Source organism: Paenibacillus favisporus (genome assembly GCF_040545415.1).
Taxonomy (GTDB): domain Bacteria; phylum Bacillota; class Bacilli; order Paenibacillales; family Paenibacillaceae; genus Paenibacillus_AQ; species Paenibacillus_AQ favisporus.
Window position 1 is genome coordinate 401,647 of the sequence record NZ_JBEPLV010000001.1, and the last position, 57,671, is coordinate 459,317.

The 57,671-nt window shown below is 55.5% G+C and carries 47 protein-coding genes and 1 other annotated feature (1 of these 48 running past the window's edge); of the genes, 39 read left to right on the plus strand and 8 right to left on the minus strand.

Annotated elements, in window-relative coordinates:
- Window positions 1-12 precede the first annotated feature (12 nt).
- On the minus strand, window positions 13-645 hold the full coding sequence (locus ABID47_RS01915; protein ID WP_354494732.1) for a GNAT family N-acetyltransferase: 633 nt from the start codon (window positions 643-645) through the stop codon (window positions 13-15).
- A 283-nt stretch (window positions 646-928) separates the two neighbouring features.
- On the opposite strand from ABID47_RS01915, the gene acsA reads away from it, so the two are divergent.
- Window positions 929-2,653, plus strand: a complete 1,725-nt coding sequence (acsA, locus tag ABID47_RS01920) for an acetate--CoA ligase (protein ID WP_105444570.1) — start codon at window positions 929-931, stop codon at window positions 2,651-2,653.
- A gap of 204 nt (window positions 2,654-2,857) precedes the next feature.
- On the opposite strand, the gene ABID47_RS01925 is transcribed toward acsA, so the two are convergent.
- The gene (locus tag ABID47_RS01925; RefSeq protein WP_354494733.1) at window positions 2,858-5,974 is read right to left on the minus strand and encodes a transglycosylase domain-containing protein; all 3,117 of its coding nucleotides are present in this window, start codon (window positions 5,972-5,974) and stop codon (window positions 2,858-2,860) included.
- Between the two features lie 148 nt (window positions 5,975-6,122).
- Window positions 6,123-6,387: a binding site (T-box leader), on the plus strand.
- Between the two features lie 57 nt (window positions 6,388-6,444).
- Here ABID47_RS01925 and tyrS point away from each other — a divergent pair.
- Window positions 6,445-7,698 (plus strand): tyrosine--tRNA ligase, encoded by a 1,254-nt coding sequence (gene tyrS / locus ABID47_RS01930; protein ID WP_354494734.1) that lies wholly within the window; start codon window positions 6,445-6,447, stop codon window positions 7,696-7,698.
- Window positions 7,699-7,840: 142 nt separating this feature from the next.
- On the opposite strand, the gene rpsD is transcribed toward tyrS, so the two are convergent.
- The gene (rpsD, locus tag ABID47_RS01935; protein ID WP_076169912.1) at window positions 7,841-8,440 is read right to left on the minus strand and encodes a 30S ribosomal protein S4; all 600 of its coding nucleotides are present in this window, start codon (window positions 8,438-8,440) and stop codon (window positions 7,841-7,843) included.
- Window positions 8,441-8,916: 476 nt separating this feature from the next.
- Between rpsD and ABID47_RS01940 the strand changes: the two genes are divergently transcribed.
- The 5 genes from ABID47_RS01940 to ABID47_RS01960 all read left to right on the plus strand — a co-directional run bounded on the left by ABID47_RS01940 (window position 8,917) and on the right by ABID47_RS01960 (window position 14,173).
- Window positions 8,917-10,902, plus strand: coding sequence for a sensor domain-containing diguanylate cyclase (locus tag ABID47_RS01940; protein WP_354494735.1), 1,986 nt, complete (start codon window positions 8,917-8,919; stop codon window positions 10,900-10,902).
- Window positions 10,903-11,038: 136 nt separating this feature from the next.
- The gene (locus tag ABID47_RS01945) at window positions 11,039-11,860 is read left to right on the plus strand and encodes a hypothetical protein (RefSeq protein ID WP_354494737.1); all 822 of its coding nucleotides are present in this window, start codon (window positions 11,039-11,041) and stop codon (window positions 11,858-11,860) included.
- 207 nt (window positions 11,861-12,067) lie between these two features.
- Window positions 12,068-13,183, plus strand: a complete 1,116-nt coding sequence (locus ABID47_RS01950; protein WP_145023692.1) for an aminopeptidase — start codon at window positions 12,068-12,070, stop codon at window positions 13,181-13,183.
- A gap of 145 nt (window positions 13,184-13,328) precedes the next feature.
- A complete protein-coding gene (locus ABID47_RS01955) occupies window positions 13,329-13,574 on the plus strand; it encodes an HPr family phosphocarrier protein (RefSeq protein ID WP_076169916.1) in 246 nt (81 codons plus the stop codon).
- Between the two features lie 308 nt (window positions 13,575-13,882).
- The gene (locus tag ABID47_RS01960; RefSeq protein WP_076169917.1) at window positions 13,883-14,173 is read left to right on the plus strand and encodes a YlaN family protein; all 291 of its coding nucleotides are present in this window, start codon (window positions 13,883-13,885) and stop codon (window positions 14,171-14,173) included.
- A 215-nt stretch (window positions 14,174-14,388) separates the two neighbouring features.
- Here the strand turns inward: ABID47_RS01960 and cax are convergent, their stop codons facing one another.
- Window positions 14,389-15,462 (minus strand): calcium/proton exchanger, encoded by a 1,074-nt coding sequence (cax, locus tag ABID47_RS01965; RefSeq protein ID WP_076169918.1) that lies wholly within the window; start codon window positions 15,460-15,462, stop codon window positions 14,389-14,391.
- 152 nt (window positions 15,463-15,614) lie between these two features.
- Between cax and ABID47_RS01970 the strand changes: the two genes are divergently transcribed.
- Window positions 15,615-16,001: an Asp23/Gls24 family envelope stress response protein gene (locus tag ABID47_RS01970; protein WP_076169919.1), complete on the plus strand. Its 387-nt coding sequence runs from the start codon at window positions 15,615-15,617 to the stop codon at window positions 15,999-16,001.
- An 89-nt stretch (window positions 16,002-16,090) separates the two neighbouring features.
- Here the strand turns inward: ABID47_RS01970 and ftsW are convergent, their stop codons facing one another.
- Complete coding sequence (ftsW, locus tag ABID47_RS01975; protein WP_354494740.1) at window positions 16,091-17,350, minus strand: putative lipid II flippase FtsW; 1,260 nt, start codon at window positions 17,348-17,350, stop codon at window positions 16,091-16,093.
- Window positions 17,351-17,361: 11 nt separating this feature from the next.
- Window positions 17,362-17,709 (minus strand): YugN family protein, encoded by a 348-nt coding sequence (locus ABID47_RS01980; RefSeq protein WP_076169921.1) that lies wholly within the window; start codon window positions 17,707-17,709, stop codon window positions 17,362-17,364.
- 206 nt (window positions 17,710-17,915) lie between these two features.
- On the opposite strand from ABID47_RS01980, the gene ABID47_RS01985 reads away from it, so the two are divergent.
- From ABID47_RS01985 to thrS, 9 genes are all read left to right on the plus strand, one after another.
- The gene (locus ABID47_RS01985) at window positions 17,916-19,091 is read left to right on the plus strand and encodes a M20 family metallopeptidase (RefSeq protein ID WP_354494742.1); all 1,176 of its coding nucleotides are present in this window, start codon (window positions 17,916-17,918) and stop codon (window positions 19,089-19,091) included.
- A 184-nt stretch (window positions 19,092-19,275) separates the two neighbouring features.
- Window positions 19,276-21,039 (plus strand): DNA repair helicase XPB, encoded by a 1,764-nt coding sequence (locus ABID47_RS01990; protein WP_354494743.1) that lies wholly within the window; start codon window positions 19,276-19,278, stop codon window positions 21,037-21,039.
- Window positions 21,036-22,946 (plus strand): helicase-associated domain-containing protein, encoded by a 1,911-nt coding sequence (locus tag ABID47_RS01995; protein ID WP_354494745.1) that lies wholly within the window; start codon window positions 21,036-21,038, stop codon window positions 22,944-22,946. Before ABID47_RS01990 ends, ABID47_RS01995 begins: the two co-directional genes overlap by 4 nt.
- 114 nt (window positions 22,947-23,060) lie before the next feature.
- A complete protein-coding gene (locus tag ABID47_RS02000; RefSeq protein WP_116231588.1) occupies window positions 23,061-23,498 on the plus strand; it encodes a YlbF/YmcA family competence regulator in 438 nt (145 codons plus the stop codon).
- Between the two features lie 36 nt (window positions 23,499-23,534).
- Window positions 23,535-23,798: a YlbG family protein gene (locus tag ABID47_RS02005; RefSeq protein WP_094598855.1), complete on the plus strand. Its 264-nt coding sequence runs from the start codon at window positions 23,535-23,537 to the stop codon at window positions 23,796-23,798.
- A gap of 316 nt (window positions 23,799-24,114) precedes the next feature.
- Window positions 24,115-24,552, plus strand: coding sequence for a hypothetical protein (locus ABID47_RS02010; protein WP_076169925.1), 438 nt, complete (start codon window positions 24,115-24,117; stop codon window positions 24,550-24,552).
- A 172-nt stretch (window positions 24,553-24,724) separates the two neighbouring features.
- Complete coding sequence (locus ABID47_RS02015) at window positions 24,725-25,630, plus strand: selenium metabolism-associated LysR family transcriptional regulator (RefSeq protein ID WP_145023706.1); 906 nt, start codon at window positions 24,725-24,727, stop codon at window positions 25,628-25,630.
- A gap of 61 nt (window positions 25,631-25,691) precedes the next feature.
- Window positions 25,692-26,552, plus strand: coding sequence for a PHP domain-containing protein (locus tag ABID47_RS02020; RefSeq protein ID WP_354494746.1), 861 nt, complete (start codon window positions 25,692-25,694; stop codon window positions 26,550-26,552).
- Window positions 26,553-26,990: 438 nt separating this feature from the next.
- Window positions 26,991-28,907, plus strand: coding sequence for a threonine--tRNA ligase (gene thrS, locus ABID47_RS02025; protein ID WP_354494747.1), 1,917 nt, complete (start codon window positions 26,991-26,993; stop codon window positions 28,905-28,907).
- 165 nt (window positions 28,908-29,072) lie between these two features.
- Here thrS and ABID47_RS02030 read toward each other — a convergent pair whose 3' ends face one another.
- A complete protein-coding gene (locus tag ABID47_RS02030) occupies window positions 29,073-30,830 on the minus strand; it encodes an Rqc2 family fibronectin-binding protein (protein ID WP_354494748.1) in 1,758 nt (585 codons plus the stop codon).
- Between the two features lie 190 nt (window positions 30,831-31,020).
- Between ABID47_RS02030 and ABID47_RS02035 the strand changes: the two genes are divergently transcribed.
- The 19 genes from ABID47_RS02035 to spoVM all read left to right on the plus strand — a co-directional run bounded on the left by ABID47_RS02035 (window position 31,021) and on the right by spoVM (window position 52,122).
- On the plus strand, window positions 31,021-33,816 hold the full coding sequence (locus ABID47_RS02035) for a calcium-translocating P-type ATPase, SERCA-type (RefSeq protein ID WP_192715663.1): 2,796 nt from the start codon (window positions 31,021-31,023) through the stop codon (window positions 33,814-33,816).
- 79 nt (window positions 33,817-33,895) lie between these two features.
- Window positions 33,896-34,735 carry a diaminopimelate epimerase gene (gene dapF / locus ABID47_RS02040; protein WP_145023716.1) on the plus strand — a complete coding sequence of 280 codons (840 nt, stop codon included), beginning with the start codon at window positions 33,896-33,898 and terminating at the stop codon, window positions 34,733-34,735.
- A 211-nt stretch (window positions 34,736-34,946) separates the two neighbouring features.
- The gene (locus tag ABID47_RS02045) at window positions 34,947-36,830 is read left to right on the plus strand and encodes a bifunctional homocysteine S-methyltransferase/methylenetetrahydrofolate reductase (protein WP_354494750.1); all 1,884 of its coding nucleotides are present in this window, start codon (window positions 34,947-34,949) and stop codon (window positions 36,828-36,830) included.
- 35 nt (window positions 36,831-36,865) lie between these two features.
- Complete coding sequence (locus tag ABID47_RS02050; protein WP_116229594.1) at window positions 36,866-37,762, plus strand: YicC/YloC family endoribonuclease; 897 nt, start codon at window positions 36,866-36,868, stop codon at window positions 37,760-37,762.
- 58 nt (window positions 37,763-37,820) lie between these two features.
- Window positions 37,821-38,081 (plus strand): extracellular matrix/biofilm regulator RemA, encoded by a 261-nt coding sequence (gene remA / locus ABID47_RS02055; RefSeq protein ID WP_006209218.1) that lies wholly within the window; start codon window positions 37,821-37,823, stop codon window positions 38,079-38,081.
- A gap of 16 nt (window positions 38,082-38,097) precedes the next feature.
- On the plus strand, window positions 38,098-38,670 hold the full coding sequence (gene gmk, locus ABID47_RS02060) for a guanylate kinase (RefSeq protein WP_116229595.1): 573 nt from the start codon (window positions 38,098-38,100) through the stop codon (window positions 38,668-38,670).
- Between the two features lie 45 nt (window positions 38,671-38,715).
- Complete coding sequence (rpoZ, locus tag ABID47_RS02065; protein WP_076169934.1) at window positions 38,716-38,940, plus strand: DNA-directed RNA polymerase subunit omega; 225 nt, start codon at window positions 38,716-38,718, stop codon at window positions 38,938-38,940.
- A 163-nt stretch (window positions 38,941-39,103) separates the two neighbouring features.
- Window positions 39,104-40,330: a bifunctional phosphopantothenoylcysteine decarboxylase/phosphopantothenate--cysteine ligase CoaBC gene (gene coaBC, locus ABID47_RS02070; protein WP_354494751.1), complete on the plus strand. Its 1,227-nt coding sequence runs from the start codon at window positions 39,104-39,106 to the stop codon at window positions 40,328-40,330.
- Between the two features lie 5 nt (window positions 40,331-40,335).
- The gene (gene priA, locus ABID47_RS02075) at window positions 40,336-42,873 is read left to right on the plus strand and encodes a primosomal protein N' (RefSeq protein WP_354495674.1); all 2,538 of its coding nucleotides are present in this window, start codon (window positions 40,336-40,338) and stop codon (window positions 42,871-42,873) included.
- A gap of 87 nt (window positions 42,874-42,960) precedes the next feature.
- Complete coding sequence (def, locus tag ABID47_RS02080; protein WP_076169936.1) at window positions 42,961-43,443, plus strand: peptide deformylase; 483 nt, start codon at window positions 42,961-42,963, stop codon at window positions 43,441-43,443.
- A gap of 6 nt (window positions 43,444-43,449) precedes the next feature.
- Entirely contained in the window at window positions 43,450-44,382 is a 933-nt protein-coding gene (fmt, locus tag ABID47_RS02085; protein ID WP_354494752.1) for a methionyl-tRNA formyltransferase, read from the plus strand.
- Window positions 44,383-44,438: 56 nt separating this feature from the next.
- The gene (gene rsmB, locus ABID47_RS02090) at window positions 44,439-45,764 is read left to right on the plus strand and encodes a 16S rRNA (cytosine(967)-C(5))-methyltransferase RsmB (RefSeq protein ID WP_435530595.1); all 1,326 of its coding nucleotides are present in this window, start codon (window positions 44,439-44,441) and stop codon (window positions 45,762-45,764) included.
- 154 nt (window positions 45,765-45,918) lie between these two features.
- Window positions 45,919-46,959, plus strand: a complete 1,041-nt coding sequence (gene rlmN, locus ABID47_RS02095; protein WP_076170163.1) for a dual-specificity RNA methyltransferase RlmN — start codon at window positions 45,919-45,921, stop codon at window positions 46,957-46,959.
- 7 nt (window positions 46,960-46,966) lie between these two features.
- Window positions 46,967-47,743, plus strand: coding sequence for a Stp1/IreP family PP2C-type Ser/Thr phosphatase (locus ABID47_RS02100; protein WP_076169939.1), 777 nt, complete (start codon window positions 46,967-46,969; stop codon window positions 47,741-47,743).
- The gene (gene pknB / locus ABID47_RS02105; RefSeq protein ID WP_354494753.1) at window positions 47,740-49,923 is read left to right on the plus strand and encodes a Stk1 family PASTA domain-containing Ser/Thr kinase; all 2,184 of its coding nucleotides are present in this window, start codon (window positions 47,740-47,742) and stop codon (window positions 49,921-49,923) included. Before ABID47_RS02100 ends, pknB begins: the two co-directional genes overlap by 4 nt.
- Before the next feature lie 121 nt (window positions 49,924-50,044).
- Window positions 50,045-50,959, plus strand: coding sequence for a ribosome small subunit-dependent GTPase A (rsgA, locus tag ABID47_RS02110; protein WP_354494754.1), 915 nt, complete (start codon window positions 50,045-50,047; stop codon window positions 50,957-50,959).
- 4 nt (window positions 50,960-50,963) lie between these two features.
- On the plus strand, window positions 50,964-51,626 hold the full coding sequence (gene rpe, locus ABID47_RS02115; RefSeq protein WP_089548135.1) for a ribulose-phosphate 3-epimerase: 663 nt from the start codon (window positions 50,964-50,966) through the stop codon (window positions 51,624-51,626).
- A 4-nt stretch (window positions 51,627-51,630) separates the two neighbouring features.
- Window positions 51,631-51,891, plus strand: coding sequence for a hypothetical protein (locus tag ABID47_RS02120; protein ID WP_354494755.1), 261 nt, complete (start codon window positions 51,631-51,633; stop codon window positions 51,889-51,891).
- 150 nt (window positions 51,892-52,041) lie between these two features.
- Complete coding sequence (spoVM, locus tag ABID47_RS02125; RefSeq protein ID WP_036707696.1) at window positions 52,042-52,122, plus strand: stage V sporulation protein SpoVM; 81 nt, start codon at window positions 52,042-52,044, stop codon at window positions 52,120-52,122.
- Window positions 52,123-52,476: 354 nt separating this feature from the next.
- On the opposite strand, the gene rpmB is transcribed toward spoVM, so the two are convergent.
- The gene (gene rpmB, locus ABID47_RS02130) at window positions 52,477-52,665 is read right to left on the minus strand and encodes a 50S ribosomal protein L28 (protein WP_047910965.1); all 189 of its coding nucleotides are present in this window, start codon (window positions 52,663-52,665) and stop codon (window positions 52,477-52,479) included.
- A gap of 284 nt (window positions 52,666-52,949) precedes the next feature.
- Between rpmB and ABID47_RS02135 the strand changes: the two genes are divergently transcribed.
- The 3 genes in view from ABID47_RS02135 to recG are tightly spaced (at most 57 nt apart) and all read left to right on the plus strand, a layout consistent with a single transcriptional unit that may run on beyond the window.
- A complete protein-coding gene (locus ABID47_RS02135) occupies window positions 52,950-54,755 on the plus strand; it encodes a DAK2 domain-containing protein (RefSeq protein ID WP_354494757.1) in 1,806 nt (601 codons plus the stop codon).
- Window positions 54,756-54,812: 57 nt separating this feature from the next.
- Window positions 54,813-55,670: a DegV family protein gene (locus ABID47_RS02140; RefSeq protein ID WP_354494758.1), complete on the plus strand. Its 858-nt coding sequence runs from the start codon at window positions 54,813-54,815 to the stop codon at window positions 55,668-55,670.
- Window positions 55,671-55,683: 13 nt separating this feature from the next.
- Window positions 55,684-57,671 carry the 5' portion of an ATP-dependent DNA helicase RecG gene (gene recG, locus ABID47_RS02145; RefSeq protein WP_354494760.1) on the plus strand. It continues 64 nt past the right edge of the window, so the window shows 1,988 of its 2,052 coding nt (coding positions 1-1,988); it begins with the start codon at window positions 55,684-55,686; its stop codon lies beyond the right edge, outside the window.

The window sequence follows — 57,671 nt, forward strand, 5'->3', positions numbered from 1 at the left end:
TTGTGTATATGGTTAATACATAAATCGCTGCTGGAAACGGATCCGGTCAAACTGTTCCTTGGAGGACAGCGGAACGTCCCGGCCGATGCGGACCATAAGGCAGTTGGCCGGATGGGAACAGATCTCCGGATCGTCGGTGGCGTACCATACCATGTCCACGACTTTCATCAGCCGCTCCATCATTTTGCGATAGTCCCATACGCTGAGGCCGCTGGATTTGAGGTCCCAATGCCAATAGTACTCGGTCGTAAAGACAATGTAGGGCTCCATTTGGCCGCCTTCAAAAGCGGTTGTGATCATTTTCTGCCCGAGTCCCAGCGAACGGTAGCTGTTGGCCACCTCAATCGCTCCCAGCTCGATCAGGTCGGCCATATGGCCCTGCGACCAGCGTTCCTGCTCGTCCGGGTAATGGAAGGTGACATAGCCGACGATCACGTTTTCATCCCGGGTAATGATGATTCTCCCTTCCGGAAGACCGGCGATTTCGATCAACGCCTTGTGCTGCTCGGCCGGCCTGCGGAAAGCGTCGAGATCCGGATGCATCGTAAGCTCCGCGAGCCTCCCCGGTAGTACGGGACCTTCGACAATCAGGCAGCGGTCCTCGCGGGACAGCGGATGGACATGATACAGTTTGAGGTGTTCCATCTGGACGCTCCTTTCTGCTTCTAACCTACTTATAGCAAAAAAACAAATAAATGAAAAGGGAATGGCAGGGGCATACATCCTGTGCTATAATATCTCTGACATAAATTAGTCACATTTTTTGCTGTTTCCGTAAGTGCTTAACCTGTATGCTATACCCTTTCAGCAATCATTCAAAACTCTCGTAAATCAAGTCATGATGTGTATGGTGTCAATCTATTGGCATGAACTCATACAAGATTGTAAGCGCTGCCCTAGCATGGGAGAACAGAGGGAGGATGAAAGTATGGATCAAATTCACAATGAAATCTTGCCGAGCGTGGTTTCATCATCCAATATGGGCGATTATGAACAGGCTCGTTCCGAGTTTCAATGGGAAGATGTGGAGAAACATTTCACCTGGTATGACACAGGCAAGGTAAATATGGCTTACGAGGCAATTGACCGCCATGTGGCGGAAGGACGCGGATCGAAGACGGCGCTCCTGTACAGCGATGCTTCACGTGACGAGTCGTATACCTTCGCGGAGATGAAGGAGCAGTCCGACAAATTCGGTAACGTGCTGCGCAAATACGGTATCGGTAAGGGAGACCGGGTGTTTATTTTTATGCCGCGGAGTCCGGAGCTTTATTTCTCCCTCATGGGTATTTTGAAAGTGGGAGCCGTCGTTGGACCGCTCTTTGAAGCGTTTATGGAGACGGCCGTCAAGGATCGGCTCGAAGACAGCGGGGCCGTCGCCCTGATTACGACGCCGCAGCTGCTTGGGCGCGTCAAGAAGGATGAGCTTCCCGACTTGAAGCATATTTTCGTCGTTGGCGACAATGTACAGACGGACGACAGCATTATTGATTATAAGCAGGAAATGAACGAAGCGCCTGCGGACCTGCAGATCGAATGGCTGGACCGCAGCGACGGATTGATTATTCATTATACTTCCGGTTCCACCGGCAAGCCGAAGGGCGTATACCACGTTCAGAATGCGATGATTCAGCATTACTATACGGGCCGGATCGTCCTTGATCTTCGGGAAGACGATACCTATTGGTGTACGGCTGACCCGGGCTGGGTAACAGGGACATCGTACGGCATTTTTGCCCCTTGGCTGAACGGGGTAACCAATGTCATCCGCGGCGGACGCTTCAGTCCGCAGGATTGGTACGGCACGATTGATAAATACAAAGTCACGGTGTGGTACAGCGCACCGACCGCTTTCCGGATGCTGATGGGGGCCGGGGCCGATGTGATTTCCCAGTTTGACCTCAGCAGCCTCCGCCACGTTCTGTCCGTTGGCGAGCCGCTGAACCCTGAAGTCGTCCGCTGGGGCGAGAAGGTATACGGGCAGCGCATTCACGATACATGGTGGATGACCGAAACGGGCGGGCAGCTGATCTGTAACTATCCTTCCATGGCCATCAAGCCTGGCTCTATGGGACGTCCGCTTCCAGGGATCGAGGCCGCTATCCTGGACGACAACGGTAAGGAAGTGGCTCCATATACAATGGGCAATCTGGCTATCAAGGCCCCTTGGCCGTCGATGATGAACCAGATTTGGAAAAACCCGGCCAAGTATCAGGAGTATTTCAGAATTCCCGGCTGGTATATTTCCGGGGACTCGGCATACATGGACGAAGAAGGTTACTTCTGGTTCCAAGGCCGGATCGACGATGTCATCAACTCGTCCGGCGAGCGGATCGGACCGTTCGAAGTCGAGAGCAAGCTTGTCGAGCACCCGGCGGTTGCAGAAGCCGGCGTCATCGGCAAGCCGGATGCGACGAGAGGCGAAATCATCAAGGCGTTTATTTCGCTTCGCGAAGGTTACACCGAGTCGCAGGAGCTTAAGGACGAGATCTACCGCTTCGTCAAAGAGGGATTGTCGGCCCATGCTGCACCGCGCGAAATTGAGTTCAAGGATAAACTGCCGAAGACGCGTTCCGGTAAAATTATGCGGCGCGTGCTGAAGGCGTGGGAGTTAAACCTTCCAACAGGCGATTTGTCCACAATTGAAGACTAAGCACAGAATCTAGCGTTATCTTGGCTAACGGTAAGGGATAACGCCGTAAACAGAATAACAGGACAGCCGGTTGCCCAGGGTTATACCCTGACAGCCGGCTGTTTTCGTTATCCCGATTTTTCTGATAAACCGCTCTATACAATAAAAGAGGCAATCCCATACCGGGATTGCCTCTTGTGATGCTGTAACTGCTTGCCAGGTCCATTACTTTTTCTCAAAGTAGGCGCCCGGCGATTTTGGTGATTCGCCTGCGCTATTTACCGCAGATACGAAGAAGTAACCTTTGATTGGAGTCGATGTGGTGTACGATAAGCCAGGCTCCGTGCTGGTGCCTAATTTGACATACGGACCGTTCGGATTCGTGCTGTAATAAACATCGTACTCTGTGACCATTTCCTGGGCTCCTGCGGCGGTCCACTGGAATTGGATTCCGGTCTCCGTAGCAGCCATTTGAAGCCCGCTAGGAGCGGCTGGGGCCGTCTGAGGCGCCTGTTCCGTTCCCGGTGTCTCTCCAGATGCCGCACCGTCGTCCGGATTGTCCTGCCCGTCGTTTTGTCCTTGTTCCCCGGACGGATCGTCCGTGCCTCCGATAATGTTGGTCAATCCGCCGCCAAGGCCGACGGTCATGCTCGGTGCGGACTCCTTGCCGGCCACGTCCACGGCCGTGACATAGAAGCTGGATCCGCCGCTCGCAGCGCTCGTAAAGGATGACCCTTCTCCGACGAGAAGGCTGGCCTGTCTCCGGTAGGAGCCACCGTTATCCGAGCGGTACAGCCGGTAGCCGACGACATCGGATTGTCCGGTAGGGCTGAAGGAGATGACGGCCTTGCTGCCGTTCCACGAGATCGAAGCGTTCGATGGGGCAGCCGGTGCGGCGCCGTCGTCTACGCGCGGATCGATCTTGGTCGGCATGTCGCTGTTGGCATCCCTCGGGATGTAGTATGACAGCGCTTTGTGGCCGCCCTTCATTTTAGCAAACGCGTTCTCCAGCTCTTTGATCAGCTCGGAAATCGGTTTTTCCCGTTTGACGACGACCTTCTCCTTGAGCATGTCATCCGGCGTACCATCCTGCGGGATATAGTTTACGCCGTTGTAGGTAATGTACTTCTCTTTGGCGATGCCGTCGTCGCTTTCCGTCGGAACGTATTTGCTGTTGAAAATGTCGGTTACGAACCGGTCCGTGAGCGATGTCGGCAATTTGCCGCTGTAGGCGGACACCGTCTTGGTTACGATGCCGTCCGGTTTATCGAACTTCGAAGTCTTGAATAGCTCCGGTTCTCTGTCGATCACCTCGTTCATCACGAGGGTCCAGATCGACTGGGCGCGTTTCTTCGCCGCCTTGGTGGTCAAAGTGTTCTTTTGTTCTTTATAGCCTGCCCAGACGCCAAGTGTCACGTCAGGGGAATAGCCCATAAACCAGACGTCGCCGTAATTCTGGGTCGTTCCCGTTTTGCCGACGATCGGCACGGTTTTAAAATGCTTGTAATTTTTTCGGACGACATCGCCGGTTCCTTCGGTGATGACGGTCCGCAGCATGTCGGTCATCAGATAGGCCGTCTGCTTGGAAAAAGCCTGCACCGGCTTGGCTTCGTGCTGATACACGATGTTGCCTTTGGAGTCGGTGATTTTCTCGATCATGTAGGCGTCGTTAAACTGGCCGTTGTTCGCAATTGCGCTGTAAGCATTGGTCAGCTCTTCAACCGTCACACCGTAAACGAGGCCGCCCAGCACGCCGGTCTTTGCACCATAATCATCCGGTTGCAGGGTCGTGATCCCGAGCTTCTTGGCAAAGCTCCAGGCGTTCTGGATTCCGACAACGTTATTGTATAGTTTAAGCGCGACCGTATTCACGGAATTGTTGAGTGCGGAGCGCGCCGTCATCAATCCTTTATATCCCGAAGTTGAGTTTTTGGGAATATGATACCCTTTTTGCCAGTCCGGCAAAATGATCGGCGAATCGTCAACCACGCTTGCCGGTTGAATTGCGCCGGACTCCATCGCCGGCAGGTAAGCCGCAATCGGCTTCATCGTCGATCCTGGCTGGCGGATCATCTGGGTCGCATAGTTCATCTGTTCTTTGTTAAAATCACGGCCCTCGATCATACCGAGAATGGCGCCGGTCTTGTTGTTGATCATCATGGCCGCCGTTTGCTCGGCCCCCTTGGTTTTGCTGTCAGGGGAGAAGTTGCTGTCATCTTCGGCGATTTTATGCATCGAATTGTACACCTTTTTATCAATGGTAGTATAGATCCGATACCCACCCGTGCTGAGCTGCTGCCGGGCTTCTTCAAGCAGGTCGCCGTCTTGCTTCGCATCGTCCCCGGGAACCTTGCCTTCCGCCTGCTCATTCAGCTGCATGATGATTTGGGCGCCTTGACGCTCCGTTTCCATCATCAGATAAGGGAAGGTGGCATATGCCTTCTCCACATGGGGAGCCAGTTGCTTGCGAATGTCGAAAGCGAGCGCTTCCTTATACTGGGCTTCCGTGATTTTGTTCTCCTCAAGCATCCGCCGGAGCACCAGATGCTGCCGGTCGATGGCGCGCTTAAAGTTGGCTTCGTTAAACTCGCCTTTGCCGTTGAAGGCCGAATATCTGGAAGGCAGCTGAGGAAGACCGGCCAAATAAGCCGCCTCGGCGACGTTCAATTTACTGAGATCACTAATATTAAAAATGCCTTTGGCTGCGGCCTGAATACCGTACAGATTGTAGCCGCTGGATCCGTTGCCGAACGGAACCTTGTTTAAGTATGCCGTTAAAATTTCTTCTTTCGTCATAAATCGCTCGAGCCGGAGCGCGAGCAAAATTTCCTTGAATTTCCGGTCTTCCGTTTTGTCCAGGTTCAGGAATACGCGTCTGGCCAGCTGCTGGGTGAGCGTGCTTCCTCCGGTCTGCACGGATTCATGCAGAAGCTTCTGTTTGACGGCACGGAGCGTGCCCTTGATGTCAACACCCTTATGTGTAAAAAAGTTATTGTCTTCAATCGATACGACGGCGTCGATGACGATGGGCGGTATCTGCTTATACTCCACGGGGCGTCTGTCCTCATCGGTCCGAAGCTGTCCGATGGGGGTGCCGTCACGGAAGTAGGCGAATCCCGTAATGGAGTTCTCGCTCATCTTCTGGTCAATCAATGCCCTGGAACGGACCGGATCATCCTTCACGATGGAAGTGAGGTACCCGGCTGCCGTACCGCCGGCGAACAGTGCTCCCATAACGATGACGACCAGCGTCCACATCGCGGTAAGGCCGATGATGCGGCCGTAGGACCGTTTTTTCGGAGCGGTCTGCTCTTCCGGCTTTTGTTTGTTATCTTCAACCATTCGTGGCTATCCTCCTTTTGACGGAACTATTATAGCATAAATTGCGTATTTTGAATGCAGAGATCGAATCGTGGCCAAATGGATGGCAATCATTGACTTTTTTCGGGTGTGTGGTATAAATAGGGTTAATCCAAAAAGAACATATCGTCAAAAGGCAAAGAAAGACTCCAGTAGAAGGGAGCCTGGGCTGATCAGAGAGCCGGTGGGTGGTGCAAACCGGCAGCCTCTCCCTTTGAATTACCGTCTTGAGCCGTCCGGAGGAACACACGTTACCAGGAGCGTAAGTAGTCTGGCACCGGACCTGGCAGTCCGTTATCGTAATGAAGTGAAAGCAGTGGGTGGAAGGGGATCGTCCCCGAAACGGCTGCTTTAATTAGGGTGGTAACGCGAGCAGGCTCCTTCTCGTCCCTTGGGACGCGAAGGAGTCTTTTTGCTGTACATTCTAACGGATCAGAGAGAGGTTGATGACGATGAACTGGGAACAACTCACGCCGGCCCAGAAGGAAGAGGTTGAACGCCAACTGGCTGTCATCAGGAGGGGGACGGTCGAAATCCTGCCGAACGAAGAGCTGGAACGCAAGGTGATCCGGTCGATTGTGCAAGGACGGCCGCTCAAGGTAAAGCTGGGTCTTGATCCATCCGCTCCGGACATTCATATGGGGCACACGGTAGTGCTGCACAAGCTGCGGCAGTTTCAGGAGCTAGGCCATGAGGTGCAGCTGATCATCGGGGATTTCACGGGCCGGATCGGCGACCCGACAGGGAAATCGGAAACCCGCAGGCAGCTGACGGAAGAGGACGTGAAGCGGAATGCGGAAACGTGTCAGGCTCAGGCGTTCAAAATATTAAGTCCGGACAAAGCGAAGGTATACTACAACTCCGAATGGCTCGGACCGATGACCTTTGCCGACGTAATCGGGCTCGGTTCCAAAGTGACGGTGGCCCGGATGCTGGAGCGAGACGATTTTTCCAAACGGTATGCCGGCGGTCTCCCGATCAGCATTCACGAGTTTTTCTACCCGCTGATGCAGGGCATGGATTCGGTGGCGCTGGAGACGGATATCGAGATCGGCGGTACGGATCAGACGTTTAATCTCATGATGGGCCGCACCTTGCAGAAGGAATACGGGGCAGAACCGCAGGTGGCGATCACGCTTCCGCTGCTGGAAGGGCTGGATGGCGTGCAGAAGATGAGCAAAAGCCTCGGCAATTACATCGGAATCGATGACGCACCGAACGAAATGTTCGGCAAAACGATGTCGGTGCCGGATGGGCTGATGGTGAAATACTTCGAGCTGGCCACGGATATAACGAATGAAGACCTTCAGATTGTGCGCGAAGGATTGGAAGGCGGCCGTATCCACCCAAGGGATGCCAAAATGAGCCTGGCGGCAGCCTTTGTCCGGATGTACCACGGGCAGGAGGGGGCCGAAGCGGCCCGGCAGCATTTCGTCACGGTCTTTCAGCAGCGTGCGCTTCCTGAAGATATCGAGCTGCGCGATATCCCCGAAAACGAGCTGCAGGGAGGGGCCATCCGGCTGGTCCGGCTGCTGACCCTTATCGGATTTGCTTCTTCCAACAGCGAGGCCAGAAGGAGCATTGAGCAAGGAGCGGTCAAGCTAAATGAAGTGAAAATCGAGGATCCCCATGCGGAGATCGCGGTCCGGGACGGCGATATCGTTCAAGCGGGAAGACGCAAATTTGCCAAGCTCCGGCTGCTATAGAAGATGTAAGAAGCCGTGAGAAGGCTGGGAGAGGCCGGGGGATACCACCACGATACACAGGGCTGCCAGTCGGCCCTGTTTTTCATCCAGAACAAACAAAAAAGCCCGGAACATAAAGTTCCAGGCTGGGTTGCAGCAAATATTAACGGTTGTAGAATTCGACGATTTGTCTTTCGTCGATGTCTTGGGAAAGCTCGGCGCGCTCTGGGAAACGGATGTATTTACCTTCCAAAGCTCCATCGTTGTACTCCAGGTAGCCTGGCAGATGCGTACGGTTTTCCAGCGCTTCTTTAATAGAAGAGAGGCTGCGGCTTCTTTCGCGAAGACCGATCACGTCGCCTGTGCTTACTTGGTAGGAAGCAACGTTTACTTTCTTGCCGTTAACAGTCACGTGACCGTGAGCGACCAATTGGCGCGCTCCTGCACGGGAGTTAGCGAAACCAAGACGGTAAACAAGGTTGTCCAAACGGCTTTCCAGCAAGAACATGAAGTTTTCACCGGCAATACCTTGCATTTTTTGCGCTCTGTCGAACAGCGTGCGGAATTGCTTTTCACCCAAACCGTACATGTGGCGCAATTTTTGTTTTTCTTGAAGCTGCATACCGTAGTTGCTCATTTTTCTCCGTTGGTTAGGACCGTGTTGTCCCGGAGGAAAAGGGCGTTTCAATTCTTTACCAGTACCGCTCAGGGAAATTCCCAGACGACGGCTCAATTTGAACTTTGGACCTGTGTAACGTGCCATGTTATAGTAGACTCCTTTATTTTTCGAATAATTTACAGTAGGGCTCTATTTGCGCCGTATTTGTTTACCTGTGCGTCCTAGTACGAACTGCACAACTGACGGGAAAGTTCAGCCGCTGTCCTGTCAGCAACAAATGACGTGAGGGTGACACAACGTTACGCCCAAATCAAGACTATATTGCAGTCTTTTTCAACAATAGATTTTATATTATAGAGTAGGCAAAAGTCAAGGCCTGACATTGTGCTGGAAAAGTCTAATTTTGTCGATAGGTCTATAGTCCTAAAAAAGTAGGACGAATATCTGAAATATGAGTGCAAAATTGCTTGGAACAGAGTAGAATATGATTATTATAACACATCCGACATAACCCGACTTTGTCAGGGGATTTTCATATTGCAAGGATGACAATGATTGATTGTGATTTTATGGTGCCTTGAAAGACACCCTCTGGGCACGGTGTAAAGGAGCGCCTGTCTATGTCAGAACACCAACGAGAAACAACCAAGCATCAAAGCCTGTTCCAGACGAATACCGAGCTGGCGTTTCCCTCAGAGTCGGCTACTTCCTGGCTGCAGGAGATCGACTTGTCCATTCATGATTTGCCCTATGTGGATCACGTGATTCAGGAAGCCTTTCTCCAATGGCGCACCGAAGGGCAGGCGCTGACGTTAAGTGGACAAGCCTTGTGGGCCGTGACGGATTACAAGGGGCGGTGGATCGAAGGCGATAAAGCTCTTCTTGCGGAACCTTTCTGCGGTTTGACGGGAGAGATCGGCCGCTGCCTGGAGTCCGGGGAACAAGTCTGGGTCCATCCTGATGACCCGGCGGATCGCGGAAGCTCCTGGGTCACGACGGTTATTCCGGTCTTTACGCGCCGGGACCATGCGCTGGTGTGCCTTCTGTTCTGCGTGATTCCCGCATGCTTATTGGATGAAGGAATCCGGGACACTGTTGCCGCGATGGCGCTTCACTATCGTTCCTGCCTGTACAAAAGCTTTAAGTTCGCCCTCGTATCGGACATTCTGAAGGTGCAGGAAAGCACGGAACGGGAAGCCAACCGCCGGTCCATCCTGTTCCAAATCATGCAGCGGATGCATGATCAGATCGACGTCGAAACCGTGCTGACGGAAGTTCTGGACAGCCTTGAAGTACTGTACCCCACCGTCCGGGCGAGGCTGCTCATGTCCCAAGACCATCAAAGCCGCAATCCGCGGGTAGAACCGCTCGTGTTTCATCCCTGGGGCGAGGATATCTGCGTCAGGTCTTTTATGGATGGAAGGCTCATGATGCAGGATGGCAGCGGCGAAGGAATGGAAGGCCAGACCGAAATTGCCATACCGCTCGGCGGTAAGCAGGGCGTCTATGGGGTGCTGCATCTGGTGATGTCCCGGGAGCTCCGGGAAGACTTAGACCTGCAGCTGATCGGCATGGTGGTCGACACGGCGGGGAACGCGTTCGAGAATGCGAAGCTCTACGAACAGTCGAACCTGCTGATTCATGAGCTGCGTCTCATTAACGAATTGACCCAGCGGCTGAACCAGAGCCTCAAGCTTGGTGATATCTACAAGTTTGCCAGCGAAGAGATGCTGGATATTTTTCAGGCGGATTACTGCTGCTTCCTGCAGTACAATGAGGAGCGAAACGTTCTGGAGGTCATGGCGTCCAACGTTTCTGGCCTAGCCCCGTCTTTTGATGCAGAGTACGGCTTCGGCGGACTTGTCTTTCATAAAAAGGAACCTGTAATCCTGTCAGACTATTCGCTGAACGGCAAAGTCCCCTCAAAGCTGATGGAAATCACGCATTCGCAATCCCTCATCGCTTCACCGCTGACCGTAAACGGCAAGGTGATGGGGGCGATTCTGCTGACGCACCGGAGCCCTCATTATTTTTCCTATGACAACTACCGGCTTCTGCAGACCTTGTCCAGCCACATCGGCCTGTCGGTGAGCAACGCGCTGCTCCATGCCGAGCTGAGACGGATGGCCAACCGGGACATGCTGACCGACATGTACGCCCGCCATTACCTTGATAAGATGATTCAGCAGTATCAAGTGAGCGATTTTTGCGGGTCTCTGATCGTGGTGGACATTGATGAATTCAAACAGGTTAACGATACATACGGCCACCAAAAAGGGGACGACATTCTAAGGCAGGTCAGCGATATCGTGAAATCCTCCATTCGGGAGGAAGACGTGCCTGCACGCTGGGGCGGGGAAGAGCTGGCGGTGTATATGCCGCAGCTAGGGGTGCACCAGGCGGTCAAAGTCGCTGAAGTGATCCGAAGCCGGGTCGCCCGGGAGACGAGCCCGTCCGTAACAATTTCAAGCGGAATCGCGGAATGGTGCTGGACGGACCCGCAGGTGAGTGTAGACAGCTTGTTCTATAGAGCGGATATGGCCCTCTACAGGGCAAAGAACAGCGGACGCAACCAAATCCAAATGGAAAACATGAACGATATGTAGCAGGCGGCCTCACTCTCGGGTGGGGGCGCCTTATTTTTGCATGAACTGGCAGGGCGGGGGACAGTCTATAAAGCAAAAAGGACCTATGATCGAAGAATGAACCTTGGTTCATTTTGTCCGGAAAGGCAGTTTACCCATGATGAAAAAAATGGTACTTCCCGCCTTGCTGCTGCTCGGCCTTTGCGGCGGTTTGACAGGCTGCGGCATGTTTCAGGACTCGAAATCGCCGGAGGAGTGGTTTTCCCAGACGATTACCGGACTTGCCGGCATCGATTCGTTTTCATTTAGCGGCCTGGCTTCGGTCCGTGCCCAGGATCAGGGGCAGGTGCAGAACTTTGCTTACACCGGCAGGCTCACGGGCCACGACCAGCTGACCATGGAGAGCGTGATCCCTACTGGGGAGGCGGTTCAGACCACGGGACTCCAGGCACGGGGAATCACCGGGAAGACCGTAAAGGTGACGAATTTCCGCAGGCAGGACGGGGGATGGGTGAGGCTGTCGAGCGAAGCGAACCCTGAGGATAACTCTCCTTCATTAACCCGGTTAAACCCTCTGCAGCAGCTCGACGGCATTCATGGGCTTCCCAAAAGCATCAAGGTGGAGTCCAGCGCCGGCCGCGGCACCAAAGTGCTGCGGATCGAACTGGAAAGCTCCAGCGCAAAGGACTTTTTGGCGAAGCAGCTTGAATCGGAAATGGAGGGTCTCCGCAAGCAGCCAGGTTACACCCATGCACAGTCCGGGCAGAAGCAAAAGCTGCAGACGCTCTGGAATCAGGGGGACAAGCAGCTGCGGGAGATGCTGAACGACGCCCAGGTCAGCACGGTCTATCATTTGACGATTAACCGCAAGTCCGGATTTCCGGTTCGTCTAACCTCCGAGAGCGCGATCGACTATGTCAATCTGGACGGTGCGCAGACGCGGGAGACGATGGTCAACGATGTATCATTCCAGCCTTAGGCTCGCCCAGTGACGACAAGTTCCATACCGGACGATCGGGCGGCTGCTCATTTGGTCATCATTCGACCGGCAGACTTCGGGCTTTCCGCCTGCATCCGCAGCTCTCATGCTGACGGGACTTGCCATGCGTGCTACAATAAGTCTGAATGAATTAACCTTTGTTCAAATAAATAGCTTACAGGTTATGTCAACGGGAGGAAATAAGTCATGCGTGATCCTAGAATTCAAAAACTGGCGGAAAACCTCGTCGGTTATTCCGTGAACGTACAGCCGGGGGAGAACGTCCTTGTCGAGATGATCGGCTCGGAGCGCGACCTGCTGAAGGCCGTCATTGATGAAGTCGGCAAACGGGGAGGACGTCCGTTCGTACAAATTACCGACAAATCGGTGCAGCGTACGATGCTGATGAACGCAACGGAGGAGATGCTTAAGACATGGGCGGACATCGACCTGAACCGGATGAAGCAGATGGACTGCTATATCGGCATCCGTGCCGGAGAGAATGTCAACGATCTGGCCGACGTTCCTGACGAAAAGGTAAAACTGTTCAATTCGCTCTACAATCATCCGGTACATAGCGGGCAGCGCGTCAACCACACCAAATGGGTGGTGCTGCGTTATCCGAATCCAAGCATGGCCCAGTTGGCCAATATGAGCACAGAAGCCTTTGAGGACTTCTATTTTGACGTATGCAACCTCGATTACGCCAAGATGGACAAAGCGCAGGATCCGCTTGCCGAGCTGATGAGAAAGACGGACAAGGTCCGTATCGTCGGCCCGGGCACCGATCTCAGCTTTTCCATTAAGGGAATCGGGGCCGAAAAATGCGCAGGCGAGAAAAACATTCCGGACGGCGAGGTATACAGCGCACCGGTGCGTGATTCCGTCAACGGCACGATCAGCTACAACACCAGCACGGTATACAACGGCATTTCGTTCGAAAATATCAAGTTTACCTTCAAGGACGGAAAGATCGTGGAAGCGACCAGCAACGATACCGAGCGTCTGAACAACATTTTGGACTCGGATGAAGGGGCACGTTATATCGGCGAATTCGCGATCGGATTTAATCCGTACATTTTGCACCCGATGAAGGACATTCTGTTCGACGAAAAAATTGCCGGCAGCATCCACTTCACCCCGGGTCAAGCCTATGAAGTAACGGATAACGGCAACCGCTCCTCCATCCACTGGGATATCGTGCTGATTCAGCGTGAAGACTACGGCGGCGGGGAGATCTACTTCGACGACGTACTGATCCGCAAAGACGGCATCTTCGTCATTCCGGAACTGCAGGGGCTGAATCCTGAAAACTTGAAATAGGAATAGCTGAAGAAGGGAACCCGGGCCCGTAAGGCCCCAGGTTCAGCGCTTTTCAGAAATTCCTTGCGCGAGAAAGCGGATTCAATGTATCATAAAAGTGGTAAAATCATAGTATACTTGATATCAAAAGCTACGGAGGGATCCTATGTCCAGTAACAACGCAGCTGTTGTAGAAATCGCCCAAACAGCAAGCCAATTTACCTCTTCGATCGTACTTCAAGCGGAAAACAAGTACATCGATGTCAAAAGTATCCTCGGTCTGTTTACGACACTCGTAAGCAGCCAAAGCTATGAGCTTCATGTTCATGGACCGGATGCGGACGAGGCTAAAACGGCGATGAAGGAAGTGTTTGCCAAACACGGCCTGAACGTCAACGTGGTCTCTGAGTAAGCGATGAAGAAGAGCGCACCTGCTGGCAACAGTAAGGGCGCTTTTTTTAAAGTCATAACCTTGATATTTACCGGGGTTATTCTAGAACCTTGTACCGCCGCCAGCCTTCCCCTTAGAGTCCCTTTGCGCCGCGCTTGGCATTGAAACCCGGGGTCTTTGCGGACGATGGGCCAGAGTTTCCTGTTCCTTCGGCTTCCCGGGGACGTTTTTCTGGGCCAGGTTCTTGTATTGGTGTTCAATTTCGTCTAATATTAAGAATAGAATACAAGGGTGTAATTGTAGGATTTTGGACATAGGGGGGAAGATGCATGACTTCATCTGAGCTGCAGGAGCAGTTGAATATTAAGGCGATTAATCTGCTGAAAGATGATGCAGAGAAAATAGAGAAGCTTATTGAAGTACAAATGGAGAATCTGGCCACACGCTATTGCCCTCTCTATGAGGAAGTGCTGGACACCCAGATGTACGGATTTTCACGTGAGGTTGATTTTGCCGTACGTGCCGGTCTTGTGCCCGAACTTACAGGCAAACAGCTGGTCAGTGAGCTGGAGAAGAATCTGGCCAACCTCTATGAAGCCCTGAACAACAGGGAAGCCTAAATCATCAGCCTGTCGCAGGCAGGCTTACATAAGATGCAAAGTACAGACCACCTGTGTACCTGTATCACACGATGATGAGTAGTTGCAGCTTGGCCTTCACATCGGAGGTCCCGAGATTTATAAATTTATACGTATAAAAAGGCATGCACTCCGCTGGAGCGCATGCCTTTTTTGCGTTTCCCTGCTATGCAGGGTTAAGAGCTTAAGCTACCTTGCTACACCAAGAAAAATGATACGCCCAAAATAACGTATACGACCAGCAGCAGCAGACCTTCATACCAGTTCGTTTTGCCATCCTGGATAATCGACTTGGCGATAAATACCGACACGCCGATCGCAAGCAGCTCTATGGTTGTAAACACCAGGTCCATCGTGGTAGGCCCGAAGAAATAGCTGACCAGCACCAACACGGGAGCGACGAACAAAGCGATCTGCAGGCTGCTGCCAACGGCGATTTCGACCGCTGCGCCGATCTTGTTCTTCATAGCCAGCATGACGGCCGCACTGTGCTCTGCCGCATTGCCGATGATGGCCACGAGGAACGCGCCCACGAACAGCTCGCTAAGCCCAAATCGCGTCGTAAAGGTCTCCAGCGTATCTACCAGCCATTCACTCACGAAAGCGACCATAACGGTCGCCAGAAGGAGATACAGGATCGATTTGCCCTTGGACCATTCCGGCTCGCGTTCATGAGGCAGCTCTTCATCCTCTTCGTCGGTGACATCCGCCAAGTACTTCTTGTGCGTAATCATCGAGAAGACAAGCCAGGCAAGGTAAGCCACGATTAAGATACAAGCCACGATAAGGCTCAGCAGCTGGGTATCGCTTCCGGTAATGGAATGGCTGCGAAGGAAGACCGCAGGCACGATCAGGGCGATCACGGCGACGAGCATCAGCGAGCCGTTCATACCCGCCAGTGATACGTTGAAGCTCTGAACTTTAAACTTCAGTCCCCCGGCAAAAATGCTGAGTCCCAGTACCAGCAGCAAGTTTCCGATTACCGAACCGGTCAGACTGGCTTTGACCATGTCGAACAAGCCTTCCTTCACGAGGAAGATGGCGATAATCAGCTCCGCTGCGTTACCGAAGGTGGCGTTCAGAAATCCACCGAGCCGCTGTCCGGCATAATGCGATACGTTCTCCGTCGCTTTGCCCAAAAATCCGGCCACAAAGATGACAGAAATCGCGGACAGAATAAACTGCAGCGTTGCGTCCCAGCCTGCGAAATGTCCCACAGCACTAAGGATAAAGAAGGCGATGAGCAGGGTGGGGCTGATCCATTTTTTCAATTTTTGACACCTCTTGCCTTATGTAAGTTCGATTCTTATTCAATATACCCAAATTGCATAAGGTTGTAAACAAATCGGCAGGGCTTGGGATTTGCTTTTTGGGCCTGTTAGGATTTACAATAACGGATAATGGATGTAAAGGAGGATGGAGCATGTCGGAACAACTCCAACTAGAGAATGGAACCATACGGATTGCAGATGATGTCGTAGCGAAAATCGCCGGACTGGCCGCACTCGAAACACCAGGGATCGCAGCTATGTCGGGTGGTTTGTCGGAAGGATGGGCCAAGCGCCTGAGCGGAAAAAACGTGCAGAAGGGTGTCACGGTGGAGGTAGGCCAGCTGGAAGCGGCCATTGACCTGCGAATCATCGTGCTGTACGAAACCCCGATTCACGAAGTATCCCGCATGCTTCAGCAAAACGTGCGTGAAGCTGTCGAAAGCATGACCGGTCTGCGTGTGGTCGAAGTGAACGTGAAAGTGGAAGGCGTCGCTTTTAAAGATGACATGATCGAAGAGGTGCCTACGCGCACCAAATAAGCACACGAATAAGACGAAAAAAAGACTAGGGGACTTAAGCGTCCTCTAGTCTTTTTGGTATGAGTAGCTTCAGGGTATCCCCTGAAGGTTCAGTTAAAGCGGCGCGTCTGATTGCGGGAGGAAACCGCGACCGACGGTTTCTTGACAGTCACCGATTTCACCTGCTCCTGCTTCGACGGCAGCGTACTGATCCGCGAGATGCTGAGCATGATCCCCATGCTCGCCATCATGATCAGCAGGGAAGTTCCGCCGTAACTGATGAACGGCAGGGTTACCCCGGTCAGCGGGATCGTTTGGGTGACGCCTCCGATGTTAATGAACGCCTGGATGGCAATCAAGCCCATAATCCCGATGCCGACGAGCGTTCCGAACGGGTCGGGGCACCTCAGCGCGATGATGATCCCTCGCCAGATGAAGTAAATATAGACGATCAGGAAGATCGACGTTCCGATAAATCCGAACTCTTCACCGATGACGGAGAAGATAAAGTCGTTATAGGGGTTAGGCAAATAATGAAGCTTCTGGACGCTTTTGCCGAATCCGGCTCCGGTCAACTGCCCTTCACCGATAGCGGTCAGCGACTGCAGCAGATTGTAGCCCTCTCCCTGTGGATCCTTAAACGGGTCCAAGAAGGCGTTAATCCGGCCGAGCTTATAGTTGCTCGATTGCACCGCCTGTTCCCCGCTATGGGACACCGACTTGAACAGGGCGTTAGCTCCGAGCACGAGGCTCGCACCGAGGATCAGCAGCAGGGCTGACCCTATCATATGCTTGAGGCTCGCGCCGCCGGCATAGATGATCAGGGCGCTCGTGGCCACCAGAATGAGGCAGGAACCGAGGTCCGGCTGCATCATGATGAGCCCGGCGACGAAGCCGACAATGACCATGACCGGGATATAGCCTGTCCGCAGGTCACGGAAGCGCTCCCCTTTTTTGCTGATCAAAGCGGACAGATACAGGATAATCGCGATCTTCGCGATTTCCGTCGGCTGGATGCCGAGAGATCCGACACCGAACCAGCTTCGGGCGCCGTTTAGGCTTTTCCCTATGAAAAGTACCAGCACTAGCATGATGACTGTCACGATAAACAGCGGGGCAAACAGCTTCTTGTACCTGGTGTAAGGGATGTTCATCGCGACGAACATGGCGATGGTTCCCAGTGCGGCCCACATGAACTGTCTTTTCGTAAAATACAGCGAGTCATAGTGAAAATCCTTGCTAGCGATGGCCAAGCTCGAACTGGCGCTGAATACCATGACCAGCCCAAAACCAACCAACAGCAAGGTGAGGATGAGCAGTTGGAAATCCGGTGTCCCTCTCTTGGTTTGTTGGGGTTTTTCTTCTCTCATAAGAGACCTGCTTAAGCTTCCAGAGCGGCTTTAAACTGCTGAAGCTTCTTGGTTGCAATCCCCATGATGGACGACGGAATCGGAGATTCGTATTCCAGCCCGTGAGGGAAGGTCGCTTTGCCCATGTACACAGCTTCAATTTGCAGCACAGCGCTTGGGTGTTCCAGCTTGCCCTCCACCGCACGGGTATTGATCCGTACGAAATACTCCGAATTGGTGTTTTTATCTTCGATCTTATAGTCATATGTAGCGCGGTAGTATTCCCACTGCCAGCGGACAAAGCCTACTTTCTCGGCTACTTCGTCCATAAACGCCAGGTCGGCTTTGATGCCGTCCAGTCCCGTATTTTCAAAAATCATGGTTACTAAATCCTCCTCTATTGGTTGCCTGTAAAGTTCTTTACTCATGATATTATGTTTTAAACACTTGTGCAAGCCTTGGCAGTATTGGGGCGATACCCCATCTTAAGCGTTTCTGCTACAATAGAAAAAAGGGTTCACAACCGTGATGTGGGATGACATATCGGCAACTTAACATCCATTCTATGGCGAGAGGACGGATACATATGAAAGAAGAAGCATTGCTGAGCAAGCTGCAGCCGCAAATGGTGGAGTGGAGGCGGTATCTGCACCGGCATCCGGAGCTGTCTTACCACGAGGAGAAGACGTCGGCGTTCGTGGCGGACAGGCTGCGGGAGCTGGGGATCGACGTCCGGACGCGGTTTGGCGGCGGATATGGGATAGTCGGCGTATTAAAAGGAAGCAAGCCGGGGAAAACGGTCGTGCTGCGGGCTGACATGGACGCGCTTCCGATCCAGGATGAAAAGTCGTGCGATTATTCGTCCGAGGTTCCGGGCGTCATGCATGCTTGCGGTCACGACGGGCATACGTCGATCCTGCTGGCGGTGGCGACATACTTCAGCGCCCGGAAAGATGATCTCCCCGGAGAGATCCGGTTCGTATTTCAGCCGGCGGAGGAGGTATGCCCGGGCGGAGCCAAGGGGATGATCGAGGCCGGCGTTCTGGATGGGGCCGACGCGGTGTACGGCGTGCACTTATGGACGCCGTTCCCGGCAGGGACCGCGGCCAGCACGCCGGGCCCGATGATGGCGGCAGCGGATGAGTTCTTTATCGATATCATCGGTAAAGGCGGCCACGGTGGCATGCCGCACGTGACGGTGGACAGCGTGGTGGCCGGATCGGCGCTGGTCATGCAGCTGCAGAGCATCGTCAGCCGTTCGGTCAACCCGCTTCGGCCGGCGGTCGTTACGATCGGAACGATCCAGGGTGGAAGCGCGCAGAACGTCATTGCCGAATCGTGCCGGATTACCGGGACCGTACGGACATTTGATGAGGAGACGCGCCAATTTATCCGCGAACGGATCGAAGAAATAACCCGGCTTACGGCGCAGACTTATGGAGCGGAGTCGAAAATTCAATATTTGATGGGTTACCCACCGCTAGTGAATGATGAAGCGGAGACGGAAAGGTTTTTCCGCGAAGCGCCGAAGGTGTTCGGGGAGTCGAAAGTGGAGCGCTGCGAGAAGATTATGCCTGCGGAGGACTTCGCATACTATTTGCAGGAAATCCCCGGGTGCTTTATGTTCGTGGGCGCAGGCAACGAAGAGCTTCAGGCCGTCTACCCGCATCATCATCCAAGGTTTGATTTTGACGAATCGGCCATGCTGAGCGCCGCCAAGCTGCTGGTGACGATGACCCAATCCTATCAGGGATGGGAATAGGCAGGCTCGGGCCGCCGAGTCTCCTGGTCTTGCCGAGAGAAGGGTTCCTGAAGGCACGAATGTTTTGGCGGACGATGGGAAAACTTGAAATGGAAGAGGAAAAGTTCATTTCCGCTCTAGGAGATGAACTTTTTCATATGTTTGAAGGCTGAAAGAACTATTCGGATTGAAAGAAGGGGATTTGATGAGCGATACAAAGGCGTGCATCGTGCAGCGGGACCGGACCGTCCTGCTGGAATGCGGACATCCGGGGTTTGAGGAAGCCCGCGGGAAGCTGGCCCATTTTGCAGAGCTGGTCAAGAGTCCTTCTGCGTTTCATACGTACCGGATCACACCGTTATCGCTGTGGAATGCCGCTTCGCTGGGATGGACCGCAGAGGAAATCGTCGACGCCCTGGCTTCGATTTCCAGATGGGAGGTTCCATCCGCGTTAATCCAGGACATCCGCAGCCTGGTGGGCAGATACGGGAAGCTACGGATCGAGGCGGGGAAGGCGGAAGCCGGGAAGCTCCGGCTGACGGCATCCGATCCGCAGCTGCTGGATGAAGTGCTGGCAATACCCGCCGTGCAGGCCAGTGGGCTGCGACGCGCCGCGCCGGAGCAGGCGGAGCTTGATGCGGTCCGCCGCGGACGGATCAAGCAGGAGCTGACGCGGCTCGGATATCCGGTCCTGGACTTGGCCGGATATCATGAGGGACAGCCGCTGCAGTTGGGCTGGAAAGCGCGGGGCGGCTCATTTGCGCTGAGGGACTATCAGCAGGCGGCGGCCGACGCTTTTGAAGGGGTGGCCGGGAGCGGAGGCAGCGGGGTGCTGGTGCTGCCTTGCGGAGCCGGGAAAACGGTCATCGGCCTTGGCGTGCTGGAGAAGCAGCAGTGCGAGTGCCTGATTCTGACGTCGAACGCGACCTCCGTCGGACAGTGGATCGCGGAGCTGACGGACAAGACGACGCTCGATCCTTCCCAGATCGGGGAGTATACGGGGCAGAAGAAGGAGGTGCGCCCGGTCACCGTGGCCACCTATCAAATTTTGACGCACCGCCGCTCCAAAGAGGACGAGTTTGAGCATATGCGTCTGTTTAACGAACGGAACTGGGGGCTCATCATTTACGATGAGGTGCATCTGCTGCCGGCTCCGGTGTTCCGGGCGACGGCCGATATCCAGGCGACCCGTCGGCTGGGACTGACCGCTACGCTCGTTCGGGAGGACGGCTGCGAGCAGGATGTATTTTCGCTGATCGGGCCGAAACGCTACGAGATGCCCTGGAAGGAGCTGGAGTCCATGGGCTGGATTGCGAAGGTCGAATGCACGGAAGTCCGGGTGGCGATGGAGCCGGAGCTGCGTGAAGCATACGCGTATGCGGAGGGCAAGGAGAAGTTCCGCATCGCTGCCGAAAATCCCGGCAAGCTCGAGGTCGTCCGCAGGCTGCTCGCTAAGCATCCGGAGGAGAGCATCCTCATTATCGGCCAGTATATCGATCAGCTGAAGCAACTGTCCGAATCGCTGGGCATTCCGCTGATTTCGGGGCGAATGGCGCACAAGGAACGCGGAAGGCTCTACGAGTCTTTTAAACGGGGAGAGATCAGAGTGCTGGCCGTTTCCAAGGTAGCCAATTTCGCCGTCGACCTGCCGGACGCTTCCGTGGCGATTGAAATATCGGGCAGCTTCGGCTCCAGGCAGGAGGAAGCCCAGCGACTGGGACGGATTTTGCGTCCGAAAAGCGGAAACAACCGGGCATATTTTTACGCACTGGTGTCCCAAGAAAGCAAAGAAGAGGACTTTGCCATCCGCCGTCAGCTGTTCCTTGTCGAACAGGGGTACGAGTATTCCGTCCGATATGATTCGGATCCCGGGCTGTTTCGTTCCGGGTCCAGTCATGAGCGGGCTTCTTCCCGTCCTGCGAAGGACCGTCCCATTCCAGACCTAAAGGAGGCATCATCCCGACCATGAGCACTGAAATGAACGAAGACCGGCCGCAGGAATCCGCGATCCGATCCATCCTGCGTACGCTGGCTCCGGAGGATGCGGAGCTGCTTAAACGGCTGATCGTCCGTTTTGCAGGGCAGCCGTTCAGCGACGACGCCCGGACCACGGTGAAGAGCAGCGGCCGAAGTGGTGCGGAGCTTGAGCTGTCCTTTATCCGTTTGAGACGAGCCGGCCTGATCCAGGCGGTGAAAAAGGCTTGGGGAGAAAAGCTCTACTACATTCCTTTGGAAAGCCTGGGTTTATTGTATCGGCAGTTTTTCACCCCCGAAGCAGAAGCCGTCGCGGATTCAAATGTACACCGGATCAGCGAAGCCAAGCCGGGCTTGGCTTTGGATCTGCTGCATGCGCTTGCGGCTGCGGCCGAGCACGGGCTTCCCTTAACGGCGAAAGGAACGGTATCTAAGAAAAATATCCAGAAGCTTCTGGAAGCCGTGCACCTGAAAGATTCCGACCTTGAGGCGCTTCAGCTCCAATACGCGCATGCTGAAACCTATCCGCTTGCGGGTGCGGTGCTGCTCGATATGATGCTGTGCCTCGGCCTTGCGGTGAAAGAAAGCCAGGAGATTCTGCTGGAAGAGGAGCGGCTCGGCGAGTGGCTGGGGCTGTCTGAACAGGAGATGAACCGGGTGCTGCTCCCGGCGGTGCTGGACCGATACGGCATGAACAGTCCGGCGCTGCAGCATTTCCGCTACCTCCTTTGCCATCCTTCTTTCCAACCAGGCGTCTGGTACGATATGACGAATATGCTGGATTGGATGGAGCGGGAGGTTCTGCTCACCCGATCTGCTTCGGAAGCGGGAGCCCGGGCATGGATGACGGCGATGGCGGGGTTTGGCTGGGGCGATTCCGGTGAGGACGGCAGCGGACGCTGCTGTTTCCGGTGGGCCATGGATCCGGCCTTCGTTCTGGTTTCGGGCGGCGAAGATCGAGAGGCGGGAGAGGGGCGCTTCTATGTTCAGCCGGATTTTGACGTCATCGTTCCACCGGATGTGCCGTACCGGATCCGATGGAAGCTGCTTGCCTGCTCGGAGCGGGTACAGAGCGAACGGATGTCCATATACCGTATGACCCGCAGCAGCACGGCCCGGGCGGTGGAGAACGGCATGAGCGCAGCCGAAATGACGCAGCTGCTGGACAACTTCTCGAGCGGCGGCGTCCCGGAGAACGTAAGGCTGGCTTTGGAGCAGTGGGGCCGGGAAATCGGCCGGACCCGCTTTGAGGAAGCCATGCTGCTGTCGTGTTCGGCTGAAGAAGACGGCGATCGGATCGAAACGCATCCGAAGCTGAAGGGTCATTTGCAGCGGATCGGTCCGAAGCATTTTCTCGTGAACCGCGGCGCGGTGCCGGAAGTGAGGAAAATCCTGGATTCGTCAGGACTCTCGCCCTTAAAGGCGATCGCTGAACCCGGCCGTACCGTTTCCACATATCCGTTGATCCATGACCCCGCTCCGGACCTGGCGGGGCAGCGGATCGATAAAGAAAAGTTCCGCCAAACCGGGCTTTCCGCCGCCGGCGGTCTAGTGTACAGCGGCCGGAATATCCAGTATTTCGAGCCGGACTCCGACATTCCGAAGCCGGAGTCCCTGTTCCCGGGTTACGGGCAGGTTCCGAAAATGTGGACCCAGGATTTCCGGAATTATCACGGAACGACGGCCCAGCACATTATGGAACAGGCCCTGGAATGGCAGACCAAGGTGCTGATTTCCCGCGGAGGCAGCCGTTTGGAATTCATCCCCAGGGCGATTCGGAGCCACCCGTGGGCGGTGGAAGGAACTCTCTTCGATCCGGAACGGGACGGTTATGAGGACGGGGCTCTGCTCTCGCCGGGGGATTGGGAGCAAATCCGGCTGATTGTGCCTTCTTTCACCTGAGGGTATCCGCAGGAAGTGCGTTCAAACCTCTTCTTATGGGCCAAAGGTTATGATATGATAAAAGAGTCTACTCCAGACGGAGGAGAACATTCTTATAGAATTGGGATGAAGTTCATGAGCGTATCGGAGATCAACACGGTCGACATGGCAGCCGTGCTGATGAACGCCTATGAATTAGGCGATATGATCAATCAGTCGGTTGAGGTGTCCGATTATTTATATTGGAAGCAGCAGGTTGGCAGCAATCCGGCCGTACAGGAGCTTGTCCGGCTTCTGGCGAAGAAGAAGGAGCTTTTCGAAGAGACCCAGCGTTTCGGCCATTTCCATCCGAATTACCACAGTGCAAAGGATGAGGTCAAGGCCGTGGAGAAGCAGCTGGAGCAGTTCGAGGAAGTGAGACGCTTCAAGCTGGCCGAGCAGAACTTGGATGACATGCTGCACCAAATGTCCGAAATGATCGCTTATTCCGTATCGGAAACGATCAAGGTGCCGGGCAACGATTCGCATCTGAAAGGATGCGGCGGCGGGGGCAAATGCTCCTGCGGCGGGTAAAATATAGAGAGCCAGTATAAGTGAGGTGGGAAAATCATGTTTGCAGAACGGACGGGGTATATCATTTGGGTTAGCGATATCAAGGCAGCGCGGAATTTGGAGAAGTACGGGACCGTTCACTATATATCTCGCCGGATGCACTATGTCGTCATGTACGTGAATGCGGACCGGGCCGAGGAAGTAGCCAAAAATATCCGGCGCCTTTCCTATGTGCGTAAAATCGAACGCTCCTACCGCAACGAGATCAAAACGGAATATTCGAGCGACGTACCGGATAAGACCAGATTTTATGGCTTATAGTAGGAGGTTCATCTGCCTGTCATCAGTTTCAATCCCACCTGGAAAGTTATCGTATGGTCAGGAAGCAGCCGAATTCGGCTGCTTCTTTTTTTAGACCATGGCTTCCGGCTTCAGCGCCGGCAAAGCCAGTGAATCCGGCAAGGAAATTATCCGATTGGAGCGGAAAGAAACGGTGTAGATACGACGGTCCTCTTTTCCGTATATGAAAATATGCCGGGATACGTAGTTTGGAGCTTGTGAAGAACGTGGTAATGATGTAATATAATAGGCATAAATACATAGATACAAAGTCCTATGTAGTGGAGAGTGATAGTCCATGCGCGACAAAGGGATGGAAAGATGGAGCACCTATGAACCTTTTTTTGTGACCTTAGGGGATAAGCGGGTGGCCGACATCGTCATTACCCATCATGCGAAGACAAGGTACAACGACCGGATTCATAGTGATATCCATAGTATAGATGATATAGCCGCATGGATGTGGGAGTGCCTGAAGCAGGGCCGGATCGCTCCCTACTACCGGAATGAGAAGGACGTTTACCTGATTGACGAGGATCTTGTCGTCGTCGCGGAATTTGCGGAGATCGAAGGGGAAACCGACATCAGCGGAAATCCGCTGCACAAGATGATTATCGTGACGTTCCTTGGCAAAATGTCGGAGACGATCGAGCTGAGGGACCTGAAGTCTTATTATTCCTGGCTGCGCCATTCGCGGAGAATGACGTTGATTAAAAATACTCGCAAGCGGAAATAACCGCGTTTTGTAAGCGTGAGCATGGATTCCCCCTCCGGGAAGCCATGCTCATTTTTGTTGATTCATGTGCCGGGTTCCGCAGACTTTACCTGCCGCTGAAAATGTTAAACGGCGTTGGTGGTTCACGGCCGAATCGGATACAATATAAGAACGACGAGGGGGAGAGCATGCCATGAATTTTCACCAGCTCCACATTTTTTATACCGTGGCGGAACGTGGGAGCTTCTCGGCGGCGGCGAGCGCGCTGCACATGACCCAGCCGGCCGTTACGATGCAGATTCAGTCCCTGGAGGAATATTTCGGGACGCGCCTGCTGATCCGCTCCACGAAGAAGATCGAGCTGACCGAAGCGGGGATCACCCTTTTGCCGTATGCGGCAAAGAGCATCGCCCTGGTCAAGGAAACGGACAATGCGATGGCATCGCATACCCATATGCTGCAGGACCGGCTTCAGCTCGGCTCCAGCCTCACGATCGGCGAATACTTCCTGCCGCGGCTGCTCGGTCCGTTTGGACAGCAGTATCCGCACATCAGCATTATGATGAAAGTGATGAACACCACACAGATCATCGAAGAGATTACGAAGCATCAGCTGAATTTCGGCCTGATCGAGGCGACGATCCACCATCCGGATATGGTCATCGATCCCGTCATGCAGGACGAGCTGAAGCTGATCGTGCCTATCGGCCATCCCTTGGCCGAGCGGGAATCGGTCGAGCTGGAGGAAGTGCTTGCCTATCCGTTTGTGCTGCGGGAAAAAGGGTCGGGCACGCGCCAGGTGATGGAAAGTGTGCTGATCCACAAGGGGATCGATCCACAAAGCCTGCAGACCGCGATGGAGCTTGGCAGCACGGGAGCGGTGAAATCCGCCGTCGAGGCCGGTTTCGGCATTACGATGCTGTCGCCGGCCTCGGTCAAGCATGAAACCGCACTGAACCTGGTTACCATCATTCCGATCCGAGACGCCGAATTTAAGCGGCAGTTTTATGCCATTCATTTGAAATCCACCCTGCTTCCGCTGTCTGCCGTGACCTTTCTGAATTTTCTTAAACAGCAGCAGGAGCAGCAGGGGGAATAGGGCCAAGCCGACAGTTAAAAGAATATTACACAGCTTAAGACGCTGAATGAGTGAAGGAGGAATGGACTTGTCCACAGATCAGAAATACGGTGACCTGCATACGCATACGACGGCTTCCGACGGGATGCAGCCACCCTCGGAGAATGTCCGGATCGCCCACGGGAAGGGACTCGCGGCCGTGGCGATTACCGACCATGACACCGTGGGAGGCATTCCGGAAGCACTGGAAGCCGGGCAGCGGCTCGGCATCACCGTCGTTCCCGGCGTCGAAATCAGCACCCGTGCCGGCGGTAAGGATATACACGTGCTGGGCTATTACATCGACATAACACATGAGCCGTTTTTGAACCATCTCGCCGAGCTGAGACAGACCCGGGAACGGCGTAACGATCAGATGATCGCCAAGCTGCAGCAGCTTGGAATTTCCATCACGCTCGAGGAGGTCATTGCCGGGCTGGGGCGCGAGCTGAAGCCGGATGAAAGCGTCGGGCGGCCGCATATGGCCGACGTATTGGTCAAGAAGGGCTATGCCTCTGACATGCGGGACGCCTTTAACCGCTATTTAGGCGAGGATGCGCCTGCCTATGTATCCGTTCCGCGGATCACACCTGCGGATGCCTGCAACTGGATCCGGGAAGCCGGCGGAACGCCAGTGCTGGCCCATCCGGGGATCTACGGCGATGACGCGCTGGTGGAACGGATTGTTAGGGAAGCGAAACTTGCCGGAATCGAAGTCTACCATTCCGACCACGGCCCGGCCGATGAGGAACGGTACCTGAGGATGGCTGATGAGCATGGACTGATCGTCACGGCGGGCTCCGATTTTCACGGGGAACGGCAGGGCGTCGTCTTCCATGGCGATATCGGCAGCCGTACGATCCCGGTGACCGTATTGGAACAGCTTCAGCGGGGAACAAAATAGTCATAGGTGCCCGGGCGAGTTTTAACCTTTTTTTGCAAAATTGGAAAATGGGGCTTGCGCCGGGCTTGCGGGCCGTACTATAATGTTGAACCAAGCAACAAGCACTAACATGTAAGGCGATGACCAAAGACATGATTTCGATCCAGGACTGCCCAGAGAGAGAAGTGAGTGGTGCAAGCTTCTCCTGACACCGGTTCAGAAATTACCCCTTTGCAGCCGTCCCTTTGAACCCGCTGTCCAATTCGCGGCAGTAGAAGGAACCGGTTAATCCCCGATATCGGATGCTTAATAAGGACCTTTGCATATGTACGTGTTCGGATGAACCGTCGGATGCAGGTCGAATTAGGGTGGAACCACGAGCTGAACGCACTCGTCCCTTGGGATGAGATGCGTTTTTTTGCGTTCACCAAATAGACCGAATTTGACGGAGGGAAGAACATGAACAAGGAAATACAAATCAAGCTGCCGGACGGCTCGGTAAGAGCATTCGAGCAGGGCGTCCGGCTGGAGAGCATCGCCGAATCGATCAGCAGCAGCCTCGTGAAAAATGCCGCAGCAGGCAAAATTGACGGGATCCTGGTGGATCTCAGCACGCCGGTTGAGCAGGACAGCAGCATTGAAATCGTGACGGTGGACAGTCCGGACGGGATCGAGGTGTACCGGCACAGCACAGCGCATTTATTGGCGCAGGCCGTGAAGCGTATATTCGGAGCATCTTCCGTCAAGCTGGGGATCGGGCCGGTCATCGAGGACGGATTTTATTACGACATGGATCTTCCAAGCCCGCTGACGAGCGATGATTTGTCCCGGATTGAACGGGAAATGAAGCGGATCGCGGAAGAGGATCTGCCGATCCGGCGGAAGGCGGTCAGCCGGAAGGAAGCGCTGGACCTGTTCGCGCAGCTGCAGGAGCCGCTGAAGCTTGAGCTTATTCGGGACCTGCCCGAGGACGCCGAAATTACGATTTACGAGCAGGGGGAGTTCGTGGACCTGTGCCGAGGACCGCACCTTCCTTCCACGGGTAAAATCAAAGTGTTCAAGCTGCTGAGCGTAGCCGGAGCCTATTGGCGCGGAAGCTCGGACAACAAGATGCTGCAGCGGATTTACGGCACCGCCTTCCCCAAAAAGGCGCAGCTTGACGAGCATCTTCACATGCTCGAGGAAGCGAAGAAGCGCGACCATCGCAAGCTGGGCAAGGAGCAGGGGTTGTTTCTGTTTTCGGAGGAAGCGCCGGGCATGCCGTTTTACCTCCCTAAAGGCATGACCATCCGCAACGAGCTGGAGAAGCTGGAGCGTGAGCTGAACGCCGCTAGAGGATATGAAGAGGTCCGCACCCCGCTTATGATGAACAAGCGGATGTGGGAGGAATCCGGGCACTGGGATCACTACAAGGACAACATGTATTTTACCCAAGTGGACGAGACGGAATATGCGCTGAAGCCGATGAACTGCCCGGGGCATATGCTGATTTTCAAAAGCGGCCTTCGCTCCTACCGCGAGCTGCCGATCCGGCTGGCCGAGTTCGGACAGGTTCACCGCCACGAGTATTCGGGCGCGCTGAGCGGTATGATGCGTGTGCGGACGTTTTGCCAGGATGACGCACACCTCTTTGTCAGACCTGACCAAATCGAGGAGGAAATCGCCGGCGTCATCGACCTGATCGACCATATGTACGCCATATTCGGCTTCTCTTACCGGATCGAACTGTCGACGCGGCCGGAGGATTCCATGGGCTCGGATGAGCTGTGGGAGCAGGCCGAGCAGTCGCTGCGCAGCGTGCTGGAGCGGCGGGGGATCGAATACCGTCTGAACGAGGGGGACGGAGCTTTCTATGGTCCGAAAATCGATTTTCATATTCTCGACGCCCTGAAGCGCAGCTGGCAGTGCGGGACGATCCAGCTCGATTTTCAAATGCCGGAGAAGTTTGGTCTCAGCTATGTCGGTGAATACAACCAGAAGCATCGCCCGGTCATCATTCACCGCGCCGTCTACGGCTCCATCGACCGTTTCATCGGCATTCTGACGGAGCATTACTCGGGAGCTTTTCCGCTGTGGCTGGCACCGGTCCAGGCCAAGGTCGTCCCGGTATCCGAGCACGATCTGGATTATGCTTATCAGGTTAAGCAGTCGCTTGCGAAAGAGGGCATCCGGGTTGAGGTCAGCGCCAAAAACGAGAAGCTGGGCTATAAAATCCGCGAAGCCGAGCTGGAAAAAGTGCCGTACGTGCTCGTCGTCGGCAAGAGCGAGCAGGAAGCGGGGGCAGCGGCGGTCCGCAAGCGGGGCGAAGGGGATCTTGGCATGCAGCAGCTGCCGGACATCATCGAGCGCTTAAACCGGGAAATCCGGGAGAAATAAACGGGACAATAAATCAGGAAGACATCAAAAAAGGCTGTATCCCACCCGCTCTTAGGAACGGAGGATATAGCCTTTTCTATTATGGGTGCTGAAGCTTACGGACGTTCATTGAGCACTGTTCAACCGCATTCTTTCTATAATTCTGAAATCTCAAGCTTTGTATGATTATTTAATGACGCTCGGAAGCGACTTGATCAATTCCTCGTCAGGCGTGACGATCAGCGTCCGCTGGTGATCATAAATGACAAAGCCCGGTTTGGCGCCGCTCGGCTTATGCACATGGCGGATCAGGGTGCAGTCGACCGGCACGCTGCTGGATTCCTTGGCCTGGCTGAAGTAAGCGGCCAATTGGGCGGCTTCCTCCAGGGTCTGGTCCCCGAACTGGCTGCTGCGGATGACGACGTGGGACCCGGGGATATCCTTGGTGTGCAGCCACGTATCACTTCCGCTGGCCAGTTTGTTGGTCACGTATTCGTTCTGCAGGTTGTTTTTGCCTACGTAAATTTCGATGCCCTCGGATGATGTGAATACATGCAGCGTAGGGCGGTCGTTTTTCTTCTTTTTGCGTGTTTTTTTGCTGCGGTCGCGGAGATATCCCTGCTGAACGAGCTCCTCACGGATTTCGTCGATATCGTTCATGGATGCATGGGCCAGCTGCTGGAGCAGGTCGTCCATGTAGCGGATCTCTTCCTTCGTTATAGCAAGCTGTTCGTCGATGACGGCCAGACTATTTTTGTACTTATTATATTTCTTGAAATACCGCTGGGCGTTATCGGAAGGGCTGAGCAGCGGGTCCAGCGGAATCGTCACGTCCTTCTGGTCCTCGTCATAGAAGTTGGTCAGCACCGCCTCCTTGTCCCCCTTTGCAATCGTATGCAGGGAGGCAAACAGCAGCTCGCCGTAAATCCGGTACTGGTCCGCATCGGCGGCTTCCTCCAGATCGGCGTGCAGGTGGTCCAGCTTTTTAATGTTTTTGGCGCGCTCATTGTGCAGGAAACGAAGCAGATCGCTCGTTTTTTGCTTGACGGTGTCGCGCTCGGCTTTTTCACCGTAATAATCCTCCATGCATGTGCTGATGGATTGATAGCGTTTGACCTCTTCCTGAATCATCGTCAGATCGACGGCGGAAAAAACCATTTTCCCCTTGGCGTTCGCTCCCGACATCGGCTGGTACGCCTGCTGTCTGACACTGTCCATCAGCCCGGTAAAGGCGTTCCATAGGGCGCTTCGGCGTGCTTCGCCAGCTTCGGGCCCTTCTTCCGAGTAGGACTGAAGGCCGGCGCGGTGCACGATCTCCTGCGCAACCAGCGGGCTTACGCCGCTGAACGTATCCACGATCCACGAAATCGGTTCGGCGTCCGCTTCCTCGGTATATTTTTGTGCAAATAGCTCTCCTGTAACCTCAAGCGGATTCAGCTTATGCTGCTGCGGAGGCTCCGTATAGGAAAAGCCCGGCATGATGACCCGATAGCTGCTGATGCTCGGGGTGACATGGTGGATGCCGTCCAGGATCGTCCCGCTCGAAGGGTCTGACAAAATAATGTTGCTGTGCCGGCCCATCAATTCGATGATGAGCTGCTTTGAAGAGACGTCCCCCAGCTCATCCCGCTGTCTGACGGTAATATGAATGATCCGCTCCATTCCAACCTGCCGGATGTCTTCGATGATGCCTCCTTCGCAGTGTTTGCGCAGCAGCATGCAGAACATCGGCGCCTCCTGCGGATTCAGAAAGCTTCGCTCGGTGAAGTGCACCCGCGGATACGTCGGGTTGGCCGACAGCAGCAGCTTGGCGTTGCCCTCCCGGGTCCGGAGGTGAAAGAGCAGGTCGTGATCGTTGGGCTGGTATATTTTACTGATCCGGGCGCCCTGAATGCTTTGCAGCTCATGGACAAGGGCCCGCGTTACGATTCCATCTAATGCCATAGTGTATCTCCCATCTTTACGCTGTACTTGGTTACGATTGCCTCCATACTATGATGCCATAGTTTGGCCAAAAACTTAAGAGGCCAGGCTTGTGATATTTTAGGCCCTGTCCGAATACATTTACGATAGAACAGGTGGAAAAGCTGTTGAACACCCGCAGCGCACAAAGACCGGGAGGGAAAGGGAAGCTATGGAACAAAAAAAATGGCATCAGTTGGACGCGGAAGAACTGCAGCATGTCCTCGGCGTTCACCCGCAGCAGGGCCTTTCGGAAGAAGAGGCGGAGGAAAGACGGAAGAAGAACGGATGGAACGAGCTTTCGGAAGGAAAGCGTATTTCTCCTTTGGCCTTATTTCTGAACCAATTTAAAGATTTCATGGTGCTGGTGCTGATGGGGGCAACGCTGGTTTCGGGCCTCCTAGGCGAATACCTGGACGCCATCACCATTATCGCCATCATTTTGCTGAACGGGGTCCTCGGCTTCATCCAGGAGTTCAAGGCGGAACGCTCCCTGCGCGCGCTGAAGCAGCTGTCCGCTCCGGGAGCGAAGGTGCTTCGGGGAGGCAAGGTAGTTCAGGTGCCGGCCAAAATGCTCGTTCCCGGGGACGTCGTTCTGCTGGAAAGCGGAGACCGTGTGCCCGCCGATGTCCGCTGGCTGGAAACGAGCAGCTGTTATATTGAAGAATCCGCGCTGACCGGAGAATCGGTGCCGGTAGGCAAGCATGCCCAGCCTATTCAAGAAGCGGACGTGCCCCTTGGCGATCAGAAGAACACCGGCTTCATGGGAACCATGATGACGCGGGGGACCGCCAAAGGCGTTGTTGTGCGCACCGGCATGGATACGGAAATGGGGAAAATCGCCGATCTGATCCAAAATACAGACTCGCAGGAAACGCCGCTTCAGCACCGCTTGGAGCAGCTCGGCAAAATGCTCATCATTCTGTCGCTGGGGCTTACGGTCATGGTCGTCGTTGCCGGAATTTTGCATGGACAGCCTGCCGTCGGCATGTTCCTGGCCGGCGTCAGCCTGGCTGTTGCGGCGATCCCCGAGGGCCTGCCTGCCATCGTGACCGTGGCGCTGGCGCTCGGCGTGCAGCGGATGATCAAACGGAAAGCGATCGTCCGCAAGCTGCCGTCGGTCGAAACGCTGGGTTGCGCGTCGGTCATCTGCTCCGATAAAACCGGAACGCTGACGCAGAACAAAATGACCGTTACGCGCGTATGGGTTGGGGGAAGAAGCCTGGAGGTCACCGGAGACGGTTATGCGCCGACCGGACAAATCCTCGAAGAGAAGAAGCCGGTCGACGTGAAGAACGACCAGGGGCTGCGCAGGCTGCTCCAGATCAGCGCGCTGTGCAACAACGCGGAAATTTACGAAACGGCGGCTCCGGAGTCGCGCGGCAAGCGCAAAGGCAAGGAGGAGCCTCAAGGCCCGGTATGGGAGCTGAAAGGGGATCCGACCGAAGGGGCGCTCATTACCCTCGCTTCCAAAATGGGGATGACGACGCAGTCCTTGTCGGCACTGTATCAGCGGGATAAGGAATTTCCGTTCGATTCCGAACGGAAGCTGATGTCGGTCGTGGTGAGCCACCAGGGCGGCAAAATTTTATGCACTAAGGGCGCGCCCGATGTGCTGTTGAACCAGTGCACTTATATATTGTGGGAAGGCAACGTTGTGCCGTTTACCGGCACGCTCCGGCAGAAGGTGCTTGCCGCCAACGAAGAGATGGCTTCCTCCGCGCTTCGCGTGCTGGGGACGGCATACCGCGACCTGCGCCCGCATGATTCACTGGACAGCGAAGCGGACGCCGAGAGCCAGCTCGTCTTCGTCGGCCTCGCCGGCATGATCGATCCGCCGCGCCGCGAAGTGCGCGATGCGATCAGCACCTGCCGCCGGGCTGGCATCAAGACGGTGATGATCACCGGCGACCATGGCACGACTGCCGAGGCGATCGCCCAGCAGCTTGGCATTATGCCGCGCGGAGGCGAAGCCATGTCCGGCCAGGAGCTGTCGCAGATCGACGACCAGGAGCTCGATGCGAAGGTCGACAACGTGTACGTGTACTCGCGCGTGTCGCCTGAGCATAAGCTCCGCATCGTCAAATCGCTGCAGCGCAAAGGCCATGTCGTCGCCATGACCGGCGACGGAGTCAACGATGCGCCGGCCATCAAGGCGGCCGACATCGGCATTGCCATGGGCATTACCGGTACCGACGTCACCAAGGAAGCATCGGCGCTCATCCTGAGCGACGACAACTTCTCGACGATCGTGGCGGCGATCGAGGAAGGCCGGAGCATCTATGAGAATATCCGTAAATTCATCCGGTATTTGCTTGCATCGAACGTCGGCGAAATCTTGACGATGTTCTTTGCGATGATGCTCGCCCTGCCGCTGCCGCTGCTGCCGATCCAGATTTTGTGGGTCAACCTCGTGACCGACGGCCTGCCGGCGATGGCCCTTGGCGTGGATCAGCCGGAGAAGGACCTCATGGAGCACAAGCCGCGCGGGGCCAAAGAGAATATATTCGCCCGCCGGCTGGGATGGAAGATCATCAGCCGCGGCTTCCTGATCGGTCTGTGCACGCTCGGCGCGTTCTGGCTCACCCTCCGCGTGGATCCGCACAACGCCGCTCAGGTCACCAAAGCCCAATCGGTAGCTTTCGCCACGCTCGTTATGGCCCAGCTCATCCACGTGTTCGACTGCCGGAGCTCCAGATCGATCTTCCACCGCAACCCGCTGCAAAACAAGTACCTGGTACTGGCGGTGCTGTCCTCGGTTCTGCTCATGCTCGGCGTCATGTACATCGAGCCACTGCAGCCGATCTTTAAAACGGTGCCGCTCGGCTTCCGCGAATGGTGCATTACGATCGTCGGCGCCGGCGTGCCGACCTTCCTGATGGGCATCGGCAGCGTATGGGGCGGAAGACGCAACAAGCGGCGGGGAAGCGGCCGCCTCGTGGCGAAAAGTACAAACATTTCTGCATAAAGTCAATAGCACGGCCCGGTCCTTTGAGGTATGCTAGTGGACAGTAAAAAGCTAGCATAACAAAGGAGTGGCACCATCCATGGAATTTACAAAAATGCACGGACTCGGGAACGACTTTATCGTTATCTACGGCGAGAAGGCTCTGCCGGACAACGCGGCAGAGCTCGCCTTGAAATGGTGCGACCGCTATTTCGGCATCGGAGCGGACGGACTGGTATATATTTTGCCGTCGGAGAAGGCGGATTTCCGCATGCGCATCATCAACTCAGACGGCTCGGAAGCGGAGCAGTGCGGCAACGCCATCCGCTGCGTGGCAAAATACGTGTACGACCACGGCTATGTCAGCAGTGAGCAAATTACGATCGAAACGCTTGGAGCCGGCGTGCAGCCGGTAACGATCCATGTGGACAACGGCCTGGCCGCCACCGTCACGGTGGATATGGGCGAGCCCGTGCTCGACGGATTGAGCGTACCGACGACGATTGACGCGAACCCGGTCGTGGATGCGCCGATCGAGGCTGACGGCCGGCAGTTCCGGTTTACGGCCGTGTCGATGGGCAATCCGCACTGTGTCATTTATGTGGACGATGCGGTGAACTTCGACCTCGCCACCTGGGGACCAAAGCTGGAAGTGCATCCGGTATTCCCGAAAAAGGTGAACGTCGAATTCGCGACCGTGAAGGACCGCGGTACCGTGGACATGCGCGTCTGGGAGCGCGGCGCCGGTCCGACGCTGGCCTGCGGAACCGGGGCGTGTGCAACCCTCGTATCCTCCGTGCTGAACGGTTTAACCGACCGGTCGGCATCGATCCGGCTGAAAGGCGGAGACCTGTTCATCGAGTGGAGCGAGAAAGACAACCACGTCTATATGACAGGCCCTGCGGCTGTCGTGTATACGGGAAGCGTTCAGGACGTTTAATCGCCCGGACTTTTGAAAAACCTGCGTTAACACCTTAATAGCCCGGGGAGCGTATCGGCGGATACGATCCGCCGGGCTTTCCTGCTTCTTGGGGGCGCAGATCGTCCAAATCCGACTCTAGTAAAATAACTGGAGGATTCTATGACTTATCTTGTGCGCCGATTTATGATACATTAATGTGAAACTACTTTTTCGGGGTGGAGGAGCCAACATGAAACCGGATTTGCGTCAAGCGTGGGATCAACAGGTGCTGATCGGCGACGGAGCGATGGGCACTTTTCTATATCAAATGGGCTTTCCTGTGGGAATTTCCTATGAAGAACTGAACCTGACCTCACCGGAGGTCATCAAGGATGTTCACCGGCGTTATGTGGAAGCCGGGGCTCAAATCATTGAGACCAATACGTTTTCGGCCAACTTCGACAAGCTGTCCAAATACGGCCTGGAGTCGAAGGTGGAGGATATCAACCGGGCGGGTGTCCGGATTGCACGGGAAGTAGCGGGTTCCGCCGGCTATGTGGTCGGAGCCATCGGTTCCATCCGCGGCGGCAAACGGACCAACGTCTCGACGGCCGAGCTTAAGAAATACTTCGAGCAGCAGATTCAGGCCCTTCTTCAGGAAGGAGTGGACGGCATCCTGCTCGAAACCTTCTACGATGTGGAAGAGCTGTATCTGGCCTTGTCTATCGTGCGCAAGCTCAGCCCGCTGCCGGTCATCTGCCAGTTCGCGGTTGAGGACGTAGCCCGGACCTTGGACGGCTATACGATGCCGGAAGCGTTCCGGATGATGCAGCAGCAGGGCGCGGACGTGATCGGCTTCAACTGCCGCACGGGCCCTAACGGCATCATGAGCGCGATGAAGACCCTCGGCGGCCACTTGTCCGTGCCGATGTCGGTGTATCCGAATGCCGGGGTCGCCGATTATGTGGATGGGGAATATCAGTACGGGGCCAAGCCGGATTATTTCGGCCAGATGGCGGTGAAATTCGCCGATCTCGGCGCCCGGATCATCGGCGGCTGCTGCGGGACGACGCCCGCACATATCGCGGCGATTTCGTCCGCGCTTCAGGGGTACGAGCCGCAGCCGATTACGTATGGGCCGATTGACATCGTCCCTGCCCCGATCGAAATCCATGAACATCTCGCGCCAGACGGCGACGGTGAAGGCAAAGGGGGCAGCCCGAACCTGGTCGACCTCGTCAAAGAGCGTCACACCGTCATCGTGGAGCTGGACCCTCCGCGCGATTTGGATATCGCCAAATTTATGAAGGGGGCGCAGGTGCTGAAGGATGCCGGGGCGGACGCGCTGACCCTCGCTGACAACTCGCTTGCGGTTACGCGGATGAGCAACATGGCTCTCGGCCATCTGGTGCAGGCGGAGACCGGTTTGCGCCCGCTGGTGCACATCGCCTGCCGGGACCGCAACTTGATCGGAACGCAGTCGCACCTTATGGGCTTTGACGCCCTTGGCATCGATCACGTGCTGGCTGTCACGGGCGACCCCGCACGCTTCGGCGATTTGCCGGGATCGAGCTCCGTATACGATTTGACTTCTTTTGAGATTATACGAATGATCAAGCAGTTAAATGAGGGAATCGCTTTCTCCGGCAAGCCGCTCAAGCAAAAGGCGAACTTCGTCGTCGGTGCGGCGTTTAACCCTCACGGGAAGCATCTCGATAAAGCCGTGCTGCGATTGGAACGTAAAATCGCTGCCGGCGCCGATTATATCATGACCCAGCCGGTGTACGATCCGGAGCTGATCCGCGCGCTGAAGGAAGCAACGAGCCACCTCGACATTCCGATCTTCCTCGGCATCATGCCGCTGGCGAGCGGGCGCAATGCGGAATACCTGCACAACGAGGTGCCGGGAATCCAGCTCTCGGACGATGTGCGCCGCCGGATGAGCGGCCTGGAAGGCGAAGAAGGAAGAGCCATGGGGGTTGCCATTGCCAAAGAGCTGCTCGACGTGGCGATGGAGCATTTTAACGGAATTTACTTAATGACGCCGTTTATGCTGTATGACATGAGCGCCCAGCTCATCAGCCATGTGTGGGAGAAATCCGGACGCCGGCAGCCCCCCTTGTTTCACAGATAGTTATCAATTACAATAGTGTAATGGATGTGGTGCCGATGTCTTTCAGCATGACCGGTTACGGTCAATCCGCCCTTCATTTCGGAGGGTATAAAGTGGAAATTGAAGTGAAATCCGTGAACCACCGATACTGCGAAGTGGTCATACGCCTGCCGCGTGAATGGACACGCTTTGAGGACCCTTTGAGAAGAACGGTACAGCGGTTTGTCAAGCGCGGCCGGATCGATGTCTTTATTAACAAGGAGGCGGAAGAGAATACCGCTCCGCCTGTTTTGTTAAATCATAAAGCCGTCAATACTTATATGGAGGCGGCGCGTGAGGTATCCGAGAGGCATGGCCTGAACGGCGAATTGACGGTAAGAGATCTGCTGTCCCTGCCGGGCGTGTTTCTGACACCCGAGGAAGTCGGGACAAACCAGGATCCGGAGCCTGAAGAGTGGGGACGCGTGCTTGAAGAAGGTCTTGTAAGGGCCATGGAAGGACTCGTCGCGATGAGGACTTCTGAAGGAAGCTTCCTTGCCCGTGATGTGGAGCAGCGCCTGAACCGGCTGGAGAAGCTTCACGGAGAAATGGTACAGCTCGCACCCAGCGTAGTCGAAGAATACCGCAATAAGCTCAGACAAAGGCTGACTGAACTGAATGACGGTTCGTTTGCTTTTGATGAACATAAATTTGGCATGGAAATTGCTATTTTTGCAGACCGCTGCAATATCGATGAGGAATTGATACGTCTGCACAGCCATTTTGAGCAATGCAAAGGATTACTTCGTGCGGATGAACCGGTCGGAAGAAAACTCGATTTTCTGATTCAGGAAATGAACAGGGAAGTCAATACGATTGGATCCAAGGCCAATCATCTGACTCTGGTAAACCGTGTTGTCGAAATGAAAGCGGAGCTGGAAAAAATTAGAGAGCAACTGGCCAATATAGAGTAAGGCACAATTTCGACAGAAAACAGGAGAGAGTCAAATGAATAGGGGGAAGAACCTGAATATGGCAATCAAACTCATTAACATCGGCTTCGGGAATATTGTATCGGCTAACCGTATCATTTCGATTGTAAGCCCCGAATCAGCGCCTATTAAGCGGATTATTCAGGAAGCAAGAGATCGCCACATGCTGATCGATGCGACCTATGGGCGCAGGACGCGCGCCGTAATCATTACGGACAGCGACCATGTCATCCTGTCGGCGGTGCAGCCGGAGACGGTGGCTCATCGCCTGTCCAGCAAAGATGACGATAATGACGAATAACAAGATGGGGAGTAATATGTCAAAAGGAATATTGTTTGTATTGTCAGGACCTTCCGGGGTCGGTAAAGGAACCGTGTGCAGCGCGCTGCGCGGGAAGCTGCCGGATTTGGTCTATTCGGTATCGGCGACGACACGGAGTCCGCGCCAGGGAGAAGTGAACGGGGTTAATTATTTTTTCAAAACCCGTGACCAGTTTCTGGATATGATGCAGAACGACCAGCTCCTGGAGTATGCGGAGTACGTGGGGAACTATTACGGAACGCCGCGCGATTTCGTAGAGAAGACGCTGGAGAGCGGAAACGATATTATTCTGGAAATTGAGGTACAGGGTGCCCTTCAGGTCAAACAGAAGTTTCCCGAGGGGGTATTTATTTTCCTGCTGCCGCCTTCTCTGGACGAACTTAAGGACCGGATCATCGGGCGAGGTACGGAGAACCAGGCGACGATCGACCACCGCATGACGGTGGCGGTTGACGAAATCAATTTGATGCAGCATTATGACTATGCGGTGGTTAATGATCAGATTGATTGCGCCTGCAAACGAATAGAATCGATTATTATCGCCGAACATTGTAAAATCAAGAAATAAACGAAGACAGCAGCCATTTGAGAATAATAAAAGAGGTGTCGCCAAGTGTTGTACCCATCGATTGATGAAATGATGAATAAAGTCGACAGTAAATACTCGCTGGTCGTCGCGGCCTCCCGCCGTGCGAGACAGCTGCGCGAGGGCGCAAAGACCGACCTGAAGCATCCAAGATCCCACAAATACGTGGGCGTGGCGCTTGAGGAGATTTATGGGGATATGATTCGGGTGATTCCGGAACCGGTCGCCGAACGGGATGAGAATAAGGCGTAAGCCTGTTCTTCCCGGGACGGGGCTTTTTCTGCTGTTATGCGGCAGGTCTAAAAACAAGAACTCATATTAAGTTTGCAGCAAGAGCGTATAGACGTCTTCCAGATACAACCGCAAGGTTGTATTTTTTTCTCTATCTAAATGAAACGGAAAGCGGGGAAATCGTATGTTAACCGGCAAAACCATCGTGCTCGGCGTGACGGGTGGAATCGCGGCGTTCAAGGCGGCCAGTCTGTGCAGCAAGCTGGTGCAAAAAGGCGCAGATGTCCACGTGATCATGACGGAATCGGCGAAGCAGTTTATTACGGAGCTGACCTTTCAGAGTCTGTCCAAAAATCCGGTATACAGCGACACGTTCGATGAGCGCGATCCATCCGTTGTCTCCCATATCCATTTGGCCGATGAGGCCGACCTCGTTCTCATCGCACCGGCTACAGCCAATATGATCGCGAAAATGGCCCATGGTCTGGCGGACGACATGCTGTCGACGACGCTGCTCGCGACCGAGGCGCCGGTCATGATCGCACCGGCCATGAACGTGCATATGTATGCCCATCCGGCGGTTCAGGCCAACATGCGGCTGCTCGAGTCCCGGGGCGTGATGATGATCGAGCCCGGCGAAGGACTGCTTGCCTGCGGCTATGTGGGCAAGGGACGGCTGGAGGAGCCGGAAACGATCGTCCAGGTGGTGGAGCGCTTTTTTGCGTCTCACAATGAATCCGTACAAGGGCAGGGTCTGCTCCGCGGGAAAAAGGTCATCGTCACCTCGGGCGGAACGGTTGAACGGATCGACCCGGTGCGTTACATCACCAATGATTCTTCCGGGAAAATGGGGTTTGCCATCGCCAAGGCCGCCAAAGACATGGGCGCGGAGGTGCATGTCGTTTACGGCCATACGGACGTTGAGCCCCCTTCGGACGTGGACGCGGTGAAAGTCCAGTCCGCCGAGGATATGTACCGGGCGGTGCTGGAACATTGGGAGGACAGCGACCTGGTCATCAAGGCGGCGGCTGTCGCGGATTACCGTCCGAAGGTGACGGCCGCAAGCAAAATGAAAAAGTCGGGGGATACGATGACGCTCGAGCTCGTCAAAACGGTGGATATTCTGGAGGAGCTCGGCAAGACGAAGACAAAGCAGTTTTTGATCGGATTCGCAGCTGAGACGAATGATGTGGAGAAATATGCCCAGGATAAGCTGAAACGGAAAAACGCCGATCTGATCGTGGCCAATGACGTAACGGCGGAGGGAGCCGGCTTCAGATCCGATACCAACATCGTTCAGGTGTACGATGCCGGCGGACTGGTCGAACAAATGCCCGTAATGACCAAGGACGAAGTGGCCCGGCGCCTGCTGACGATCGCTGCGGCCCGGATGAACGGGGCTTTGTCCTGATGGAGATGCGTGTGGCAAAGGTGATCGTCGACGTCCCGGTGCGTGATACCGACCGTCCCTTTGATTATCTCATTCCCGAATCCATGCGGGCATGGATCGAGGTGGGAAGCCGGGTCGGTGTGCCGTTCGGCCACCGCACGGTCCAGGGATTCGTGGTCGGCCTTGAGCCGGAGCCGGCGGCTGCCGGCATGAAGCTTAAGGCCATCCAGGAAGTGCTGGACGTCATTCCGCCGCTGTCCGAAGAGCTGGTGGAACTGGCCGGGTGGATGAGCCGCAGGTATGCCTGCCGGATGATTACGGCGCTTCAGGTCATGGTGCCTACGGCCCTCAAGGGCAAGGCCGAACGGTTTATCTCGCTCGGAACCCCGCAGCCGAAGGAGCCTGAGGATTTGTATTCCGGCGGCTTGTTCGAATTGGAACTGGAGCCTTCCAGCGGCGAGCGGGCGATTCTTGATTTCGTCGAAAAAAAGGGTGAGGTCACCTCCAAGCAGCTGAGCAGGCAGTTTCCGGACAGCGCACCGGTGATCAAATCGCTGCTGCGCCGGGGCGTGCTGCAGGAAAACCAATCCATCAAGGACAAGCTGCAGATCAAGACGCTGAAAGCCGTCGATCTGGCGGTAACACCGGACGAAGCGGAGGCCGCGCTGGCGTCGTTCGCGCCGAAAGCACAGCGTCAGCGTGAGGTGCTGCAGTTTATTGTGGAAATGAAAGAGATGCTTCCGCTTGCGCTGAAGGATGTCCTGGCGACGATGCAGGTGTCGGCCGCGACCGTGAAAGGGCTGGCGGATAAAGGTTACATTACGATTGAAGACAAAGAAGCGTTCAGGGACCCTTACCGGGGGCGCTGGTTTAAGCCAAGCGATCCGCTGCCGCTGACCGCGGAGCAGCAGAACGCCTATGACCGTATTGTCTCGGTGCTCGATGCGCAGCGGCACGGGGTGTTTCTGCTGCATGGGGTTACAGGCAGCGGGAAGACCGAAATCTACCTGCAGAGCATCCAGCGCTGCATTGAGCAGGGCCGGCAGGCCATCGTGCTCGTGCCGGAAATTTCGCTGACGCCGCAGATGGTGGAACGGTTCAAAGGGCGCTTCGGCGACCAGGTCGCCGTCATGCACAGCCGCCTGTCGGGCGGGGAACGCTACGACGAATGGCGTAAAATCCGCGAAGGCCGGGCGGCCGTCGCCATCGGCGCCAGATCGGCGGTGTTCGCGCCGTTTGCCAAGATCGGGCTCATCATTATGGACGAGGAACATGAAACGTCGTACAAGCAGGAAGAAAGCCCGAAATACCATGCCCGGGACGTGGCCGTTCAGCGGGCGATGCAGCACGGCGCGGCGGTCATTCTGGGCTCGGCGACGCCTTCGCTTGAGAGCTACCATGCCGCCAGATCGCAGGCAAATGACGAGTTTGCGCCAATGCTGCTCGAGATGAAAGCCCGTGCGCTCGGCAATGAGCTGCCGGGAGTACAAATCATCGATATGCGGGAAGAATTAAAAGAAGGCAACCGCTCCATGTTCAGCCGTTCGCTGCATCAGGCGGTTGCGGCCCGGCTGGAACGCAAGGAGCAGACCGTGCTGCTGCTCAACCGGCGCGGCTACTCCACGTTCGTCATGTGCCGCAGCTGCGGCTACGTCGCCGGCTGCCCCGAATGCGACATTTCGCTCACGTACCATCAGAAATCGAACAACCTCCGCTGCCATTACTGCGGCTATGCCGAGCCGGCGCCGTCCGTGTGCCCGGAATGCGGAAGCGAGCATATCCGCTATTTCGGCACCGGTACACAGCGCGTTGAGGAAGAGCTTGCGAAGCTGTTTCCGGGGATCCGGGTGATCCGGATGGACGTGGATACCACGACGGAGAAGGGATCGCACGAGAAGCTGCTGAAGCAGTTCCGGGACAAAAAAGCGGACGTGCTCCTGGGCACCCAGATGGTGGCCAAAGGGCTCGACTTTCCGGACGTAACGCTGGTCGGCGTCATTACGGCCGACTCGGCGCTCAACCTGCCGGATTTCCGGGCCGCAGAGAAGACGTTCCAGCTGCTGACCCAGGTAGCCGGCCGCGCCGGCCGCCACCAGCTGCCAGGGGAGGTCATGATCCAGTCCTATACGCCGGATCATTATTCGATTATTCACGCCAGCGGGCATGATTACGATTCGTTTGTCCGGGAGGAGCTGAAGCATCGGCGGAACCTGCACTATCCGCCGTACTGCCGGCTGATTCTGGTCACGCTGTCGCATGAGCAGCTGCCGTTTCTCGTCCGGATGGCGGAGAACATGGTCTCCGTCCTCCAGGGCAAAGCACGGCAGAAGGGCTGGTACGGCAGCCTGGACAGGCTGACCTCGGACGCTTTTGACGTGCTCGGGCCGGTGGCATCTCCTGTGCCCCGGATAAAAAATAGATACAGATTTCAATGTATGATAAAATGGCGTGGGACCATCGACGCTGTCGGCCTGGTCAGGGAAGCCGCCGAGCAGCTCGAGGATACCGCGCAGAATCCGAAGCTTCAAATCAGTATCGATGTAGACCCGCAAATGCTGATGTAGCAGCCCTAAGCGGCGTACCGTCATCATATGGAATCATGGATGAATAACCAACAATGAATATTTGAACCCGATAAGGAAGGTGTCAGCATGGCGATCCGAATTATTGTGAAAGAACCGGATGAGGTTTTGCATAAAACCGCTAAAGAAGTGAAAGAAGTTACCCCTAATGTCAAAAAGCTGCTGAACGACATGGCGGACACGATGTACGACGCGGAGGGCGTTGGCCTGGCCGCGCCGCAGGTCGGCATTTTGAAGAGACTGATTGTCGTCGATGTCGGCGATGAGCACGGCCTCATCAAGATGGTCAATCCGGAAATCGTAGCCAAGGATGGCGAGCAGTTCGGCCCGGAGGGCTGCCTGAGCATTCCCGGATTAAACGGTGACGTGCGCCGTGCCGAGCAGGTTACGGTGAAAGGGCTGGATGAGAACGGCAAGGAAGTGACGATTACGGGCACCGGCCTGCTGGCCCGCTGCTTCCAGCACGAAATCGATCATTTGGACGGCGTGCTGTTTACCGACATTGCAGAAAGAGTGTATGAGTATACGCCGGAACGCGCCGGAAAGGAGTAATGCCTGATGAATATCGTTTTTATGGGGACGCCCGCGTTTGCCGTTCCCAGTCTCCGCATGCTGCTTGCGGAGGGCTATAACGTCGTGGCCGTCGTCACGCAGCCGGACCGTCCGCAGGGACGGAAAAAGGTGCTGATGCCGACGCCCGTCAAGGAAGTGGCGCTTGAGCACGGTCTGCCGGTGCTGCAGCCGCAGCGAATGCGTAATCCCGAAGCGGTAAGCGAGCTCGCGGCTTACAAGCCCGATTTGATCGTTACGGCCGCTTACGGGCAAATTTTGCCGAAAGCGGTGCTGGATCTGCCGGCCAAGGGCTGCGTCAACGTTCACGGCTCGCTTTTGCCGAAATACAGAGGCGGCGCACCGATTCAGCGCTGCATCATCAATGGCGAGACGGTGACGGGCATTACGCTCATGTACATGGCCGAAGGGCTGGACACGGGCGACATGATCGCCCAAGTAGAGGTACCCATCACCGACGAGGATACCTCGGGAACACTGTTCGAGAAGCTGAGCACCGCCGGGGCGGCGCTGCTCAAAGAACAGATGCCGAGGCTGCTGGAAGGCGGCGTACCGGTGACGGTGCAGGATGACTCGCAGGCTACATACGCCCCGAACCTGAAGCGTGAGGACGAGAAAATCGACTGGAGCAAGTCCACGCGCGATATTTACAATCAAATTCGCGGCCTGGTGCCTTTTTCCGGGGCGTTTACGTTCTGGAACGACGACGTGTTCAAGGTCTGGGGCTCCCGCAAAGGAGAGAAGGCCTCCAAGGAAGCGGCTCCGGGAACGGTCCTTCAGCTTACAAAGGAGGGCATTGAAGTGAAAACCGGCGACGGGGCCTTGTGGCTGACCGATATTCAGCCGAGCGGCAAGAAGGCGATGGATGCCGGGCAGTTTATCCGGGGAACCAGCATGACGCCCGGGACGGTGCTGAAGTGAGCGGACGCGGAACCCAAGAACGGAAGGGCCGCCAGCCCTCGGCACGCGAGCTGGCGATGGATATCCTGACGCGCGTGGAGCAGGAAGGCGCCTATAGCAACCTGCAGCTGAACGCTGCGCTGCAGCGCGCGAACCTGTCGCGCGAGGATGCCGGCCTTGCGACCGAGCTCGTGTACGGTCCGATCTCCCGGATGAACACGCTGGATTATTTCCTGAACCGCTTTGTCAGCAAAGGCGTGAGCAAGCTGCAGCCCTGGGTGCGAAGCCTGCTGCGGCTCAGTCTGTATCAGATCATCTATCTGGACCGCATACCTTCCCATGCCGTAGTCAATGAGGCTGTGAACTTGGCCAAGCGCCGCGGCCACCAAGGCATTTCCGGCATGGTGAACGGCGTGCTCCGGAACGTGCTGCGCAGTCCCGACAAGCTGGTTCTGCCGGAAAGTCTCGGACCGGCCGAACGGATCGCGTTGGAGCATTCCCATCCCGAATGGCTGGTTCAGCGCTGGATCGGGCAGTACGGGGAAGAAGCGGCCGAGGCGATCTGCCGGGCGAACAACGAGCCTCCGGCCGTCAGCGTCCGGGTGAACACGACGATGATCAGCCGCGACGGCCTGCTTGGCGAGATGGAGGAGAAAGGCATGGACGCGGTGCCGTCTCCGCTTACGCCGGAAGGTATTCTCGTCCGCAGCGGGGGCAACATGGCCCTGACCGGCTGGTACCGGGACGGCCAGCTGTCCGTGCAGGACGAGAGCTCGATGCTGGTCGGGGATGCGGTAGGTCCCGAGCCCGGCATGAGGGTGCTCGACTGCTGTGCCGCCCCCGGAGGCAAGACGGCGCATATGGCTGAGCTCATGCGGGATGAGGGGAAAATCATCGCCAACGATCTGCACGAGCATAAGCAGAAGCTGATCCGCGAGCAGGCCGAGCGGCTCGGGCTGGACGCCATCGAGCCGGTAACCGGCGATGCGCTGGAACTGGCCCGACGGTATCCGGCGGCGTCCTTCGACCGCATTCTGCTGGATGCCCCATGCTCCGGCCTTGGCGTTATCCGGCGCAAGCCGGACCTGAAATGGGCCAAGACCCCGGGGGACATCGAGGAGATCGCGGCCCTGCAGTACCGGCTGCTGGAATCGGTATCGGCTCTGCTCCGGCCCGGCGGCATTCTCGTGTACAGCACGTGTACGATCGAGCCGCAGGAGAACGAAGAGAACGTCGAGCGGTTCCTGCGGAACCACCCGGAGTTCGCCATAGCACCGGATGCGCCCCCTGCCTGGGAACGGCTGCTGGGCACGGCGCTGCCGAGGGGCGGCGGCGTACAGATTTTGCCCCAGCATTTTCATAGCGACGGATTTTACATTGCACGGATTCTGAGACTCTCCTAAACTAGCGGACCGCCCGCACGGGCAGCCGCTGCTTCCTGTAACCCGCCGGGCGCGAGCTTGGCGGGTTTTCTCTTTTACCGCTACTTTTATTTGTGTTAAAATAGGAAGAATGAGAAACAATAAGCATATGAATGAAAAGACAGGTGTGGTGAAGATGAAACCTTTTATATATGATTTGAATTTGGAAGACCTGCAAGATTGGGCGAAGGAAAACGGCGAGCCCGCGTTCCGCGCCGGCCAGATTTTTGACTGGCTCTACGTCAAACGGGTCAACAGCTTTGACGAAATGACGAACCTCTCCAAGGAGCTCCGCAAAAAGCTGGACGACCAGTTCCAGTTTGTGACGCTGCAGGAAATTACGAAGCTGGAATCTAAGGACGGAACCGTCAAGTTTCTGTTCGGCCTGCATGACGACCATGCGATTGAAACGGTCATCATGAAGCATAGCTACGGCAACAGCATCTGTGTCACGACCCAGGTCGGCTGCCGTATCGGCTGCACCTTTTGCGCCTCGACGCTGGGCGGTCTGAAGCGGAACCTGACGGCCGGGGAGATCGTGGCCCAGGTGGTGCAGGCCCAGAAGATTCTGGACGAGAAAGGGGAGCGCGTCAGCAGCATCGTTATCATGGGCTCGGGCGAGCCTTTTGAAAACTATGAAGCGACGATGAAGTTCCTGCGTATTATGATTCATGAAAAAGGACTGAACATCGGGCAGCGGCATATTACCGTCTCCACGAGCGGCATCGTGCCGAACATTTATAAATTCGCAAACGAGGACACCCAGATCAATCTGGCGATTTCCATTCATGCGCCGAATGATGTGCTCCGCTCGAAGCTGATGCCCGTGAACCGCCGTTATCCGTTCGAGGATGTTATGGAATCTCTTCGCTATTACCTGGCCAAAACAGGCCGGCGGATTACGTTTGAGTACGCGCTGATCGGCGGCGTTAACGACCGTCCGGAGCATGCCCAGGAGCTGGCGAACGTGCTCAAGGATATGCTGTGCCACGTCAACCTGATTCCGGTCAATCACGTACCGGAGCGGAAGTATGTCAGAACGTCCCGTAACGATATATTCCAGTTTCAACGGGTTCTCGCCGATAGCGGCGTGAACGTGACGATCCGCCGCGAGCAGGGCCACGATATCGCGGCTGCCTGCGGACAGCTGCGGGCCAAGCACATGGAGTTGAGGTGAGAGGAATTTGATCAAAACTGTTCATGTCAGTAACGTTGGCCGGGTTCGCTCGGTCAATGAAGACTCGGTATGGGTCGGCCAGCTGCCGCAGGGCTATACCCTCGGGATCGTCGCTGACGGCATGGGAGGGCATCAGGCAGGCGATACGGCCAGCCGGCTGGCCGTCGAAACCATGACGGGCGACCTGTCCTCGCTAGAATCGGGCATTTCGCCGGAAGGCCTGAAGGCCGCGCTTAGCGACGCCATCCTGCACGCCAATGATGTGATTTATACCGAGGCCTCCAAACACGAGGAATTTTACAATATGGGAACGACGGTCGTGGCCCTGCTCCTGAGCGGGGAATCCGGCTACATTGGACATATCGGCGACAGCCGGGCCTACAAGGTTGCCGGCGGCGAGGTCGTCCAATTAACGGAAGACCATAAACTGGTGTATGAATTGTACAAACGCGGACAAATCAGCCTGGAGAATATGAAAGTCCATCCGATGCGCAATGCGATTACGCGCGCGCTTGGAACGGACGCCGACGTGTCCGTGGACCTGTATCCCATCAGCCTCTCCCCCGGAGAGGTGCTGCTCTTGTGCAGCGACGGCTTAAGCGATCTGGTCAGCTCCGAGCACATCGGGCAAATATCCGGAAACCGCGAGCTGCCGCTGGAAGAAAGAGCGGACCGTTTACTTCAACTGGCACTTCTCGCCGGAGGCGATGACAACATTACCGTCGCCCTGTTCGAACTTCAAGACGAAGTCGCCGGGCAAAGCATAAAGGAGTGGGATTCATGATCGGACACGAATTGGGCGGTCGTTATGAGGTGATCGAGCGGATCGGTGGCGGCGGAATGGCACTCGTTTACAAAGCTCATGATATTTTATTGGGCAGGAACGTAGCCATTAAGGTGCTGCGCCAACAGTTTGTGCACGATGAGGAATTTATTCGCCGTTTCCGCCGGGAGGCACAGTCAGCGGCTTCGCTATCGCATTCGAACGTGGTCAGCATTTATGATGTGGGCCAGGAAGACGACATTCATTATATCGTTATGGAATACGTCGAGGGACATAATCTCGACGAGATCATCAAGGAGCGGGCTCCCCTGCAGGTGGACGAAGCGGTGCGAATCGCCTCGCAGATTTGCGACGCGCTGGATCATGCGCATCAGAATCAAATCATCCACCGGGACATCAAGCCGCATAACATTATGATCGGCCGCAACGGCCGGGTAAAGGTAACGGATTTCGGAATCGCCCGTGCCGTTACGTCGACGACAATTACGCAGACGGGTTCGGTGGTCGGATCGGTGCATTATTTTTCTCCGGAGCATGCCAAGGGCGTGGTGACCGGGGAAAAGTCGGATTTATATTCTCTTGGTATCGTACTGTACCAGATGCTGACCGCACGTCTGCCGTTTTTGGGGGAGAGCCCGATCAGCGTGGCGCTTAAGCATCTTCAAGAGGAGTTCGAGGAGCCGCGTGAGGTGAATCCTCTCATTCCGCAGAGCGTCGAGAACATCATTTTGAAATCGATGCGCAAAAATCCGCAGGAGCGTTACCAGTCGGCCAAGGAAATGCTTCAGGACCTGGAGACATGCCTGCTGCCGGAGCGCCGGAATGAGCCGAAGATCGAGTTTGACGATATGGACGATGAGGATCGGACCCGCGTCATTCCAGCCATCAAGCCCCAGCCGCGCTCCATTTCGAGAGCGAAAGCGCAGGCCGTGGAGGACGATGACGAGGCGGACGAGCCGGTGGTCGCCAAAGGCAAGCCAAAGAAGAAAAAGTCGGGCAGGGCGGCGCTGTGGATCAGCTTGACCCTGGTCGTTCTATTGGCTTTGGGCGGTGTGGTGTGGTACGTCAACCAGAAGCTGGTCGTGCCGAACGTCACCGTGCCGAGCGTCATTAACATGACTGAGGAACAGGCGCGCAAGGCTCTCAGCGATCAGGGGCTGGAGGTGGATGACCCTGTCATCCGTAAATATAACAAGGACTTCGGCGAAGGGATCGTCTATGAGCAGAGCAGACCGGAAGGCACGGTCGTCAAAGAAGGCGCAGCGATTCAGCTGACGGTGAGCACGGAGAAGCCGAAGGTGTCAATGCCTGACGTGAAGAACCTGACGTTTGACGATGCGAGAAAGGCGCTGCTTGCCAAGGGTATCAAAGACGATAACATCAAGCAGGATGAGGATTTTAGCGACAGTGTTGAAAAGGGACTGATCATCAGCTCCGATCCGGGAGCCAATGCTGAAATCGATACAGATAATACGCAAATTACTTTAGTGGTCAGCAAAGGCCAGGAAACGATAAAAATGCCGGATCTAATCGGCAAAACGCAGCAGGAAGCGACGGACCTGATCGAGAAAAACGGCCTGAAGCTGCTGCGGGTCGTCGAGGAAGACAGCTATACGGTGGAAAAAGGGAAAGTCATCAAGCAGTTCCCGTTTGACCCGAATACCCAGGCTACGCCAAACGCCGAAATCACGCTCACGATAAGCAAAGGCTACCCGGTGGATGCCCTGAACTATACGCTGAACCTGCCTGTGGCTCCGGTCGAGGAAGGCAAAAATACGAAAATCCAGATCAAATACTCGGACGCCCATACCGAAGGCAAAACGGTCGATTGGGGAACGAAAACGATCCAAACGACGCAGGTGCTTCCGATCGATCTGGTGGTCGATCCGAACAGGGACGCCGTCGTTACGGTGCTTCGCGACGGACAGGTGTTCGATACGTATTCGGTACGGTATACCGATGTACGAAATGGCACCGTTCCGACGATCGAACTCCCGGCCATGGGAAGCGAGGATCCCGGTGATCCGGGCCATGAGGGTGATCCCGGTGATCAGGGAGATTCCGGCAACGGGGATGATCCAGGATCAGACGAGACCGGATTTCTGAACGACCACCCGGGGAAGGGCAAAGGTAAGGACAAGGGTAAGGGGCCCGACACCGAAAACGTCATTTACAGATAACCAACGTGTCATCCGGACATATTGAATAGATGTCAAAGTTAGTTAACTTTTAACAAATCATATTATCTCCGGCTCCTGCCTCACCGGCAGGAGCCGGAAAGAAAGAGAGGCCTTGCAATGTATGCCTGATGGAGTAATCGTGAAAGCTCTGAGCGGATACTACTATGTCAAACCGCTGGAGAACGGAAAAGCCGTAGGAAGCGCCGAAGCCGTACAGTGCCGCGCACGGGGGATCTTCAAGAAGAGAGGCACCTCTCCGCTTGTCGGGGATCATGTGGTGTACTCCCTTACCGAGAACGGTGAGGGGATGGTGGATGAGATCAAGCCCCGCCGATCCGAACTGATCCGCCCGCCCGTTGCCAATGCGGAGCTTGCGGTCCTGCTGTTTTCCGTTCGTGAACCGGATCTCAACCTGTCCCTGCTTGACAAATTTCTGGTCCATATTGAGCATTCCGGCCTGGAGACGATCATTTGTCTCACCAAACAGGATCTGCTTGCCGCGGATACGGATGCCCAGGACCCGGTAATGGCCGTCAAGGAGCTCTATGAGCGGATCGGCTATGAGGTTCTGGTTACGAGTTCACGTTCCGGCCTGGGAAGCAGCGAGCTGAAGGAACGCCTTACGGGCGTCATCAGCGTGTTTTCGGGCCAATCGGGCGTCGGCAAGTCCTCGCTTCTGAACCGGCTCGTTCCCGGACTTTCCCTCGAGACGAGCGCCATCAGCATGAGACTGGGGCGGGGAAAGCATACGACGCGCCATGTGGAGCTGATCGAGCTCGATAACGGCGGGTTTGTCGCCGATACACCGGGGTTCAGCCAGCTCGATTTCCTGGAGCTCGGCGTCGAGGAATTGTCCACCTGCTTCCGGGAATTTGCGCCTTACGCGGAGCTATGCAAATTCCGCGGCTGCAGCCATACGCACGAACCGGGCTGCAAAGTCATTGAGGCGAAGGAGAGCGGGGATATCGCATTAAGCCGCTACGAGCATTATGTGCAGTTTTATACGGAAATGAAAGAAAAGAAGCGGAGGTATTAACACGATGATTAAAATCGCACCATCGATATTGTCGGCGGACTTCGCCAAACTGGGTCAGGAGGTTGCCGAAGCGGAGAAGTCCGGAGCCGACTGGATTCATGTGGACGTCATGGACGGACACTTTGTGCCGAATATTACGCTGGGGGCGCCGATCGTCAGCGCCATTGCCCCCCACACGACCCTGCCGCTGGATGTGCATCTGATGATCGAGAATCCGGAGCGGTACATCCCGGATTTCGCCAAGGCGGGAGCGGCTTTCATTACGGTGCATGCGGAAGCCTGCACGCATTTGCACCGCGTTGTGCATATGATTAAAGAGCTGGGCGTAAAGGCGGGGGTTGCCCTGAATCCGGGCACACCGGCGTCTGCGATCAGCGAAGTGCTGGAGGATCTGGACCTGGTGCTGGTCATGACCGTTAACCCGGGCTTCGGCGGACAGGCGTTCATTCCGCGCACCGTTCACAAAATCCGCCAAATCCGCCAGCGCCTCAACGAACTGTCGCTGTTTAACGTCCATATCGAAGTGGATGGCGGCATTACATCCGAGACGGCGCCGCTGGTAACCGAAGCGGGTGCCGACGTGCTGGTGGCGGGAAGCGCCGTGTACGCACAGCCCGACAGAGCCGCTGCCATTTCGGCCATTCGCCGCAGCGTCGGGGGAAAATAATTTCATGAAATTCAAAGACGCGCTGTATCTGACTTTGGCCAGTATCGGAACAGGCCTGTTACTCGGTATATTTTCCGTTCTGAAATCGCCGTTTAATGCCATCGCCTCGCTGATCGCGGTGGTGCTGGCCATTTATTATTTCCGGAAAAACGAACGCAAGGGATTAAGGATCGGCTACGTCATCTTTTCGATCCTGTACTACCTGCTGTTTATCTTTATGCTGTCGGTCTACCAATTTTATCAATTGTCTCCGGCTTCAGCTTGAGGCTTAAGGAATAGGGCGTGCTCTTTGAGCATACATATGGTTACATGAGTCAAGGTTCTCATGTAACCTTTTTTTTGTTCCGTCTTAACATTGATCTGGTTCAGGGCATACCATACCGTGATGACATGAGAATGATGGGGAGGGTGAGATATGAAATTTTATACGTTTAAGCTGCCAAAGTTTTTGGGAGGATTCGTGAAGGCTCTTTTAAACACGTTTCACAAAAGCTGATCTTGATACCCTTTGGTATGCCGCTTGCACAACCGTAAACGGCTTCGCCTTATGGAAGATCATAGATCATGCAAGTATCAGCGGAGCTGAACGATTCTATGATCGCAAGAAAAACTTCTGCTTCACGCGGTCTGTCTTCCCATGAGAGCGCATCAATAGACGTTTTTCTTACAGGCGGAGCTCACGTTTCGCGGATGAAATATAAGGCCGGTATAAGAACACAGGCGGATTGACCCTTATATTTCAAAAAAAACCTCTGACAGATGCCAGCGGCATGGCTGCCAACTGATACCGGCCAAAGGCATTAAAAAAGCACCTGCTGGAAACTAGGTGCTTTTTGCTTATATGTCATTACTAAACGCGGGTAACTTTACCTGCTTTCAACGCGCGAGTGCTTACATAAACGCGCTTCGGTTTGCCGTCAACGAGGATACGAACCTTTTGAACGTTTACACCCCAAGAACGACGGTTACGGTTGTTAGCGTGGGATACGTGGTTACCGCTGCCTGGTTTTTTGCCAGTCACATAACATTTGCGAGACATAGATTACACCTCCTTAGCTCCAAACACCTGCATAAAACAATACTTGTATATTTTATCATAGCAAAAAATGCTTCGTCAACCGCCTGCAAAAACATTTATTTCTGGGGTGTCTTATAGTACAATGTTGATTAGCCCATACTATTTTGAGATGGGATCAATTAACATTTATTTTTTTGAATAGGATTATCCGAAAATTGGACGAATGGCGAAACGAAAACGTGCATTGATTCGTATTTATAAGGACGCCAATGGCTTAGGGATCAAGCTAGGAAGGGGATTTATCATTGAGTAAGCGTTCTTTGAATGGAACTGATTTTACCGCTATGGTTCTGGCTGGGGCGGAACAATTGCAGCAGCATGCCGAGCATGTCAATTCATTGAATGTGTTTCCGGTACCTGATGGTGATACGGGAACGAACATGAATCTGACGATGGGTGTCGGTGTCGCTGAACTGAAGAGAAACAATTCGAATTCGATCGGGCACAGCGCAGGCGTGCTGTCCAAGGGACTGCTCATGGGCGCGCGGGGGAACTCCGGCGTGATTACCTCCCAATTGTTCCGGGGCTTTGGACGCTACGCCGCAACCTATGATGAACTGAATGCGGTTCAGTTCGCGCAGGCGCTGCAGACCGGAGTTGACGCAGCTTACAAGGCGGTAGTCAAGCCGGTAGAGGGCACGATCCTGACGGTTGCGAAGGAAGCCGCGAAGCATGCGGTATTTTTGGCACGGCGCACACCGGATATTACGGAGCTCATGGAACAGGTGCTCGCCAAAGCAAAAGAAACGTTAGCCCAGACTCCGGAGATGCTCCCTGTCCTGAAGCAGGTGGGGGTTGTCGATTCGGGGGGACAAGGTCTGGTTTATATTTACGAGGGATTTTTGCAATATTTGCACAGCGTCAGCGAAGGCGGCTATGACTACCAGTCCTATGCGGCACCGAGTGCGGTACAGCCGGCCCAGGATCAACCGGCGGCAGCAAGAACCCAGGTAAAGCCAGCGCCAGTGGCGACAGAAGTCCCGGATATTGCGCAGTCCCGCCTGGAAACGGAAGATATCGAATTTTTATATGATATGGAATTTTTCATTAACCGGAAGTTAGGGGATGCGGCAGGTACGCATTTCGACGAGGATCAATTCAGGAAAGCGTTGTCAATGAACGGGGATTCGATTATCGTCATTGCCGATGACGAGATTATCAAGGTTCACGTGCATTCCAAAGCACCGGGCGAGGTGCTGAATTTGGCGCTGCGTTACGGCGAAATTACCCAGATTCATATTCTGAATATGCGCGAGCAGCACCGGGATCTGCTGTCGGCCGGGATGGACATCGCGCCGATGCCGGAGATTTTTGCCGATATTCCGGTCGAATCGATGGACCATACGCCAGAAGAGGCGCCCGCCGAGCCGCCGGCCGATGAACTGGCACCTTACGGGTTTATCGCTGTGGCCTCCGGACAGGGCATTGCGGACATATTCAAGAGCCTGGGCGTCGATGTCGTCCTCTCGGGCGGCCAGACGATGAACCCGAGCACGGAGGACTTTGTGAACGCGATCGCGTCCATTTCCGCGCACCATATTTACATTTTGCCGAACAACTCCAATATCGTGCTGGCCGCCCAGCAGGCGGGAGAACTGCTTGAGGGCGAACGCAGCGTGAAGGTCATTCCGAGTAAGACGGTGCCTCAGGGCATTGCCGCGGCATTCGCCTTTTCGGAGGAAGATTCCGAGGAGACGAATACGAGCAGCATGCTGGAAGCGATCGGCCGGATCAAGTCGGGTCAAGTGACCTACGCCGTGCGCGACTCGCAAATCGATCAGCTGGATATTAAAGCCGGCCAGTTTATCGGCATCGAAAATTCGAAGATCGTGACGGCTGCCGAAGGTCTTCTGCCTGCATGCCAGGAGCTTCTGACCAAGATGCTGGAGAACGGGGACGAAATTGTGACCATTCTCGCCGGGGAAGAGGCGAACCCGGAAATGACGGGCGAGTTGGCTGCGTGGCTGGCAGAGCAGTACCCGGATGCGGAAATTGAAGTGCATCAGGGCGGACAGCCGCTGTACTATTACATTTTTTCAGTGGAATCTTGAGAGCAGCCTTGGGACCGAAAATCGAAGTTTGAATGAAAATGAAGGAGGCCCCATTCGATGACCAAACCGGTAATTGTAACGGACAGTACGGCCGATATACCTGAGGATATCGCGAAGCAGCATGACATTCACGTCGTTCCGCTCCGGCTGATGTTCGGCGAGGATACCTTTGAAGACGGCGTGGATATTTCCGCCGAGGTGTTCTACAAACGGCTTGTCCAGTCCGAGCAGCTTCCGACTACGTCGCAGGCTTCTCCAGCAGATTATATGCAGGTGTATCAAGAAATTATGAATGAATATCCGGGCTCGCCGATTATTTCCATTCATATTTCCTCCGGACTGAGCGGCACGTATCAATCGGCCACGATTGCCAAGTCCATGCTGGATGGCGACCCGGATATTACGATCGTCGATTCCAAATCGGCGTCCTACGGATTCGGCCTGCTGGTCGTGCATGCAGCCAGACTGGCTGCCGAAGGCAAAACCGCAGAGGAGATCGTGCGTTCCGTTGAAGAGGTGCGCAGGCAGCGCAAGCTGTATTTTCTCGTGGACACGCTGGAATATTTGCAAAAGGGAGGACGAATCGGCAAGGCGGCGGCGATGATCGGCAACCTGCTGAACATCAAGCCGATTCTGTCCATTGACGAAGAAGGCATTATTTATGCGGTGGAGAAGGTCAGAGGCCGCAAGAAGGCGCTGGCCCGGATCCTGGAGCGTTTTCGGGAGGATTTGGGCGGCGTTCAAAACATCAATGTGGCAGTGGGCCATACGGCCGACCCGGCTTCAGCCGAGCCCGTGCTTGAGGATCTGGCGCGGGACTTCCGGCTGCAGGAGGTCGTTCTGACGAACATCGGACCGGTCGTCGGAACCCATGTCGGGCCCGGGACGCTGGCCGTGTTTATATGGCCCGCTTAAATGAGGGATAACCATGAGTCTGAGTCTTGAACAAATATCGGTACGGCAGGTCCGCGGCGTGAGCGCCCTCAAGGAAGGGGAGCTTCACGCCTTTGGCATCTTTACGGTGAAGGATTTGCTGGAATATTATCCGTTCCGGTACGAGGATTACCGGCTCCGTTCGCTGCAGGACGTGAAGGACGGGGACAAAATTACGATCCAGGCGAAGGTGATGGGCGTTCCCGTACTGCAGCGGTACGGGAGAAAGTCCCGCCTCAGCTGTAAAATGATGGCTGAGGAATGGATGTTCACCGCCACCTGGTTCAATCGGCATTTTCTGAAGGATCAGCTGACCTCCGGGCGCGAAATCGTGCTCGTCGGCAAATGGGACCAGCGCCGTATGCAGCTGACCGTGTCGGAATCGGAGTTTCCGGACCAGGGGGCATGGCGCAGCGGTACGGTGCAGCCGGTCTATTCGGTCGGGGGCAAAATTACGCAGACCTGGATGCGCAAAACGATGACCCAGGCGCTCGAGCAGTACGGGGAAATGATCCCGGAAATTTTGCCGGAGGAACTGCTGCGGAAGTACCATCTGATGCCGCGGAAAAAGGCGATCGCCACGATCCACCAGCCCCAGGATACCGGGGAAGGGCAGCAGGGTCGCGAGCGGATGGTCTATGAGGAGCTGTTTCTGTTTCAGCTGAAAATGCAGGCGTTCCGCGCCCTGAACCGGGAGCGTATGGACGGCGTCGTCCATACGGTGGACAACAAAACGATGCGCGAGTTCGTGCGCAGCCTGCCGTTCGAGCTCACCGATGCGCAGAAGAAGGTCGAGCTCGAAATTTTGCAGGACATGCGCTCGCCGCACTGCATGAACCGGCTGCTGCAGGGAGACGTCGGCTCCGGTAAAACGGTGCTGGCCGCGATCGCCTTGTACGCGTCGGTGCGTTCGGGCTATCAGGGCGCGCTGATGGTGCCGACCGAAATTTTGGCCGAGCAGCATACGCGCTCGCTGCAGAAGCTGTTTGAGCCGTTCGGCATCACCGTCGGCCTGCTGACCGGCAGCGTTACGGGGCGCAAGCGCAAGGACCTGCTCGCCTCGCTGCAGATGGGCTTGACCGACATCGTCGTCGGAACGCACGCCCTGATCCAGGAGGACGTGTTTTTCCGCAAGCTGGGCGTGGTGGTCACCGACGAGCAGCACCGGTTCGGCGTCAACCAGCGCGGCATTCTGCGGCGCAAGGGGTACAATCCGGACGTGCTGACGATGACCGCGACGCCGATCCCGCGGACGCTGGCGATTACAGCGTTCGGCGACATGGACGTGTCCACGCTGTCGGAGCGCCCGAAAGGACGGATCCCGATCACAACGTACTGGGTCAAGCACAATATGCTCGACCGGGTGCTGGGCTTCATCGCCCGTGAGGTGGACCAGGGGCGCCAGGCGTACCTGATCTGTCCGCTGATCGAGGAGTCGGACAAGCTGGACGTGCAGAACGCGATCGATCTGTATGTCCAGATGCAGCAGGCGTTCCCTTCCTACAAGGTGGGCCTGCTGCACGGCCGTATGACGCCGGCCGAGAAGGAAGAAGTGATGCGTGCCTTCTACGAAAACGAGGTGCAGCTGCTCGTCTCGACCACCGTCGTCGAGGTCGGGGTGGACGTGCCGAATGCGACGCTGATGGTCATTATGGACGCGGACCGTTTCGGCCTGTCGCAGCTGCATCAGCTTCGGGGCCGTGTCGGACGCGGCGAGCACGCTTCCTACTGCGTGCTGATCGCCGATCCGAAGTCGGAGGTCGGTCAGGAGCGCATGAACGTCATGACCGAGACGGACGACGGCTTTGAAGTATCCCGGCGCGACCTGGATCTTCGCGGACCGGGAGATTTCTTCGGCACGAAGCAGAGCGGTCTGCCCGAGTTCCGCCTGGCGGACATGGTGAGCGACTTTGCCGTGCTGGAGCAGGCGAGGGATGACGCCGCCCGGCTCGTGGCGGATCCGGCGTTTTGGACCTCCCCGGC

Coding starts and splice junctions, on each gene's coding strand:
- ABID47_RS02000 (WP_116231588.1), top strand. CDS start 23,061: ATGAGCGTATCGGAGATCAACACGGTCGACATGGCAGCCGTGCTGATG.
- ABID47_RS01960 (WP_076169917.1), top strand. CDS start 13,883: ATGACTTCATCTGAGCTGCAGGAGCAGTTGAATATTAAGGCGATTAAT.
- coaBC (WP_354494751.1), top strand. CDS start 39,104: ATGTTAACCGGCAAAACCATCGTGCTCGGCGTGACGGGTGGAATCGCG.
- ABID47_RS02050 (WP_116229594.1), top strand. CDS start 36,866: ATGTCTTTCAGCATGACCGGTTACGGTCAATCCGCCCTTCATTTCGGA.
- ABID47_RS02120 (WP_354494755.1), top strand. CDS start 51,631: ATGAAATTCAAAGACGCGCTGTATCTGACTTTGGCCAGTATCGGAACA.
- ABID47_RS01955 (WP_076169916.1), top strand. CDS start 13,329: ATGTCCAGTAACAACGCAGCTGTTGTAGAAATCGCCCAAACAGCAAGC.
- ABID47_RS02010 (WP_076169925.1), top strand. CDS start 24,115: ATGCGCGACAAAGGGATGGAAAGATGGAGCACCTATGAACCTTTTTTT.
- dapF (WP_145023716.1), top strand. CDS start 33,896: ATGGAATTTACAAAAATGCACGGACTCGGGAACGACTTTATCGTTATC.
- ABID47_RS01915 (WP_354494732.1), bottom strand. CDS start 645: ATGGAACACCTCAAACTGTATCATGTCCATCCGCTGTCCCGCGAGGAC.
- spoVM (WP_036707696.1), top strand. CDS start 52,042: ATGAAATTTTATACGTTTAAGCTGCCAAAGTTTTTGGGAGGATTCGTG.
- rsmB (WP_435530595.1), top strand. CDS start 44,439: ATGGATATCCTGACGCGCGTGGAGCAGGAAGGCGCCTATAGCAACCTG.
- rpsD (WP_076169912.1), bottom strand. CDS start 8,440: ATGGCACGTTACACAGGTCCAAAGTTCAAATTGAGCCGTCGTCTGGGA.
- ABID47_RS01985 (WP_354494742.1), top strand. CDS start 17,916: ATGAAAGAAGAAGCATTGCTGAGCAAGCTGCAGCCGCAAATGGTGGAG.
- ABID47_RS01990 (WP_354494743.1), top strand. CDS start 19,276: ATGAGCGATACAAAGGCGTGCATCGTGCAGCGGGACCGGACCGTCCTG.
- ABID47_RS01980 (WP_076169921.1), bottom strand. CDS start 17,709: ATGATTTTTGAAAATACGGGACTGGACGGCATCAAAGCCGACCTGGCG.
- ABID47_RS01995 (WP_354494745.1), top strand. CDS start 21,036: ATGAGCACTGAAATGAACGAAGACCGGCCGCAGGAATCCGCGATCCGA.
- tyrS (WP_354494734.1), top strand. CDS start 6,445: ATGAACTGGGAACAACTCACGCCGGCCCAGAAGGAAGAGGTTGAACGC.
- def (WP_076169936.1), top strand. CDS start 42,961: ATGGCGATCCGAATTATTGTGAAAGAACCGGATGAGGTTTTGCATAAA.
- ABID47_RS02020 (WP_354494746.1), top strand. CDS start 25,692: ATGGACTTGTCCACAGATCAGAAATACGGTGACCTGCATACGCATACG.
- ABID47_RS02005 (WP_094598855.1), top strand. CDS start 23,535: ATGTTTGCAGAACGGACGGGGTATATCATTTGGGTTAGCGATATCAAG.
- rsgA (WP_354494754.1), top strand. CDS start 50,045: ATGCCTGATGGAGTAATCGTGAAAGCTCTGAGCGGATACTACTATGTC.
- acsA (WP_105444570.1), top strand. CDS start 929: ATGGATCAAATTCACAATGAAATCTTGCCGAGCGTGGTTTCATCATCC.
- ABID47_RS02045 (WP_354494750.1), top strand. CDS start 34,947: ATGAAACCGGATTTGCGTCAAGCGTGGGATCAACAGGTGCTGATCGGC.
- ABID47_RS01970 (WP_076169919.1), top strand. CDS start 15,615: ATGTCGGAACAACTCCAACTAGAGAATGGAACCATACGGATTGCAGAT.
- ABID47_RS01950 (WP_145023692.1), top strand. CDS start 12,068: ATGCGTGATCCTAGAATTCAAAAACTGGCGGAAAACCTCGTCGGTTAT.
- rlmN (WP_076170163.1), top strand. CDS start 45,919: ATGAAACCTTTTATATATGATTTGAATTTGGAAGACCTGCAAGATTGG.
- ABID47_RS02140 (WP_354494758.1), top strand. CDS start 54,813: ATGACCAAACCGGTAATTGTAACGGACAGTACGGCCGATATACCTGAG.
- ABID47_RS02035 (WP_192715663.1), top strand. CDS start 31,021: ATGGAACAAAAAAAATGGCATCAGTTGGACGCGGAAGAACTGCAGCAT.
- ftsW (WP_354494740.1), bottom strand. CDS start 17,350: ATGAGAGAAGAAAAACCCCAACAAACCAAGAGAGGGACACCGGATTTC.
- priA (WP_354495674.1), top strand. CDS start 40,336: ATGCGTGTGGCAAAGGTGATCGTCGACGTCCCGGTGCGTGATACCGAC.
- rpmB (WP_047910965.1), bottom strand. CDS start 52,665: ATGTCTCGCAAATGTTATGTGACTGGCAAAAAACCAGGCAGCGGTAAC.
- pknB (WP_354494753.1), top strand. CDS start 47,740: ATGATCGGACACGAATTGGGCGGTCGTTATGAGGTGATCGAGCGGATC.
- ABID47_RS01925 (WP_354494733.1), bottom strand. CDS start 5,974: ATGGTTGAAGATAACAAACAAAAGCCGGAAGAGCAGACCGCTCCGAAA.
- ABID47_RS01945 (WP_354494737.1), top strand. CDS start 11,039: ATGATGAAAAAAATGGTACTTCCCGCCTTGCTGCTGCTCGGCCTTTGC.
- remA (WP_006209218.1), top strand. CDS start 37,821: ATGGCAATCAAACTCATTAACATCGGCTTCGGGAATATTGTATCGGCT.
- ABID47_RS02030 (WP_354494748.1), bottom strand. CDS start 30,830: ATGGCATTAGATGGAATCGTAACGCGGGCCCTTGTCCATGAGCTGCAA.
- ABID47_RS01940 (WP_354494735.1), top strand. CDS start 8,917: ATGTCAGAACACCAACGAGAAACAACCAAGCATCAAAGCCTGTTCCAG.
- fmt (WP_354494752.1), top strand. CDS start 43,450: ATGAATATCGTTTTTATGGGGACGCCCGCGTTTGCCGTTCCCAGTCTC.
- gmk (WP_116229595.1), top strand. CDS start 38,098: ATGTCAAAAGGAATATTGTTTGTATTGTCAGGACCTTCCGGGGTCGGT.
- thrS (WP_354494747.1), top strand. CDS start 26,991: ATGAACAAGGAAATACAAATCAAGCTGCCGGACGGCTCGGTAAGAGCA.
- ABID47_RS02015 (WP_145023706.1), top strand. CDS start 24,725: ATGAATTTTCACCAGCTCCACATTTTTTATACCGTGGCGGAACGTGGG.
- rpe (WP_089548135.1), top strand. CDS start 50,964: ATGATTAAAATCGCACCATCGATATTGTCGGCGGACTTCGCCAAACTG.